The organism is Nostoc sp. NMS2, from assembly GCF_017115105.1.
Lineage (GTDB): Bacteria > Cyanobacteriota > Cyanobacteriia > Cyanobacteriales > Nostocaceae > Nostoc.
On sequence record NZ_JABXKH010000079.1, the window covers coordinates 1 to 48,478 of the forward strand.

The window sequence follows — 48,478 nt, forward strand, 5'->3', positions numbered from 1 at the left end:
TTAAAAATAAGGGTGGATGATTTTTATCCCACGAGAGTCATAAAAGAGCGCTAATGCCACCCTTTGGATCAATTAATCGGCGGGATCTGATTCGTTGTCTGAAAGATGCAGGTTTTGATGGGCCTTACCCAGGTGGTAAGCATCAATATATGGTAAAAGGTGAATTAAAGCTGACAATTCCCAATCCGCATCAGGGAGACAGACATCAGCCCAAGCTTACTAAATAGAATATTACGTCAAGCTAATATCAGCAGAGATGAATGGGAAGCTTTATAAATTATATGTATATACGCGATCGCTCATGAGACAATAAATACTAGATTTTAAAGTCGGCACTCTTCACATCGTAGTAAAATCAAACTCACTACTAATGTCATCCCAGTAATGCTAAAACATGGTAAATGACCTTTTGGAGCTTTTATAGAGAAGATAAGGTTATCAAACCATACAGTAGGAATTTCTTCAAATAAATCTATAAAAAACAATAATTTCTGCCTTCCATTTTAGAACCCAACCATCCTACTTCAGAGCCAAAACGACACCAAGCTTCCCAATCTGGCTCCTTGTTTCCCCCCATATTTTGCCAGATTTTGGCTTCATAAGTTCTGCTAAATCCACCCTTACCCAAAAGTCGTATTACCCGAAAACGGTTTCTGAATAATGATGTGAGTATTTGTCCACACTTAATGTAAAACTTATTATCATCAGGATTAAAGGGATCTGAACAATTGGAATTAGAACTAGTAAAGCATATTTGGGAATAAGCAGATGGTGTCTATTAAGTTTTCCCATTTTCTGCCAACTGGGTTTCACGAATCTTTATATCTTTGAGCAGATTTACTTCTAGTGGTGTCTACAGTCTCAAGTTACTTTTGCTAGCGTAGTGATATAAGGTTTATCGCTCCCCAGTATGCGGCTGGAGGCAAAAGGATTAATATGGCTCATTTAAATCAGCGTCGCTCCCAAAATGTCAACGGCGATTTTTATGTAGATACTACCTGTATTGATTGTGATACCTGTCGCTGGATGACTCCTGAAGTGTTTTCTCGTGTTGATGAACAGTCGGCGGTTTATCATCAACCAACGAATGAAGCGGAAAGATTAGCAGCGCTGGAAGCACTTTTAGCTTGTCCTACTAGTTCTATTGGCACAGTTGAGAAACCAAAAGATATCAAAGTTGCTCAACAACAGTTTCCAATATTAGTAACAGAAAATGTTTACCATTGCGGCTATCATTCTGAAAAATCTTACGGTGCTGCTAGCTATTTAATTCAACTTCCAGAAGGTAACATTTTGGTGGATTCTCCCCGGTTTACGCCGCCTTTAGTCAAGCGTTTAGAAGAACTGGGGCCAATTCGTTATATGTACCTCACTCATAAGGATGATGTGGCAGATCATCAAAAATTTGCCGAGCATTTTCAGTGCGATCGCATCCTTCACACTGATGATATTACTGCGGATACTCGCAATGTGGAAATACAGCTAACTGGTTCCGAACCATTTACTTTAACTCCAGATTTATTAATTATCTCAGTTCCCGGTCACACCAAAGGGCAAACTGTCCTACTTTATAAAAATAAGTTTCTGTTCACTGGCGACCATCTCGCTTGGTCAGAAAGCTTGCACCAACTGGCTGCATTCCACGGTGCCTGCTGGTATTCTTGGTCAGAACAGACTAAATCAATGCGTAACTTGGCTAATTACTCTTTTGAATGGGTGTTACCAGGTCATGGGCGAAGGTTTCATGCTGATAGAGATACCATGCGCCAGCAGATGCACAAGTGTATTGAGTTAATGGAATCTTTGGATTGATATTAAATAACTGACTTTTCACCTAACAGGCTACGGTATACACACATCTTTGTGCTGGGTGCAAAATGTGGTTTGATCCTCCTAAATCCCCCTTAAAAAGGGGGACTTTGAGGGGTTTTTGCCCTCTTTTTTAAGGCTACGCACATAGTCTTCTAAAGCTGCCCCACATCTTGACCTGCAATGCTAGTGCATCAACCTGCAATGCCAGTGCATCAACCTGCAATGCTAGTGCATCAACCTGCAATGCTAGTGCATCAACCTGCAATGCTAGTGCATCAACCTGCAATGCTAGTGCATCAACCTGCAATGCTAGTGCATCAACCTGCAATGCTAGTGCATCAACCTGCAATGCCAGTGCATCAACCCGCAATGCTAATGCATCAACCCGCAATGCTAATGCAATACCGTAGCTTTTTAGAAGATAGATTTAGACAGAGGTCAGACTCTATTGCATAGAAACAAGAAGCACTATAACCTGAGTTTTAGCACCCTTTTAACCAAACACGGATTATGAAAAAGCTGATCAACAAGCCGGAAGACTTTGTACGGGAAAGTCTAGAAGGTATGGCGGCGGCTCATTCCGATTTAATTAAACTGAACTACGATCCGACTTTTGTCTATCGAGCCAACGCACCTATTCCGGGTAAAGTAGCAATTATTTCTGGTGGTGGCAGTGGACATGAACCAATGCACGCTGGCTTCGTGGGCAAAGGAATGCTGGATGCAGCTTGTCCTGGTGAGGTTTTCACTTCACCGACTCCCGACCAAATGCTAGAAGCAGCAAAGCTTGTAGATGGAGGCTCTGGTATCCTTTACATCGTCAAAAATTACAGTGGCGATGTCATGAACTTTGAGATGGCAACGGAGTTAGCCCGTGGCGAGGGTATCCGAGTCCTAAATATTTTGATTGATGATGATGTAGCAGTTCAGGATAGCCTCTATACCCAAGGACGGCGGGGTGTGGGAACAACAATACTGGCGGAAAAAATTTGTGGCGCGGCGGCTGAGGTAGGGTATGATTTGCCACAAATAGCAAATTTATGTCGCCGAGTAAATTTGAATGGGCGGAGTATGGGAATTGCTTTAACATCTTGTACAGTACCCGTTAATGGAATGCCGACATTTGAATTGAACGATCGCGAAATCGAATTAGGTATCGGTATCCACGGTGAGCCAGGAATAGAACGTACAGCCCTCAAATCAGTAGATGAGATTACCGAAATTTTGACGCGATCGCTCCTTGAGGATGCAGCGTACAGCCGCACACTGCGCGAGTGGGATGAAGATAAAGGAGAATGGGTAGATGTAGAACTTACAAATCTCCCATTTGCCAAAGGCGATCGCTTATTAGCTTTTGTCAATAGTATGGGTGGAACCCCGATTTCCGAACTGTATATTGTTTACCGCAAACTCGCCCAAATCTGCGAACAGCAAGGATTGCAAATTGTGCGAAACTTAATCGGCCCTTACATCACATCTCTTGAAATGCAAGGTTGCTCCATTACCCTGCTGAAATTAGATGATGAGATGATCCGATTATGGGATGCACCAGTCAAAACACCAAGTTGGCGCTGGGACTAATTCGTAATTCGTAATTCGTAATTCGTAATTAAAGACAGTTTCAGACTGTATATTTAGATAACTACACCAAACAAAGCCATGTGCCATGTATAGAGGGAGCATCCCGAATGTCTAAAAGCATAGGCTGTCATTGTGAACGTGATGACAATCTATCATCTTGAAAAATTTACTTACATTGGGATGCTCTCTGTATAGATGAGGAAAACTTAAACCCTAAAATTACGAATTACGAATTACGAATTACGAATTATTATGTTGAGTCAGGCGCAGATATTACAATGGTTGCAGGCTTATGCAACTGAGATAGAGCAGAATAAAACCTATTTGACAGAATTAGATGCTGCGATCGGAGATGCTGACCACGGTATAAATATGGATCGCGGCTTCAAAAAGGTAAGTATTCAGTTACCAACTCTTACAGACAAAGACATCAGCAACATTCTCAAAACCGTCAGTATGACTTTGATTGCTTCCATTGGCGGTGCTAGTGGCCCTCTCTATGGAACCTGGTTTTTACGAGCTAGTACAGCAGTAGTAGATAAGCAAGAATTAACAGAACAAGATGTGTTAGGGCTACTCCAGGCAGGCTTAGACGGGGTGCTGCAACGTGGCAAAGCGCAACTAGGAGACAAAACAATGGTGGATGTGTTATCTCCGGCTGTAGTCGCTTTTGGGCAGGCTGTAGGCGAAAGGAAGGGAACGCTGGAAGCGATGCAACAAGCTGTAGCAACAGCCCAAAAGGGGTTGCAAGAAACTATACCTATGCAGGCGAAAAAGGGACGGGCTAGCTACCTGGGGGAACGGAGTATCGGACATCAAGATCCAGGAGGGACTTCTGCTTATTTAATGTTGAAAAGTTTGTTAGAGGTGTTGGAAAGTAGCCAAACAACTGACCATTGAAAATTAACAATCTGCACAATAACTATTGCCAGAAATCAGTGACATTGTATCCCAGTTCACCTAATATTTGCCGCAGCAGGGGTAAACTGAGTCCTATTACATTGCTGTGACAGCCTTCAATTTTTTCAACAAAGAAACTACCAAAACCTTCAATGGCAAAGGCTCCAGCACACTTGAGGGGTTCACCTGTGGCAACATAAGCAAGAATTGCGCGATCGCTCATTTGAGCAAAGTAAACTCTTGTAACTTGAGACTTGACTATGGTACGGTTTTGCTCAAGGTCAATTAAGGCGTGACCTGTATATAAGTCGCCAAAGTTACCTTGCATTATCTGCCAACGCGCGATCGCTTCAGAAGTATCTGGTGGTTTGCCGTAAATTTCACCATTTATGGACAAAACTGAATCACAACCCATAACCAAAGCTGATTCAAACTGCGGGGCTACAGTTTCCGCCTTATATTGGGCAAGAGTTTTGACCAATTGTGCTGGTTCACTTAACTGAATTTGCGACTCGTCAAAGTCACTGGCTCGAACTATCGGTTCAATACCAACAGTTTGCAGCAAGCGGCGACGAGCGGGGGAAGCTGAGGCAAGTACAAAAGGTGGAATTTTCATGAGATTTATAAAAAGCTTGTTAATTGGGTATGGGGCATTGGGTATTGGGCATTGGGCATAGCTCAAGAATCAATAGTTCTTCTTCCCCTGCTCCCCCTGCTCCCGATTCCCCACTCCCCAATTAATAGACAGAAAAAGAATTTACAACCTCATCAATCATTCCTTTAACTCTCTGCCAGCGTTTTTCAGGAATTGAGGCGTTGAGGGTAAAAACTTTACCACGGCTAACAGCGACGCTGGCGATGTTGTGCCGTTGTTGTTGATTGGGGAGTTTAACCTCATACTCTAAAAGGTAGTACGTTTTACCGTCTACTTCTCGTTGTGCGGCATTGACTAATTCAGCCGAACGACCAGAGTCAGGAGGCGCAAGAGCAGCTTTTCCCAGCTTATATCCTACTTCTGTTGGGGTTCCCAATTCTGATAAAGTTTTGCCTTCTGGAACTGGGCTAATCACAACAGAAACATTTTCGGACACCTCAATCAAATCGTGTAAAACCACATCTGGGCCGTTGGCAACTTTAACTTGCAGCCAGCCGTTAGGATATAAAAACTGATAGCCATCACTAGTGTCTACAAAGCTTTTGAGTCCAGCCGCAGCCGCTACATCAGAATTACTCAGGCTGAAACTCAACACCAATAGCAAAATTAATACAATTCTTTTCCACATTTATCCGAGTTCCTTTGGGCTGGGGACAACACCAGTCTTGCATCATTTCTCGTTTTTATTCTCCCACCAACCGGGACGCTTCGGATGACGCATTTCGGGTTGCTTAAGCGATCGCCTGTTTTTGGAAAGACTGTTTCTAGGACTTACGCACTGTACAACATAATCATAATGATTAAGTTGCGCGATCAATTTTTTGCACTTCTTCATCAGATAGTTTCACATTGATCGCTTGTACTGAATCTTCGATGCTGTAAACCTTGCTAGCACCAGGGATTGGCAAAATAGCGGGTGACTTGGAACGCAACCACGCTAGAACGATATTATATACTGACACGCCTTTTTCTTTAGCTAACTTAGCGATCGCAGGAATATCTTGCAAATCCTGATGGCGACGTCTACCACCAAAGGGACTCCAAGGCAAAAATGTCAATTCTTGCTGTTCGCAATACTTCAACACGCCGTCCTTTTCTGGCTGTCGTTGCCAAGGGCTATATTGATTCTGCACCGAGACAATATCTACTACATCTCGCGCCTGCTTAATTTGTTCAACGGAAAAGTTAGAAACTCCCACAAACCTAATCAAACCTGCCTCCACTGCTTCTTTCACTGGCGCAAGGGATTCTTCAATGGTGTAATTAGGATCGGGAGAATGGTATTGCCAAACATCAATGGGTTTAGCACCACCTAACGCCTCAAAACTGACTCGAATTGTTTCGCGCAAATGTTCTGGGTTGCCGTTGCTTGTCCAGTTTCCATCGGGACGCATCAAACCGCCTTTAGTTGCCACAATTACTTGGCTAACATCACCTTTGTAACTACTAAGTGCCTTATGAATTAATCGCTCATTGTGGTGTTTTTCTGACTCATCTTTGCAGTAAGAGTCGGCAGTATCAATAAATGTAATACCCAAATCCAGAGCATGATGAATAACTTCGATTGATTGCGATTCGGGAGGGCGATTAGAGATTGACATGGGCATACCACCCAAACCGATCGCACTCACAAAGACACCAGTTTTTCCTAGCTGTTTGGTTTCCATGCTTCTAGCTATAGCTTTCTGCCCCAATTATCTCCCAGCTAGTCAAAGCTTTTTTAGCGATTTATCATAAATCCTCCCTAGTACTTAGATTTGGTGATAAGTGAATGGGCTACAAGGGGAATACTCTAGTCAGGGGTTAAATATTTTATATACAAGCACTGATGAAAATTGTAGAGGAAACCCGTACCAGATTGCAGCTAAAGCATCGACCACTCGGATATTGGGTTAGCGGGTGGTGTACTTTTATTGTCTGTTTAAGCTTTTTGATTTACTGCTTAGTTTTTGATTTTGCTTCACTTCAAATAACTTGCGATCGCCTCTCGCCAAGCAAAATTAATTGTGAATTGAGACGGTTTAATTTGCTGGGAAGCATGGAGAAACTCAGAATGTTTGATCCCAGTGAAGCATACATTCTCACAAAGACTGGCAGCAAAGGGTCGAAAAGCTATCAGGTTATAATTGTGACTCCATTTCAAGATTTTCCTCTTTTATCCCATCTTAGCTATGAAGAGAATCAGGAATTTACCTTGAAAACCAACGATTTTATCAACTCTGGTCAAACTTCTCTATTGGTACAGCAAAATCAGCGAAATTATCTATTTTTCTTAAGTTTATTTATATTAATTATCATGGCGATCGCTGCTTTTTTTGCAACATCACCTGTAACTACCTGCACCTTCTATAAGAGCATCGATCAGGTCTTTATCGAACGTAAAAGTCTGCGTGGCAATCAAGTTATTGAACATCCATTAGAAAATATTCTGCGTTTTGATATCCAAGAAAAGCAATATAAATACTCTAAGCTTTATCGGGCTGTAATTGTGCTGAAATCTTTCAAAGAAATCCCAATCAATCCACAATACACTGATGAAAAAAGTATTAGATACGTAGTTTCTAGGATACTCTTATTCTTAAGATTTTAACAAAAACTATCCCCACTACTTACCACTAGCTCATAGACTAAAGTCATAGATCGCTGACTTATCTAGGAAGCTGGGGATATTCTCTATCACAAATGATTTAGGATTTGCTATATAGACACGGAAGTTCGAGATTAATTAAGTTCGAGTCACTTTTACTGAAATTTTACAGCATTCTTGCTCAACTACAAATACTCACTTTGTCAGTTTGTCTATTTAAGCTATGTTTGATAAATAAAATAAGAAGCCTATATGAGCGGCTGTTATTCTACACTTGACATAAAGCATTGTGAGTGCTAAAAGACGACTGCCAGAAACCATTGCCCATGTCAGAATCACCCGCCAATCTTGGCAACACGGCTTCCTTGAGGGTGAAGTGAGTGCAGGTGAGTTTGAGTGGCATTTCCAGTGGCATTTTCGCCGGGGAGAACTTGCCGTCAAGCCTTCCCAAGGCCGCGCTTTAATCAAAGAACCTCTTGGTCGATTTTTGGAGCAACAAGATTATCAGTTAGAGCCTGGAGGAGATTATGCTTTTACTATTCGGGCGGAACTTTAAAAATTAGAAGTGATTCAATTTTAGATTTTGAATTTTGGATTTTAGATTTTTCCTTCAATCTAAAATCTAAAATCTAAAATTGATTGAGTCCTGATTCTGTGAGGCGATTTAAGTATCTTTCGATTAAGAGGATGGCAACAATGTCATCTATCGGTCTTGGAGGCTGTCGCAGACCTTGTGGCAATAGCTTTATTAGCCCTTTGGGTGGGAACATTTGCCAATAGCGATCGCGTGCTTCTAAGGTTGTGTACCGCTCATCCACTAAAATAATACTTAGAGGTTCTGTCAATTCCTGATATAATTTCTGTCTCCACTGCTTGGCTGTAGTTTGGTCGCCCATCACCATCAAGGAGATCGGAAACTTTTGACGCAGTGTTTCAATGGTAGCGATCGCCTCTTTTGCTAGCGCGACCTGATGATAATACAATTGCCGATCCAGTCCCATCACCGCTAAACCACACTTATCTCGACCTGGATCAAACCCCAATATGACTGGTTGCGTTGGTGAAAATTCACGGAAATTCATAAGAAATTAAAAAGAAGAATTCAGAATGGGCTACGCCCCGCTACGCTAACAGGAATCAGAATCAATTAGTAGCGAGTCTGTCTTGGAAAGTTATGCTGCCTACAGCAAACTGCCCTCCCGATGTCTACGGCGTAAGCCGCCACTTGTGACTTTCCGCGCTCATCTCCCACTAATTGTATTCTGAATTCTGACTTCTGAATTCTGACTTCTGACTTCTTTTTTAAGTACTAAAAATAATTTTTCCGTTGACTATTGCCACTAATTTTACTCTCAATGGCCCGGCTGTATAAGTGTCCTCTGCCGCGATCGCTTTGATCTCTAAGGGTTGATTATACTGTCTTAATTGGGCGACAAAGCGCAAGAAAGTGCCCTCTACTTGCACATCTTCGACAATTCCGGCATTACGGGCCCGAAATTGGGAAGCAGAAATTAGTATTTCCAGCCGTTGCTGTAACTGATAGGATGTCATGGTTTTGGAATCGGCAGTAGTTGTGGCTAGCACTGCGCCTCCCGAAAAAACCAATTGATTTCGAGCTGTATCGGCGAAAAACTCTATCTGCTTTTCTCCCCTGACGTAATTACCAGCTGAGAAAATTCGCAGCACATATTCTTGACCATCGCTAATCTGCTTGCTCAATTGGTCAACCCTATCCTGAGTCACGCGCAGTAGCTCTACATTGGCAGGATTTGCCCCAGGCTCACTTAATTCAAGATTGGCGTTGCGATTGGCTTCTTGTAAAAGTTGTACCACTGCCCGACGAGCGGCAGCAGGTTGGTTAACACGAATTACAGCAGCAGACAGAACTTGACCGCGAACTAAGGCCAGCTTCCCTAAACGCAGGTCGCGGTAAGACTGATAATATTTTTCCAGCCTTGCAACTTCCAATTCTAGTTGCTCTTGTTGTGCTTCCAATTCTTTGAGGCGCGATTCCCGTTTGGCAATCACTTCTTCTCGTGCTGCAACTTCTACATTCCGCTTTTGAATCAGTTGATCGAGTTGGCCAATTTTTTGATCGCGCGTTTCTATGGCTTCTTGACGGTTAGCGAGTTCGCGATCGCGTTTTTCAATTGCTGTTTTGGCTTCGTCAATGGCTTTTTTCGCTTCAGCATACAGTCGTTGTCGTTCTGTCTTCAGTAGTTCAACTGCCGCCTGTAGCTCTTTTCTCTGATTGGAAACGCTTTGCAACTCAGCTATGGCTTTTTGGTACTGAGTTACAACTTGTCCTAGCTGACCTTGAGTGCGTTGGAGTTGAGTTTGAGTTAGGGCTTGTTGACTAATGGTGCGGTTCAACTGAGCTTGTGTTTGCAGCTGTTTGGCATTCGCCGCTTGTAAAGACTGATTAATTGCCTGTAAGTCTTGTTGTGCCTTTGTTTGGGCAATTTTTGCTTGATTTAGCTCACTTTCTACTTGACTTTTTTGAGTTTCTGCGGTTTTTAGCTGTTCCCGCTTTTGTCTCAGGTCTGTTTGAATATCTTCTAATTCAAAGACTCCCTTTCGCAAACCTTCGTCGGCAGCGAATAAAATTCCTAACGTTGAGGCTGAAATCAAACCGCCCGTAAAAATAGTTACCACTACAGCAGTATTTTTCGGACGAAGGTTAAAAAGTGAGAGGCGAGCTTTGCCAACTCGTGTGCCGATGCGATCGCCCACGGTTGCAATTACGCCTCCCAGAATTAAAATTGCTGCGATGAGGATGTATCCGGTGGTCATCTTTAGCTACCGAAATCCTTCCAGATACAGCCTACTACTTTTAAGCATTGTCTGGAAATAAGTGGAAATTGGCAATAGCTGAAATTACTCAATTTTAGATTTACCTCTAGCTATTTGTGTCATCTTTCAAAATAGAACACGCGCCGATTCCCCTTTCTCCGATTGATTTTATGTGAATTGCCTACTTAAGGTAACAGGTTTATGCACAGTAATCTTCTTTTTGTGGATAGAAATCATCTTTTTTTCACGCAAATCCCCTAGTAGCCTAGTAACGGTAACACGAGTCGAACCAATTGCTTCTGCGATCGCCTGATGAGATAACTTCAGATCAATAGTGATCCCATCAGCACAAGGAACGCCAAAATCCCGACAAAGAATTAACAAAAAACTCACCAACCTGGAACCCATATCTCGGTGAGCGAGAGTTTCAATCATCATCTCTGTCTGTAAAATGCGCGAAGAAAGACCCCGTAGCATTAACATTGATAATTCTGGATTTTCCTTGAGTGCTTGCTCTACTTGTTCAATTGGGGCTGACAGCAATTCCACAGGGGTAAATGCAACCGCATGGTAAAACCTATCTGACTTATTTCCTGTCAGCAATGACAAAACACCAAAAACACTATTTTCCCGCAGCAATGCTACTGTTATTTCCTCTCCTGCCTCGTACACCCTAGAAAGTTTAACAGCACCTTTCAAAAGAAAATAAACTCGTTCGGCAGGATCGCCAGGAAAAAAGATCGTTTTATTGCGTTCAAACGTTTCCACAACTGGCGGAAACGCCCCGGTCGCCATCTGACGAAATACATTTGCTAGGGCTTTATCTTGTGTCACGATCATCTCCCTTCCCCTACCCAATGCCGGAAAAACAAAAACTGATTACCTAAGAATACACCCGAAAAATGAATAAAGCACCGTCAACCTTTCTGTACTTTCCTATACTCAAACAAATCACTTCATAACTCTTTGTTTATAATGATACATAATTGTTGATCCTTTCAGCTACTAATCGTTGATAACTAGTTCCAATAGCTGTATTAAAAAGGGTTTTTTAAAGAACAAATAAAGATATATTGAGAAAATCTTTAGGAAAAATCAAGATTTTTGTCATAGCAAACACCCTTCTCAATATTCATTTTTGCTAATCCTGTATAAAACAAAGACAAAACGTGCCTCAGATTCTAGTATGCTCCTAATGATCGATCGCATTAACAATTTCTATGCTGAATCTGACTGGAAAAAATGCTCTTGTTACAGGTATTGCCAATAACCGCTCGATCGCCTGGGGCATCGCCCAACAGCTGCATAAAGCCGGAGCAAACCTGGGTATTACCTACCTGCCGGATGAACGCGGCAAAATGGAGAAAAAAGTCGCCGAGTTGGTAGAACCCCTCAACCCAAGCTTATTTCTTCCCTGTAATGTCCAAGATGAGGAACAGATTCAATCTACCTTTGAGACAATTCGTGAGCAATGGGGCAAGCTAGACATCCTCATCCACTGTCTGGCCTTTGCCAGCAAAGACGATTTAAGTGGAGATTTTAGCCAAACCTCTCGTTCTGGCTTCAAAACCGCCTTAGAAATCAGTACTTACTCCCTGGTGCAGTTAAGTGGTGCAGCTAAACCTTTGATGAAAGAGGGAGGAAGTATCGTCACGTTGACATATTTAGGTGGTGTCAGAGCAATCCCTAACTATAACGTTATGGGAGTTGCCAAGGCAGGATTAGAAATGAGTGTACGTTACCTAGCTGCTGAACTAGGGCCGCAAAATATCCGCGTCAATGCCATCTCCGCAGGCCCCATCCGCACCTTGGCATCTTCAGCAGTGGGTGGGATTTTGGATATGATTCATCATGTAGAAGAAGTAGCTCCCTTACGACGCACCGTCACTCAGCTAGAAGTAGGCAATGCTGCCGCTTTCTTATGTAGTGATTTGTCCAGTGGTATTACAGGACAAGTTCTATATGTAGATGCAGGATATGAAATTATGGGAATGTAAGATAATTTGGGCATGGGGCACTGGGCATTGGGTATTGAAAAGATGCAGAGGGGCAGGGGGCGGGGGGCAGAGGGGAAAACTCTTCTCCCTAGCTTTTTCTATCTCCCTCATCTCCCTCATCTTCGCCATTCCCCATTCCCCATTCTCCATTCCCCACTCCCCATTCCCCATGCAAATTAGCAAAGTTAATTCAAATTACGACCAGTCAACGAAAACCCCCCGGATTGCGACTGTTCACCGCACCACTGGTGAAACTAATGTGCAAGTTACCATCAACCTAGATGGTAGAGGAACTTGCACGGCAGCAACAGGCGTTCCGTTTTTGGATCACATGTTGCATCAAATTGCTTCCCACGGGCTGATTGATATAGATGTCCAAGCCAAGGGAGACTGGGAAATTGATGACCATCACACCAACGAAGATGTCGGCATTACTTTAGGCCAAGCTTTCAACCAAGCACTAGGCGACAGAAAAGGTATTGTCCGCTTTGGTAATTTTCTTGCACCATTGGATGAAGCCTTAGTTCAGGTAGCGCTAGACTTTTCTGGACGGCCTCACCTCAGCTACGGCTTGCAAATTCCTACCCAGCGCGTAGGAACCTATGACACCCAACTCGTGCGCGAATTCTTTGTGGCACTTGTGAACCATAGCCAAATGACACTGCACATTCGGCAATTGGATGGCATTAATTCCCATCACATCATAGAGGCGACATTTAAAGCCTTTGCAAGAGCAACACGGCTAGCAGTGGAGATTGACCCCCGTCGTGCTGGTGTAATTCCCAGTTCTAAAGGCGTTCTATAAAACGAGTCAAATGGGGCATTGGGCATGGAGAAGAGGCAGAGGGGCAGGGGGAAGGGTGCAGAGGAGAGGAATTTTCCTCCTGCTCCCTGCTCCCTGCCCCCATCTCCCCACTCCCCAATAATTGACACACGGCTTGCTGATGGTTATTATCAGCCTACTAGGTAACTTGTAATTAATACCAAGCTGGTAATTAGTGGTTGAACCGAGATGAAGTCTGTTGCAGATGACCCTGATTCTCAACTTAATACGGCAGACACTTCGCCAGTAGTCCTAACTTCTGAGTTGCGAAAAGTCTACCGCACTGGTTTTTGGTTAAATCAAAAAGTCGTATCTCTCAAAAACTGTTCCTTAACGGTTTACAAAGGCGAAACTTTTGGTTTGCTGGGGCCAAACGGTGCTGGTAAAACCACCCTTTTAAAATTGTTGCTGGGAATTATTCATCCTACCTCTGGACGGGGATTATTATTGGATAAGCCTATAGGCGATCGCAGTGTTAAGCAACATATCGGCTATCTGCCAGAAAATCCCTATTTGTATGACTATCTCACTGGCTGGGAATTTTTGCAGCTAGCTGCTGGACTGTTCCAAATTCCTCAAAGTGTCCAACGCCAACGCATTCCACAACTGCTGGAATTAGTGGGTTTATCTCAAGCTGATGCTCGCAAAAAGCTTTTACGCCGCTACTCAAAAGGAATGTTACAGCGTGTTGGCATGGCACAGGCGCTAATTAACGAGCCAGATTTGGTTTTTCTCGATGAACCAATGTCTGGTCTTGATCCGGTGGGACGTTACCAAATGCGGGAAATTATTTTGGCGCTAAAAGCTGCTGGTAAAACGATTTTTTTTAATAGCCACGTTCTTAGTGAAGTAGAGCAGATTTGCGATCGCATTGCCATCCTTGCTCAAGGTGAACTAATTTGCTCTGGTTCCCTTAATGAACTTTTAGGCACAAGCAACACATATCATGTAAAAGGTCAAGGTGGTGACTGGGAAATTCTCAAAAAATGGATACCCACTCTCAAATTTGAACCTGATGGTTCCTGGCAAGGTACACTACAAAACGATTACTATGATTTTCTCGCTAGTGTTCGCCTGATGGAAGGTAAAATTATTGCTATGAACTTGTCGCGTTACTCCCTAGAAGAGTTTTTTATTCAACAAATTCAAAGAAAAAATAAGTCAGTTAATTAATTTCGTTGCCAAATATTCAATCAATCGATTTGTTTGAGCAACGTATATCCGTGGTATCTTATTGCAGAATAACCTCCAATTTACGCCTTTTTGAGTTTGTCTTTGCTCAACCCAACTCACAAAAAACTAAATTCCGACCTCTTTTCAAGCTTATTTGTAGTTAGTCAATGATGGAGTTCATAATTTTTGCAAAAATTACTATTAAGAGATTATTTAGAATCACAGCTTAAGTGTCATTTCATTAACTTTGGTAAAAATGCCTTGTTCGTAAGTACCTCTTTAGATAACAGACAATTTTTTATATAAACTGCGTTTATTTGCGTAAATAATATATTTTTTGAGAATCCCCAAATTCAAGTTTGCTTAACTTTAAATTAACTTCACTAAAAATTCAAATTCAATAGACAAATTTCCTCCGGAAAATTACACTTTTCGGGGAAAATAAGAGTGTTGGGGAACTTGAATACTTAGGTATAGTCAAAATAAAAATGTTTAGACAGTACTTTATTGATCGTAGTTTCAGAATCTCAAGGTAAATATGCTTAACACAAATTTGTTTAAATTCCTAACTCAGCCAGTTGTGGGTGTGGCTTTGTTAAGTGCTGTCAATGTCGCTGTGCCATTTACGAGTCTAGCTCAGGGACAACCATTACCACCAACTACACAAACACCAAGTACACAAACACCACCAAGTACACAAACACAATTAGATACTAATTATTCATTAGGAGGCGGCGATCGCATCCGGGTAAATGTATTTGAAGTACCCGAATATACAGGAGAATACCAAGTTCCCCCAGGTGGAGCAATCAACCTACCTTTAATTGGCAGTGTGTCAGTCCTAGGGCTAACAAGTGAACAGGCTGCTGACGAAATTGGTAGAAGATATGCTCGCTTCCTGAAACGTCCCTTGATTTCAGTCAATCTGTTATCGCCTCGTCCCATCAATGTTTTCGTTGCCGGAGAGGTGACACGTCCAGGGGCTTACACCCTTAGTTTGAGCGGAGGTGCGGGAGACAATCCAGGTGTACAATACCCCACTGTATTAGCCGCACTGACAACAGCGCAGGGGGTAACGCTGGCTGCGGATGTAACTCAAGTTCAATTACGGCGTAAAATAGGACGTTCTTCAGAGCAAGCCGTTACCGTCAATTTGAAGGAACTCATCCAAACAGGCAGATTATCACAGGATATTACCTTGCGGGATGGAGACACTATAGTTGTGCCAACTGCAACCAACTTTAACGTAGCAGAATCCCGCAATATATTTGCATCTAACTTTGCCGCCAGCCAAACCACGCCTCGCACGGTAACAATTATCGGTGAAGTTAACCGTCCCGGTTCTTATCTTGTCACCCCAGCCAGCACAGATGCCCAGGGGGGCGCAGCAACTAACAGTGGTACTACCACTCCCAATGGTCTACCAAATGTGACACGGGTTATTCAACTAGCTGGGGGAATTACAGCACAGGCTGATGTTCGTAATCTCAGGCTACGTCGACTTACAAGAACTGGCTCAGAACAAGCTATAGATATTAATCTTTGGCAACTATTGCAGAGTGGTGACGCTAGTCAAGACATCATCGTGCAAGACGGAGATACAATTGTTATTCCGACGGCAACTGAAATTAACCCCGCAGAAGCTACTCAATTGGCTACCACTACTTTGTCTCCTACACGCATTCAGGTTGGTGTGGTAGGCGAAGTTAAAAAACCAGGGTTAACAGACGTTCAGCCGAATAGCTCTTTAAATCAAGCTATACTCGCAGCTGGCGGATTTAATGATGCCAGAGCTAGTAGTAAGGCTGTTGATTTGATTCGCCTCAACCCTAACGGTTCTGTTACTAAACGGATAGTAAAAGTGGATTTCTCTGCCGGCATTAATGAGCAAACTAATCCAATACTCCGTAATAATGATGTTGTGGTAGTCAACCGATCTGGTTCGGCTCAGACTGGCGATACCATAAACACTGTAACTGGACCTCTCGGTGTTATCTTTAATATTCTGAGGTTGTTCGGAATCTAGTTTAAGATACAGATGTTAATTGGGGGCGTTGGTCAAACCTCTCCGTCCCCAAAATTACAATATCTATAATAGTCAAAGAGATTGCTCTTGGTGTATTCCCTTGGGAGAGAGCAATATTCATCTCTCTTGACCTATATTCTGCAATAACTACCTCTTTTGTTAAGGGGACTTACGCACTCAAAACCTGAAAGCTCGATATACCTCTTCCCAAGGCTTCCCAGATACTCTCACCTTGACCACAGGATAAGACAATACTAGGGTACAGAACTATCTTGCCTGCCTTTTGTGATCGCTTCTTAATTATTGGGTTTTTATACCAGATTTTATAATAAAATAAGTCTTATTACTGAGACTCACTTTCCGTAAATCGAAACCTCCCACTGAAAATTCTTAATTTGCTATTGATATACCTTTTAAAACTTTGTTTTAGCTACTAGGATTTTTTATGATAATGAGAATACTTTAGAAGGCAGGGGGTATAAATTGTAATCGCTGTATTGTTTTTAGTTTTTTAGCGATTATCATTATCATAAGAATTATTTAAGTAAAATAACTGTTTGATAACAGATATACTATCTTAACTACAGATACCGCGTATACACAGTAGAATGATGTCGAATTGGAAATGATGTCATTTGTACGGTTGGTTAGTGTCAATTAATGGGATGACTCTGCATACTGATAATTTTTTCAGTACTTTTACCAGATTATTACCATTTTTTTTACACTACCTAGAAAAACATTTCAGCGATATTTACGTGGAAATGCTCAGGTGTAAACCTGATAAACCGTTTATAAACTTACAAATGGTAGTTACACGACCGTATCCAATACTGACTTACTGACCAAGGCTAGAGTTACTGACCGTTGACGATTCAGTTTTTGCAATATACCCTATTTTTCCCTATGATGATTCATGGTTTAGGTTTTCTAAGTTTGAGTGCATCTCTTGTACTTCCCTGGGCATTAACAGGTCTGGTCCAAGGACAGAGAATAACAGAGTCTTTAGTTAAAGAAGTTCGTCAGTTATCCACCGATCAAAACATGCCACTACCGAGTCGCAAGCTGATTAGCCAGGCTTCAACTGCTACAACATACTATGTTAGTGGTACTGGAAATGACAAAAATAGCGGACTCACCCAGTCATCCGCTTTTAGGACACTTCAAAGGGCGGCAGACCTAACTAGGCCTGGCACTACAGTATTGATTATGGACGGAGTATATAAGAATTCCACCCCATCTGGAGCGGCACTAGGAATTCAACGCTCTGGATCGGCAAATTCATGGATTACGTATAAGGCATATCCTGGAGATAAGCCGAAAATTCAGCACAATGGATGGAATGGAATTTACATTCAGAATGGAGCCTCATATATTGAGGTAAATGGGCTGGAGGTTGTAGGGAACAATGCCAATATAACCCGTAGTTATGCGCTGAGTCAGAAGTATAACAAATCCAACCCCCTGACGAGTGGAAACTGCGTAAACATAGATGGACGACAAAAGGGTCGCTCCCACCACATACGTATTCTCAACAACAAGATACATGATTGTGGAGGTGGGGGTATTGCAGTTATTGAATCGGACTATGTGACACTGGATAATAACGAGGTGTACAATAATGCCTGGTACTCACCATACGGAGCTAGTGGCATTTCAATGCTCAGCAATTGGAATTATGACAACAACCAGAACTACAAGATGTTTGTTACCAGAAACAAGGTCTACAATAATCAAATGTTCGTTCCCTGGTATGTCAGCGGAAAGTTCCAAGATGGTAATGGCATTATTGTTGATAAGGGACGAGATTATGGCTATAAAGGACGTACTTTGATCGCCAACAATATCTCATATAAAAATGGTGGTTCTGGCATGCATACCTATGCAAGCGACCATGTCGATATTGTCCACAACACGGCTTATGAGAATAACCAGACACAGGGAATTAATTACGGGCAAATCATGAGTAATTATTCTGGTGATGTCAAAGTTATCAATAACATCCTTTATTCTGCGCCTAACAAACCAATAAGCACGAATAATAAAAGTACCAACACTACTTTTAACTATAACCTCTACAACAACAATGGTTCTCGTGCAAATTCTGTGGGACCTAACGATATTATGGCAGATCCACAGTTTGTAAATGCCTCAGGTGGTGACTTTAGAATCAAGGGAACGAGTCGGGCCGTCAATAATGGTTTTAAGTGGAATAATTTGAAAAATGATTATTTTGGTAAACCTCGTCCTGTTGGTGCTGGATATGATATTGGGGCACACGAATCTCAGTAGGCATAATATTATGTCCTGCAATCTACACATAGTTCTGCCAGACTGAAGTCCACTGTTATACAAAATAATAAGCCTACCTTCGCAGGCTTATTATTTTTTGGCTAAATAATTAAACAGCTATGATGTATATTTCCTAATCATAGAAGGTACATCATAGTCCCCTCTCGAATATCTGACTTTTCACGGCATCTGGAAAACCTCTCTCTAAATCTCTCTCCTAAAAGGAGAGAGACTTTGAATTTCCCCCTTCCCGCGTCGGGAAGGGGGTTAGGTTTTAGCGGACTTTTCCACATAACGTGAAAAGTCAGATCGAAGAGCGGGGAGGAGGGTGGTTTCATACAACCAGAGAAAAAATAAAACTGGGTTTCAAAGCCTCTTGACCTTTCGGGGAGAGGAATGGAAGCGGGGTAAAAAGCCATGCCACAAAACAAGAAATCAAGACTTATGTATTTTTATTTTTTCGTATGAAATCACCCTGCCTTTCGAAGAGCAGGGAGGGAGTTAGGGGTGGGGTTCTTGTACCTCACTCAAGCGAGAACCGCTACAAGTATCCCAACAAATTTAATTATTAATTTTTTACTAGGCAAGAAATTCAGGCAAGTTTTTGCGTAATTAATCCTGTGCGAAGTATTTCCCAGTTATAGTCTTCAATTAACTGGTAAGACAAAATCCTAATTTGTTTATTTAATTTATACAGAGGTTTTGTCTGGAATACGTTTACGTTTTTGTAGCTTTGCCTCTTTTGTCAAATCTTGATGAGTAAAGTATTGTTTAACATGGTTGAAATAACTACTAGATTCATTTTTATCAATGATACCATTTACTACTAAACCTAATACGTTGTGACTGGATCTCTCTAGCATTTCTTGAGCGGCAGATGCACTGTTAGAATCAATTACCCCAGGTCGAGCTACTAACAAAATCCCATCAGTCATTTGGCTTATAGTCAAAGCATCGGCTGCCAAAAGCAGGGGAGGAGCATCAATAATTACAAAATCATATTTATATGCAGATGAGAAACTTTCAATCAGTGATGCCATCCGCTTTGAGTCAAGCAAAGCCAGTGGATTGGGAGGTCTAGATCCAGCAGTTAAGACATCAAGATTATCCATTACTTTAGATAAAGCAACATCAAATTCAGTCTGACCTACAAGAACCTCACTCAAGCCTGCTGCATTGCTTACTTCCCAGAGATGATGCTGAGAAGGAACTCGCATATCTGCATCGATTAGTAAAACTTGACGTCCTAGTTGAGCGATCGCTGCTGCCAAGTTAGCTGAAACTGTAGACTTGCCTTCTTTAGGAACGGCGCTAGTTACCACGATAGTTTTCAGCACTTTATCTGAACTCAGGAATTTCAGATTCGCTTGAATCATTCTGTACATTTCGCTAGTTAAAGAGTAAGGCGTATCTCTGACAGCAATTGTTTGAGTTATTGATTCTGTATTTGAATAACGGGAGCGAATCTTTTTAACAGATAAAGGAACAATTCCCAGCAAAGTGTATCTAAATATATCTCTGATTTCCTGAAGTGTTTTCAGAGATTTATCTCTCATGCCTAGAACAAGAACTGTTGTAGTAGCCAAAAATAAACCAAACATCACTCCTAGCACTAAGACAATAATTTTTTTGCTCTCTACTGGCTTCTGGGGCACTATAGCCTGAGCAATAATCCGCGAACTGGCTGTATTTGTATTCTCAACTAACTGTAATTCTTGAACCTTTTTCAATAAGGTTTGATACGTTGATTCTGCGACTTCAACTTTCCGTTCTAACTCCCTCTGATTTTGTGCTAGCTGGGGTATGAGTTTAACGCGCTTTTCGTATGCCGAACGGGAGTTATACAGAGAGGAGAGTCTTTTAGCCAAACCAATGCGCTGTATTTCTGACTGTAAAAAATTTTGGATCAGATTTTGTCTTAGTTGTCCAATCTGTAATAGGTTCTGTGAAACTTCTGTTTTATTTCCAACAGTCTGACCAATTTGCTGTTTTAGGAGAGATTTTAAGCTAGCTTTCTTTGCTTCTAAGTTAATAACTACAGGGTTGTCATCTAGAAAACGGCTACGCTCAACTGCTAACTGTCGCTCAGTTTCTTGAAGTTGTGTAAGAACTCCCTGCACTGCCGGTGATTGACTGAGGGCACTCACAGCGATCGCTTCTTGAGAATTTAGCTCTACTTTCTGCCGCAGTTCATTGGTTTGGGCGTTTACCTCATCCAGTTGAGCCTTAACAGTATTCATCTCATTGTCTAGATTCCCAATAGTTGCAACGGCTGACTTTGTTTCCTCTGACAGATCTGCTATCTGATACTTCTGTTTAAATATACGTAGTGCTACTTCTGTATTATTAACAACTTCTTGAGTTTTAGGAAGCTGCTTGGCAATAAATTGACGAGTTGCTGCCGCCTCAGAGCGATTTGTCAAAATATCATTATCTAGATAAAGACTCATGATTGTGTTGACCACTGCCGCTGATTGCTCGGGATCAGGGCTGACATAGCTAATTCGCAATACATCCGTCGCACTAACAATTTTCAGGGTCAAAGATTTCCGAAGCTTTTCTACTTCTAGAGGTTTACCTTCTTCGTCTTTCAGTTGTAGTTTATCTATTGTCTGCTGCAATAAAGTAGGGGAAGAAATAACTTCTATCTGAGTGTTTATAGGATTTTGAGTTGCTAACAGCGATTTTAAATCTCCTCCATCTCCTCCTTCTGTGTTAGTAGGCAAAAGATTAGATCCTACTACTTTAAAAGAAGGAATTCTAAATAATAGTTTTCCTTCGGCTTCATAGGATGGCCTCATAAACTGTGTAGCTATAGCACTGAGAATAACTGTAGCTGTAAATATTGCAGTAGCAGGTAGCCACCATCGTTTCAATATGAATAGGTAACGACTGAGGTCTAAATCAATAGATTCTCTAGATTCCGTAGATTTTTCTGACATAAATCTTCAAAAGTACAGGTTTTAAGCGATAAACTCAATATTTATCTAGTTAGAGTAGATACAAAGCGTAGCTATTGATGATGACTAGTACTGTTTTAAAAGATGACATATAGATAGTATAGACTGTTTGAGTTACAAAGCGATGAAATCATCTATAAGCTTTGGTTTGATCAATATAAAAGCAAATGCTTATGAGTGTTGCAAAGCCTTATTAGAAGCACATACCATAAAGGTCTATGCTGATTTAAGCTTGCAGCTAACATCACTTAGTACAAAATATTAATATATCTTATAGACTGGATTAGAACTTTGAAAGTTAAGTATAACCTTCACTCAGTCCCAAAACAAGAACAGCTAAAAATGTTTTACTATTGAGCAAAGACTGTGGTAGATTCTAGATTTCAGGCAAGATTGCCAGTAACATAACTATTACACCATAATCAATCCTTTAGCAGCCCGTTCTTTTAAAAGTTTTCACCATCAGTATTAAAGTTGCTATATAATCACCAAAGTTTCTAATTACAGTAAAAAAACTTGCCATCTAGTGGAGTTGAAGTTTTTGAATATTAGAACTTCCTGGTGATTCTTTAGCTTGGTCGAGTTCCGAATGTATTTTTACGACATCTCGATATACCGTGTTTTTACTACCGTTTACAAGCTTTTTTATAAGCCTCTAACAGTTTAGATACTTGATGTCGCCACTCTAGTTTCTCCTCCATTCGTTTTCTACCTAACTTTCCCATCTGTTGTCGCCGTTCAGTATCCTCAAGAAGTTCAAGAATGTTATTGGCAAAATCCACCACATCATTGCCTTTGGCATAAACAGATGCTCCTTCTGCCGACCGCCTTCCTTCCAAAAGGTCAAACTGAACAATAGGTTTTCCCATCGCCATATACTCCATGATCTTGTTCATGGTTGAACGGTCATTGTAGGGCATTTTTTTATCGGGATTAGCACATACATCACAACTAGAAAGTCTTTCCAAAAGTTCATTATCAGGAATACGCCCAGTAAATTCTACAAATTCATTAACTTCTAATTCTTCAGATAGTGCTTGAAGCTTCTCAAACATAGGTCCACTACCAATGAGCATAAAGTGAATGTCATGGCGTTTTTTTTCATAAACAATATAGCGCACTGATTGCAGCAAGTAATCAATTCCCTCTGGTTCTCCCATAACACCAACATATCCCACCAAATACTTCCGGCCTCTACGGTAAATTGGGTTGGGCGATACGGGTTGGAAACGGGAAAGATCGGGCCCGCTACGAACAACGAAGACATCCTCTGGATTTTTACGTCCACGGGTAAGTGCTACCGACAGATAAGATTCATTAGTTGAGATAACTACGTCTGCTGTCGCAAAGGTCAATCGCTCAACCAACGAGAGTCCATAATAGAAGATGTCTCGTCGTCCATACTTAGCTTCGTACATCTCTAGATTGATATCATGGTGGTCAAATATGACTCTTACACCCTTGAGCAACTTGAACCATCCTGCCACCAAAAACATTAAATCTGGAGGATTACAAATGTGTACTATATCAAAACCTCGCTCTTGCCACACCCGATGAGCAAGGCGAAACTCCCAAAACAGGGCTGTACAATACTCCTGTAGATAACCTGAAACCGAACTAATATCAGGTGGCATTGGGTGGCGATAGATGTGAACCTGATCGATTACCTCATATTCTTCTTCAAACCCTTTACCTTTGGGACAAATCACCGAAACTTCATACCCAGCTTTTGTCAAGGTGGTGGCTTCCATCCATACGCGCCGATCAAAGGGAACGGGCAAATTTTCTACAATTATTACTACTTTATTAGACATATTTCATTTGCCTTTCGATTAGCTTTATCATTTTTTAGTTAATTTTCCTAGGTTTAAAAATAAAATTATTAATTTTTCAACTTAGAGTGAGAATTTTCTGGATGTACCAGTATTTGAGCAAAGCAAAGGGTAGGTACATAGCCAGAAAACACTTAAGTTACTTCATCGTCGGTTCTTTGCTTACCAAGCAATACCAGAATAATTTAACTCTTTAATCGGTTCAGTAAATACACTTGCTAAATCCAAAACTTGTATTTCCTTGAGCGCTTCCTGTAATATTTGGCGAAACTCTGGATTAGCATGGGTAACTATTACTAATTCTGTATCTTTCAGAGCTTGTTCCGGTTCTGCAACTAGTAGCTCCTCAAAATGAGGGAGGTTATTTTGGATATAGGTCAGATTGGTTCCCATTAACCGAGCTTCATAAACAGCTTGATCATAAATTTTTATCTGGCAGCCTTCCCCAATCAACCGCTTAACTAGCAGCACTGCTGGACTTTCTCTTAAATCATCTGTACCTGGCTTGAATGCCAATCCTAAAATAGCAATCTTCCTTGCCCCAAGGCGTAACACTTGTTGGGCAGCCAAATCAACTTGAAGGCTATTAGTAGTTGGTAGGGCGTTTAGTAGGGGGACTGGTACATCCATATTCCTTGCATAGTAAAGCAAAGCACTCAAATCCTTGGGCAGGCAAGAACCACCGTAGGCAAATCCAGGACGCATGTAAACAGGGGAAATATTTAACTTCGTATCCTGGACGATGATATTCATTACTTCCCGCCCATCTACGCCAAAAGCTTTTGCAACTCGTCCGATTTCATTAGCAAAGCCTACCTTGGCAGCATGCCAGCAATTAGCCACATATTTAACCATTTCTGCCACAGATGGTTTGACTACGGTGAATGGTGCATCTACTGTGGCATACATTTGCCGTACTGCTGCTTCTGCCACAGGAGATTCAGTACCGATAATGGTATAAGGTGGTTGATCGTAATCTTTGATAGCTGAACCTTCGCGTAAAAATTCTGGGTTAAATGCTAGATGGATAGAGTTATTATCTGTAATACTATCTATAAGATTCTGACACTTTTCTAATGTTCCTGGCGGGACAGTGCTACGCAAAACAACGACATGGCTTTCAGCCTTATGGATGGAGGCTTTCGCAATCTGCTTGCACACATTCCAAACGTAAGTAAGATCAGGTTCTCCTCTATCTATTGGAGGTGTACCAACACTAATTAGAGAAACATCTGATGCTAGCACTGCCGCTTCAGTATCTGTAGTAGCTGTAATTAAGTTAGCTGCCACTCCGTCAACCAGCAGCTGACTCAGACCAGGCTCTACAATGGGTGACTCTCCCTTGGCGATCAAATCCACTTTTTCGGGATTTACATCTACCCCAATCACTTCGTGTCCATCTCGTGCCAAGCAAGCCGCTGTTACAGCACCAACATATCCCAAACCAAAAATGCTAATTTTCATAACTACCAGTTGTTATTTTTTCATAAAGTACAAAAAAATTTAGCCCTTAGAGTGCTGTTCCATAGCATTTAACACTGAGTTATATAAATCTATAAAATCAACCCAATGCTTTTTGATGTCTAGCGGAAAAACACTTGTTCTTGCCTTTGCTCCCAGAGAAAGCCTTAAAGCCTCATTTTCAATCAAAGACTTAATAGCATTTGATAACTGCTCAACATTACCTGGATTAACAATTAATCCATTTTCAGATTGAGTAACTATTTCAGGTATGCCTCCTACTGGTGTGACTATGACTGGTAACTCCCAAGCCATTGCTTCTAGCATTGCTAATGGAAGACCTTCGTTGTAAGAGGGCAACACAAAAACATCTGCTTTACTTAAAAGAATATCACGTTCATCTGACCGTATCCAGCCAGGTAACTGTATATAATTTTGTAGATTTAAAGTCGTAACTAAATCGCGTGCTTGTTCTATGTCTCCATCTCCTGCCATAATCATAATTGATCTGGCTTTATATTCAGTAGGCAAAAGAGAAAAAGCTTTTATCAAATCAAATGCTCCTTTCCGTTGACCAATTCTTCCTAAAAAAAGTAAGTTCACTTTTGTAGAAACTGAACGGTGTGGAACTTCGGCAGGAACTTTTACTGGATTGTAAAAAACTACAACTTGTTCGGGTTTGAGACCAAGAGTATCTATATAGAAGCTTTTCCAGCTTTCGGATAATACAATTAAGCGTTGACACTTGCAAAATATCCAACCTAACAATTTCTGTATCCAATTTGCAAGTCCAGCATAGAAAAGATGAAATTGACTACCATGAGCATGTAATATTATGGGTTTATGAAATACCCAAGCTAAAAGTGTCATAATTGCTTGTCGTAAAACACTGCCACGCTGAGAAATTTCAAGTTGAACAATATCAACTTCTTCTCTTATTAACATCCATATAAATTTCCAGATAGCTTTCAAAAACACCATTGTTTTGAGTGCTATAGATCCTTCCTCGTGAGTAATAATATGACATATTTGGATTTCAGAAGGAGCATATTCTAAAAAAAGCTTCTCATAACCAGAAATACCACCCTGCTGGAGTAAACTAGGACCTAACATGATAATCTTGATAGTATTAGTTCGACACATAAGTTGTACTTTTTAAACATTGGTATATCTTTGATTAATATATCATTGAAATAATCACAATTTATTGTTTGATTTTTTCAGAGTAAAATCGATGCTTATCTTTCTCATAATGCTAATGCGTAACTTACTTTAACCTACTAGTACAGCCGAAGGCAGAGCAATCTATGCCTAAGATATTGTCAATAAAAATACGATTATTTTTTTTGCTTAATTGGAAGTAAAGACATTTTTGTTTACAGTTTTATGAATTTAACTCTATCTGTACATAACTGGTGTAAAACTTCCAAAAATCTGTTGTTTGAGTTAAACATTTATTAATCAACATATCTATACATATGTAAATCACTGCATCTTCTCTACACTTCTACACTGTACAATAAGTATTTATATTGATTTTAGTTTTACAGATTCGCACGCGTAGAAAGTTGACTTGAGAATATGGCTGCTACATAAAGTATCCATTCCATACTATTTTGAATTAGCAATGTACTTTCAGTTAGATTTGAAAGAATCATAAATGTAAGATAAACTAAGAGCCATATACTTTCTGATGTTTGATTCCGCCGGATTAAATATATCGCTCTAAATAAATTAATAACTAACCCAATTATAAAAACCAAGAATCCTAGTAGACCCAATGCTAGCCAGAGATCCAGAAAACCATTATGAGCATTAGGAGCATTCCATTGTACCGTTTGTAAAACAATAGAAGATTCACTACTATTCTCCCAGAATACTCCATAGCCATATCCTAGCCACGGTTTTTTTCCAATCATCTCCAAGACAACAGGCCATAATTCTGCACGTCCTGTGAGTGTTGCGTCTTTACCTATTGATCCTAAAATCGCATCACTTTGTAAGATAAACCAGTAATAAAAAGCTATGCCAAATGTTGACAGTAACGTTAGAATAGGTACAATTACTTTATACTTTAAATGTAAAATTCGATAATACACAAGAAAAGCTACTGTGATGATTATAAAATTCACGAGTGATGTTGCTGATTGGGATAATAATATAAGTACTCCAGAAAAAATATAGCCAAGCCATAAAACCAAGCGATTTTCTTTGGCAGTAATGGCAAGGAAGAAAAATACTGCTGCACTAAGTACAAATCTTTTGCCCAGAACATTCTTGGTTGGGAATATTCCTCTCCAACTATTAAATACAGGATCGATCCCAAATTGTGGTATAAATATAACAAATATTAAACACATTACTATTGAGATGGCAAGCATATATGCACATAACTTTAGCTGCTGTTTTAAGGTGTAGCGTGAAGCTAAATAAAGTCCAAAGATAGTTGTTCCTGCCAGACCAATGACGCGACGCATGGTAATGTCTGGATCTAAAGACCAAAAACTAGAAAGTGCAGAAACTCCAATTAGTATCCAAATAAACTTATCTTTGCTAAAAGCGTAAGTGACTTTCTTCCAGCGTAAAGTAATCAAGGAAAGGCTGACTATATATGTAAGAGTATAAAGTAATCGAAATATAGTTCTATCTCCCTCTTTCACAGTAAAGCCATCAGTCAGAAAAGCATCTAGCGGGGTTCCTGAATAGAGCATCAAGCAAGTGAATGTAAATATTTGTTCGGCAAAAATTAAAAGTTTCCTCATTTTTTCTAATATGTATTATTGTGTATAGATATAGAAAATATATTAAGCAAGTCAGATAATCTCAGTTTCTTTTGGCAGATACTTTGTTTCTTGGATGGGTAATTATTATGTTTGTTAAATACCAATGTAGATATAAGACTAATATTTGATTTCTCAAAAAGCTCGGTACAACTCGAAAAGCCTAATTCCTTACTCCCTAATCCCTAATCCCCACTCCCCGCCTACGTAGATAATTTCAAAAATCAAATACAATTCCTATAGTATATTTTTACTAGTGTATATTTTTCATGGTTTTTTGATAAACTTCCACAGTTTGAGCAGCAATATTTGACCAATTTAAATCTTGCTGGGAACGAGCTAATGCCGCAGCTTGCATTTTTTGTTGCAAGTCGCGATCGCTTAACAAACAAACTATGGCATCAGCTAGGGCTTGAACATCACGTGGTGGAACTAATAAACCATCCTTTTTATGCTGAACTATCTCACTCAATCCTCCTATATCAGAAGCTACAACCAGCGTTCCCATTCCATAAGATAAAGCTGCTACACCACTTTGAGACGCTTCAATGTATGGCAGAACTGTTACTGTGCTGCGTTGAAATAGATTACCTACTTCTTCAAGAGGGATTAGTCTATTGATAATCTCGTAGCGGTTCTTATCATAACCATTAGGGAAATACTGCTTGATATTTTCTCCCCTTCCAGCAATAATCAGCTTGACTTCAGGTACACGTTCAGCAATTAAGGGCATAGCCTCAAGCAAATATTTCAATCCTTTATAAGGCCAGATGCGTCCAAAAAATAGCAATGTATTTGGATCGCGAGGCTGATTATTGCGATCGCTCCGGCGCTGATACAAACTGCCAAGTTCTCCATGTGGTATGACATTGACTCGCTTTTCGGGTAAATTAAATTGTTCGATTAGAATCTTTTTTAGTTGATGAGTATGGATAATCAATTGTTGGGAACGGTAGAAGGCAATACGCCGAGTATACTCTGAACCAAATACAGCCACCTTATCCCCTGGATGGCGGAATACATCGTGGATGGTTGTCACTAGTGGTGGCATCTTGTTGAGTAACAGCGTCCAATCATACCAAGGATCATTAGTTTCTTGAACATGTAACACATCTGGCTGTATATCTTTAATAATACGCATCATAGCGTTCATAGAGAACAGGTTGCGTGGATCGCGAATCCGTGGTTTTTTAAAGCTAATGACACGGATACTGGGATCAAAAGCATTACCGCATATATCTGATAGATTTTGCGGGTGAATTAGCGTTAAATTAACATATTTAGTCAGACTATTTGCTAATTCAATGGTGTAGTCTTCAAAGCCAAAATGTAATAAGGCAACTTTAATCATATTAAAACTATATTTATCAAATTTGGATTGCTTGTCTGTCAGATTTTATATTGAAAAATTATTCTTACTTATCCTAAAAGTTTTACCCACAAAAAACGAAACCCGCCAAAGGCACGAATACCTATATAAATCACAAATAAACTATAGGCACAAGTCGCAATAAGCAAAGTAAATATAAAATCTAAGCTAATTTTTTGCAATAATATAAATACAGGTATCAACAAAAGGCTGATTAGTAAGGGTCGGCGCATAATTCGCCATAAATTTAATGAAAATAGACGAGTGTAGGTGAAATAAACATACTGGCTAAAACCCAGAATCGTCATTAATAATACCATTAAAGCTGCACCTAACAACTGATATCGTGAAACTAATACTACACCTCCCAAGCTTCCAAATATAGTGGTAATGACCACTTCACGCAGGTTAACTATCTCAAAACCATTGGCTACAAGTAGATAGGAAAGTGAGCGGATGAAGGGCACAAAAACAAGTGATATAGCACTTAAGCGAAGGGCTAAATTGGCTTGAGCAAAGCTAGAATCATAGACAAAAACTAGTAAATCTTTGCCAAAAAATAACAATCCAATAAATAAGGGCAACGCCATAATTAGTAAAATTTCAATAATATTCTCTGCTATCCGTCTCTGCTTATCCCGTCCTTGATCTACTGCCTTTGAAAATCTTGGAAACATTGCTAAAATTATACTATTAGCAATAATCGAAAAGGGTTGTAGTAATTGTGATATTCCACCAAAAAGACCCACTAAGAACTCGTTTCCTAACAATGAAAGAATCAAAATTTGAATCCGACCAGTGACTACAGCTATTCCTTCAATAGCAAAAAATGTACGTGCATTTTTGATTGTATTAAGTACAAAACTTCCATCAATTTGCCATTGGATTTTGACTAATCGTGTAATAAAGATCCATTCAATTATTAGAATTAGCGTTTCTGAAAAACAGAGTATTGCCCCCAAATATCCAATTTCGTATTTCAGTTGCATCGCCCAAATCATTATTATTAGGCGTAGGATATACACTGGCACTGTAGAGATAGCAATAAGATGCATCTTTTCTTGAGCTTGAAAAATTGCCTCCGTGATGTTAGAAAGCGCAAAGGGAATGATCGTCAAACCCATGATGTAGCAAAGAGTCGAGGTTGTGGAACTATAGGGAAGTAAAAAGACTACAATCACTAATGCCCCATAACTTAACAAACTAAATATTAACTGTAGCCAGGTACCACTAATTAAATAAACTGGTGTTTTTTGTGGCTCACGGGCTAGTTCTCTGGTAAATAATGTTTTTAGCCCCTGTGAAGCAATACCCACAAATATAAAGTAGTAGCTATACGCTAGTAGATACTGCCCTAAAGCCTCAGCTCCTAGAGTCCGAGCAATAGCCGCGGTTAATACAAAGGTTGTAATACTTTGTGCTAACCTATTGACTATCATTGAGAGGGAATTACTTATAAATTTGTATTTTTCTACCATTCTTAAAATTATTAATTCAGCTTAATTCGTTTTAAATCACTAAATAACTATGTATTTCGTAAATTTAATTTTTCGGATATATCGTTAAAAGTTTGTCTACTTGCTCAATGCATAAATTTTTGTAACAGAATTATGTCCTTTCAGAATGCTAGCGAACATTATTAAACAGTTAATCAGTTAATCAGTCAATTGCGAAAGCAGAAAATACTAATTCAAAAAGCAGAACAATATTAATTAAATTTGCAAGTGATTACACTGCAAATTGCAATATTTATATGAACACGTAACCATTATAGTTCTTAATCTACTATAATTTTATTTTTCTGTTTGACCTTATCGAAAGTGAGCAACTAGGTTTTATTCATTCGGCAAAAAACCTAGTTTTTCTTTCAGCAATTCTTTTCCATGTTACTTCTTAGCATTGAATTTCATTAAGGTAACATTAGCGGATAACAAAGCTTTTACCTTAAACATTGATGGTTCAAAAAAATATATAAAGCTGGGCTTAGTAGGCACCTTCTTTTTTCAAAACTACCATAACTGTTTTGAGCAAAATTTCAAAATCTAACCCAAGAGACCAATTTTCAATGTAGTTAAGATCAAGATTTATCACTTGTTCAAAATCCACAATGTCTGAGCGACCTGAGACTTGCCAAAGACCTGTAATACCAGGCAAAACTTCATGTCGAATAAAATGATGTTCAGAAAACTTGTCTACATCTCTAGTAGGTAACGGGCGAGGGCCTACTATACTCATTTCTCCAAAGATAACGTTAAAAAGCTGAGGTAATTCGTCTAGGCTATAACGTCGAAGAAATTTTCCGACACGAGTAATACGAGGGTCATCTTTAATTTTAAAGATAATTCCATCTTTCGTTTCATTTAAAGCTTCTAATTCTTTCTGTAATTTTTCTGCATCAGACCTCATAGTTCTGAATTTCCACACTTTGAACTGTTGACCATGTAGACCTATACGGGTTTGCCTGTAAAATACTGTGCCAGCAGAGTCCAGTTTGATAGCTATAGCTATAGCTACATAAATCGGAAATGATAACATTACAAATAAGGTAGCAAAACAGAAATCACAACTACGTTTTATCCAAAAATCCTTACCTGTAATTATCGGACAATCCAAACTTAGGCAAGGCATTCCCCCTATTTTATTAAATTCTACGTTTTTATAAATTGGTTTTAATTCCATCGGTAAAATATGGACTTGAATACCAGATGCTTGAAATAACCAGCATAAAAACATTCTATTTTTTAGAGCATCCCAAGAGATAAAAACCTCTGTTACACCTAATTCATTAAGTTGATTCAATGTTTTTTGACGCTGATATCTGTCTAATGAATTAGCATGAGCAGTTCCAGATACAATATAGTGCTTTTCTTTTTTGATAAAGCTAGAAATCTGCTCATGGTCTTGAGGATCACAAATAATGAATACAGAAGAACGAACTATTTTTTTCTGCTTACGCAGATATTCCAGAGTAATATTTACAGCATATCTACCAGTGCAAATAAATAAGATACTTAAAAACCAAGATAATAATATTAATCTTGGGCGTGTAATATCAACAACTGGTTTATACAAAAAACAAACAAGGAGTATTAATCCATGAGCAAAAGTTAATGATTTAATAATGTTCAAATAGTCATAGCGTTTTTGACCTTCTCGATAAATACCTTCTATAGCTAGCGATCCTATTTGAATACCAATAGTTATTAAAATCGGTAAATAATGACTCGGTAGATACCAAGAAAAATGTCCATAAAAAGATTTGTATGCAGATAAAATCCAAGCTAAGGATAAAAGTGTATAGTCTACTAGAAACAATGTTATTAATCTCAACCACCATGAACCTTTACGTACCCTAACAGATGCAGATGCACGTAAATCCAAAGGTACTTCACTGAATTTATTTGTTGTAATGCTTTGATTACTCATAGTTTAGTAACACTTGGTATATTTAAAATTTGATGGAATTTGATGGAAACTTCATATAGGACAAGTGAGATATCCCACATTTTTATTTCAAAGAAACCCGTTCTTTGTAGTCTAATATTCTTAACTATTTTGTTGGGAGTAACTTTAATTTCTTAATCAAAAGCATATTCCAGGATCGGTTTGAGGAAATTTACTACCCAGATATTTAGCTTTTGTTGCAGGTTAAGATTCAGTTTAGTCTGGATATTTTGAGCCTTGAGCGCAAAAAAATGATTTTTTGGTGAGTTAACTTAATTATAGTTTAATAAAATTCCTGACATTGACATTAATAATTAGATAGGTCAGGCAAAGATATTAGGCTTTTGAAAGAGCGTAAGAGCTGAACTGAATTTTTACAGTTCTATTGCAGAGTTTTACTTCTATGAAACAATAATGTTCCTTCGGGAATTACTGTAGCATATCTAGCTAGATAAATTTAGCTTTGCTTAGAAGTTCTCTGTCTTTTACGCATAATTACTTAATTAACAAAACTTACACACATAACATATAACGAAACGCATCAAAAGTTTGAATATTGTTACAAAAGTTTACATAAATAAATATTGTGGTTGAACTTGTGTCAGTCTCAGGAATATATTTAGAGAATTTGGTAACAAAACTAATGAACATAAATTCTAATAAGTGAACAAAATCTCAACAAGGTCTGACATCTGTGAGTATTGTTATATCTGCATTATAGATATTTTAACCTCACGAATCTTTTTTCCTAGATATCTTTATGCCAATGATAAGTTTTTATGAAGACCTGACTTGAAAATGGTAAATATTAAGTAAAAAATGGTACAAGGCTTTGGATAAGATAAAATGGCTAAAATATTTTTAAACACGTACTTTTAATCTCCGTATATTCTCACATTTCAATTCGGATTGCTAGAGTTCTGAGTCGCCAGTCCCTTTCTCATGTGTTTTTAGTATATACAGTTCATGATTGCTACTTAATTATTTAAACAAATCATAATCATGTCTTCACACTATTTTTACATATTAAGAAACACAATGAAGATTCGGTAAGAATTATTTTTTACCTTAACCAATTCTTATAAAAAAAGATAGAGTTTTCTCAGTATTGAATTTGGTATATCTATTTGTGTAAAGCAAAAAAGCTCGATTTGTTAACTAAAAATAAAGCTGTAAATAAAGTGCCTATCCATTGATGTGACTAAAGAATACAATAATGAGATTTTCATTTTAAGAGGATTAAAAAGTTCCCGCTTGAAGTTAATATAATTGGCAACAATGGTGAGTGTTATGTTAAATAAAAATCGATTATTTACAGATTTAAATATAAATTATCTTTAAGAATGTATATGATTTGCCTGTGTATGAAAATCCAGAAACTGTTCGTCCAGAGTTCCGCCTCTGAAGCCAAGCTAGGCTTTGTTTATACAATTTCGGGCTTCTATGCTTAGATCCTTAATGTACAGCCTCGCATAGAATTTGATATAAACGCATATACAATAAAGAGTAAATAAATTAAAACAATGGCATCTCCTTATGGAGTTGGTACATAGAAAATGCAGATAAATAGGGAAATTTCAGAGTATAAGCAAAATATTCCGTTAAATATCTTAACTCACATCGTCAGTACTCAAGTTATACAGGAATGGAATGATACTCAACTAGATGATTGTCATCAGGATTTGTGCATCCACCAAATGTTTGAGATGCAAGTTGAGCGATCGCCCCAGTCCATTGCTGTAATATTTGAAAATGCACAACTTACTTATCGGCAGCTAAATCAGCAGGCTAATCAACTAGCGCACCACCTACGTGCTTTAGGTGTTGGTCCTGAAGTACTTGTAGGCATTTGCCTAGAGCGCTCCTTAGAGATGATCGTAGGACTACTGGGAATTCTCAAAGCTGGAGGTGCTTACGTGCCTTTAGATCCGGCATATCCCTCAGAGCGTTTAGCCTTCATCTTGGAAGACACCCAGACACCAGTATTGTTAACCCAAGAAAAATTGCTCAAAAACTTGCCACCGCATCAAGCACAGGTGGTTTGTCTGGATTCAAATTGGCAAGGGAATATTCAAAACAGTCAAGAAAATCCTGTAAATGAAACGACAGATCATAATCTCATCTACGTGATTTACACATCTGGTTCTACAGGACAGCCCAAGGGTGTTATGATCTCTCACCGTGGTATCCGCAACCAACTGTACTGGCGGCAAACAACCTTTAGACTAACTCAAGCAGATAAGGTTTTACTGACTATTTCTTTTAGCTTCGATCCCTCAGTATGGCAGATATTCTGGCCATTGTGCTTCGGGGGGCAATTGATCGTGGCTCGTCCTGGTGGACATCAAGATACTGCCTACCTTGTGAAGGTGATTACTGAGCAGCAAATCACTGTCCTGGCCTTAGTACCTTCTATACTGCGTGTCTTACTAGAAGAAAAGGGAATTGAGAATTGCCGATTTCTGAGGCATATTACCTGCGGTGGTGAAGCTTTACCTGGCGAACTCATAGAACGCTTCTTTGCCAAACTGAATTTGGACAATGTTCTCCATAATTGCTATGGCCCAACAGAAGCCTCTATTGATAGCACTTTCTGGACTTGTCAGCGCGACACTAATTATACCATTGCTCCCATTGGTCGCCCCATTACTAATGCAGAGATTCACATCCTCAATGAAAATTTGCAGCCAGTGCCTGCTGGTGAATCAGGTGAACTGCACATTGGTGGTATTGGTTTAGCGCGAGGCTATTTTAACCGTCCAGAATTGACCATAGATAAGTTTATTTTCAACCCTTTTAGCTCTGAACCAGGGGCATATCTTTACAAAACTGGCGACTTGGCACGTTACTTAAGTGATGGGAATATCGAGTTTCTTGGTCGGATTGACTACCAAGTTAAGATTCGTGGCTTCCGCATTGAATTGGGAGAAATTGAAGCCATATTAGGCCGACATCCTGCACTGACACAGACTCTAGTCGTCGCTAGAGAGGATGTTAATGGTGACAAACAACTCGTGGCTTATGTTGTTGCTAGTGCAGAGCAAATTCCTAGTCGAGTTGAATTACGTCGCTTTTTGCAAAGTCAGCTACCTGAATATATGGTGCCTGCTTACTTTGTATTTTTGGACAACCTACCATTAAACCCTAATGGGAAAATAGACCGCCGTGCTTTACCTGCACCCGATTTATCAAGGCAAGAATCGGAAGTTACTTTTGTTGCTCCCCGCAATGAAGTGGAACGCGAGATAACACAGATTTGGGAACAGATTTTAGGTGTTCAACCCATTGGCGTAAAGGATAACTTCTTTGAGGTAGGAGGAAACTCCATCTTGGCAGTAAAACTATTTTGGCAAATTGAGAAAATATTTAGTAAAAATCTGCCTCTTGCTATTCTCTTTCAGTCAGGGACTGTAGAGGCTCTAGCCAAAATAATCTGTCAACAGCAAGATTTAGCAAGAAACTTGGCTTCAGTAAATACCTTAGACAAATCAAAATCTAGCTGGTCATCTCTGGTAGAAATTCAACCCAATGGTTCCAAGCCACCTTTTTTCTGTATTCACGGACTCGGTGGAGAAGTCTTGTGTTTCCGTGAATTGGTATTGCATCTGGGGTCAGACCAACCATTCTATGGACTACAGCCACAAGGACTAGATGGAAAACAGCCCTTGCATAGGCGGGTAGAAGATATGGCAACTCATTACATTCAAGAAATCCAGACTATTCAGCCCAATGGACCTTATTTTCTGGGAGGTTATTCTTTTGGGGGTGTAGTTGCTTTCGAGATGGCTCGGCAACTCCAGGAGCAAGGTCAACAAGTTGGTATTCTAGTTATGCTTGATAGTTGCCGTCCAGGTTATAGTTGGCGGGCATCATTTATGAAGCGAGTTTTTTTGCATTTAAATAATATTGTTCAACAAGGGCCTGCATACCTTTGGCAAAGGACTGTGAAATGGACTAGTTGGCGTAAGCAGCATCTCCTAAATAAATATAAGCGTTACTTGGAAGGGGTAATTGATTTACCTGTAAATGACAAACACTTAAAGATTATGGATGCTAATACTCAAGCTATGAGTGAATATATCTTTTCACCTTACCTTGGTCGAGCTATTCTCTTGCGAGCAGATGATCAGAATCGGGACGATGCGATAGGCACACAATACGATCTTCAATTTGGCTGGGGCGACCTAGTTGCGGGAGGATTAGATATCCATTACATTCCTGGATCTCACCATAATCTATTTAATGAACCGCATGTACAGGTGTTAGCCGAAACATTGAGAAATTGCTTAATTCAAGCGCAGTCTCCAAAGAATTAATTTGACAACCTGCTATCTTCGCAAGAGAAGTCACGTCGCTTCGCTCCGAATTCAAAATTCAAAATTCAAAATTAATAATGCTTATAATTTAGGGGCTTGTATCCTTTTTGTTTTTGGGTCAAGTAATTTTGGATTTTGAATTGGAGTAAAATAATTATTCTGTGGAACGGGAATACTGGTCGCAGTCTGATAACCAAAAGACCTGACCGATTTAATATGCGATGAATCTTGCTAGTGTCACTGATTGAACAGAGGTAGTTATTGTGGCACTGTAGGCTTGAATGACAGTCGTTTTTTATCAAGGAAGGCAGGAGGCAGATGGGTCTTGGATTTAAGACAAGAACACTGAACTTTCGTTCAGTGGCTTCAATTCATCCGGGGTCGAATCCCATAAGTGAATTGCTCCTTCTGCCTCCTGCCTCCTTAAATTATGTTGGTAAGCAATCCACAATCTACTGATGCTATATAGACGATTTGGACGCACAGAATTACAGATGCCAGTGTTTTCCTGCGGTGGCATGAGATATCAGTTCAAATGGGAAGATGTTCCCAATAATGAAATTCCTGCTGATAGTCAGGCGAATCTGGAAGCGACGATTAGAAGGGCAGTCGAGGTTGGGATTAATCATATTGAAACTGCTCGTGGTTATGGCACTTCCGAAATGCAATTGGGAAGAGTTCTACCCCAGTTTCCCCGTGAAAAATTGATTGTTCAGACCAAAATCAGCCCAAAGGAAGATGCGAAGGAATTCCGCGAGACATTTGAACAATCATTGAAATATCTCCAGCTAGATTATGTCGATCTACTGGGATTGCACGGTATCAACCATGCTGAGTCATTAGACTATAGCATCCGTCCCGGTGGTTGTTTGGAAGTAGCGCAGCAGTTGCAAGCAGAGGGAAAAGTTAGATTTATTGGCTTTTCTACACACGGATCAACAGATACAATTGTGCAGACAATTAATACCAATCTATTTGATTACGTGAACCTGCACTGGTACTACATTAATCAATGGAATTGGGCGGCAATTGAAGCAGCTAAACGCCAGGATATGGGGGTGTTTATCATTAGTCCATCTAATAAAGGAGGTTTGTTGTATGAACCTCCACAAAAATTAGTGAATCTTTGCGCTCCTTTGAGTCCAATGGTGTTTAATGATTTGTTTTGTTTGAGTCATCAAGAGGTGCATACTCTGAGTGTGGGAGCAGCAAAACCACAAGATTTTGATGAACACCTGAAGGCTTTAGAATTAGTAGAGCGGGCATCAGAGATTTTGCCGCCCATCTTAGCAAGATTGGAAGAAGAAGCGATCGCTTCTTTGGGAGAAGATTGGGTCAAATCCTGGGAAACAAATCTACCAACTTTCGAGGAAACTCCTGGTGAGGTAAACATTCGGGTGATTTTGTGGCTGCGGAATCTAGCGATCGCCTACGATCTGTTAGACTACGCCAAAATGCGCTACAACCTGCTTGGTAATGGCGATCATTGGTTTCCTGGTAATAAAGCCGATCGTTTAGAGGAATTAAACTTGCGGCAATGTCTTGCCCGCAATCCCCACGCCGATAAAATCCCCCAATTTCTGGAGCAAGCGCATCAGATGTTGGCAGGTGAAGCGGTTAAACGTCTATCTAAGACTTTATGAATTGGGAATTGGGAATTGGGCAAAGGTAGAAATAACTCCTGTACAGACGCGATTAATCGCGTCTGTACTCCTAACTCCTCAATGCCTCAACGATCCCTAGTACAGCGCGGCGTAAATAAACCACCCATTCCAAATCAATGAAACCCTTACGGTACAGCAATTACGAATTACGAATTACGAATTACGAATTACGCCCTGCGGTACTAGTCAGATTTTTTCATATCTGCTGATTTAATTGCCTTCGGTACGACTAGCACTTTGTCAACGCGGTTCCCATCCATATCCATCACTTCAATTCGCATACTTTGCCATTCAAAATGATCTGCTGCGGCAGGAATACGACCTAAATGGGTGATGACAAAACCACCCAAGGTTTGATAACTGCCGCGTTCCTCGGATTCCCACTGTTCCATACCGAAAAGTTCCAAAAACTCTTCTACAGGCAACATCCCATCCAAAAGCCAGGAACCATCTTCACGTTGCACAGCTTGGGGTTGATCCTGTCCATCTGTTGAGGGAACATCACCTACGATTTCGCTCATGATGTCGTTGAGAGTAACTAATCCCTGAATTACGCCGTATTCATCCACTACTAGTGCCATGTGAGTAATGGTTTGCTTGAACAATTCCAAAACTTTTAATCCACGGGTGCTTTCTGGCACAAATACGGGCTGTCGCAATCCCACTGTCAAATCTAGCGGTTCTCCTCGGAAACTCCTGGCTAACAAGTCGGTGACAGGAATTACACCCAATACGTTGTCAAGTCCTGCCTGACAAACGGGATACCGAGAATAGGCACTATCAACCATTTTTTGGCGATTTTCTTCGGCAGTGTCTTCTAAGTCTAACCAGACGATATCGGGACGGGGTGTCATTAAGTAGCTGACGGGGCGATCGCCTAAACGAAAAACTCGCTCTACCATATCCTGTTCGGCTTCCTCAAAGGTTCCCGCCTCAGTGCCTTGCTCAATTAAGATTTTAATTTCTTCTTCGGTGACTTGCGGCTCAGTAGAAGCTGTAATTCCTAGTAATCGCAGGATTAAATCTGTAGAAGCGCTTAAGAGAAAGACTACAGGAGAAGCGATCGCTGCCAAGGCTTGCATAGGAATAGCTACAATCGATGCAATCCTTTCTGGATTATTTAATGCCAGACGTTTTGGTACTAATTCGCCAACAATCAGTGACAAATAGGTAATGATCAAAACCACTATTCCAAAAGATATCGGTTCGCTATAAGGTGCTAACGAAGGCACAAGTTTTACATAGACTGCCATTCGGTTGGCAATTGTTGCTCCTCCAAAAGCGCCAGTCAGGATACCGATTAGGGAAATACCTACTTGAACGGTTGACAGAAAATGATTTGGAGACTCAGCGAGTTTCAATGCTGCCCTTGCTTTAGGATCTCCTTGATTGGCAAGCTGTTGTAGCCTGACTTTCCGGGCTGAGACAATCGCCATCTCAGACATAGAAAACACGCCATTGGCAATAATTAGCACCAAAATGATTAAAATTTCAAAAGTGATGGAGGACATGTTTAAAATTGCCGCTTATCAGAGCGAATGTAGCTCAATACCTAGTATCTAGTATTAAAGGTGCTTCTATAAATGCTTTTACTGTACACAAAGTAATAGTTATAGTTCTTAAGTCTATTAGTTGCTGTGCATTATTCTTCCACCGAAAGAATAAGAAGGCTGTCAACACTTTTAAAATAGTTGACATAAACTGCCTCAAGATTTTCTGACTCACAAAGACTCCCACCGCTAGTAGTACTTATGTCATTTTCTTCTATTGTGCGTGCCTTAGCGCGATCGCCGCTCACCACTGAATTTATTTCTAAGTTAAACCGACAACAAGAATTGCGGTTAAATGGCATTTCTCGATTGCCCAAGGGTTTGGTCGCTTCGGCATTGGCGCAGGCTCAGGGTAAGGATTTATTTGTGGTTTGCGCCACTCTGGAAGAAGCTGGACGAGTTTATGCACAACTGGAGGCAATGGGATGGCAAACAGTACATTTTTACCCCACCTCCGAGGCTTCTCCCTACGAACCTTTTGACCCGGAAACTGAGATGAGTTGGGGACAAATGCAGGTATTGGCAGATTTGCTCAAAAATAAAGAGTCATTAGTCACTTGTACTGAGCGACTTGTGCCGAGCGAAGTCGAGGTAAGTCGAAGTATTAGTCAGTTGTCATTAGAAACAAACCAAGGACAAAGGACAAATGACAAAGGACAAATGACAAATTTAGCGATTGTGGCTACTCAAGGGGCGCTGCAACCACATTTACCACCACCAGAAGCTTTTGGGCAATTCTGTCTTACCCTGAAGCGGGGAATGGAATTAGACTTGAATGCCTTCAGTGAGAAAATAACTATTCTGGGGTATGAACGAGTCCCTCTGGTGGAAACGGAAGGACAATGGAGTCGGCGGGGTGATATTGTTGATGTGTTCCCGGTTTCATCTGAGTTTCCAGTCAGGCTGGAATGGTTTGGCGATGAAATTGAGCAAATGCGGGAATTTGACCCTACAACTCAACGTTCCGCCCTCGATAAAGTTGAACAGTTAATTCTTACCCCCACTAGCTTTGCTCCCATTGTGATGGCAGCACTCAAGGATAGTTCTGAGTTCCGAGTGCTGAGTGCTGAGTTAAATTCTGACTCAGAACTAAGGACTCAGAACTCATCATTAATTGAGGGTAGTCGTCGCTTTTTAGGGTTGGCTTTCGAGCAACCAGCATCTCTGTTAAACTACTTGTCAGAAAATACCCTAATTGCGATTGATGAGCCAGAACAGTGTCATGCTCATAGCGATCGCTGGGTAGAAAATGCCCAAGAACAATGGAGAATGGGGCATGGGGAAGAATCTACTCCTCTAATATTGCCGAAGATTCACCGTTCGTTTGATGACTGCCTGGCTGATATTGCAAAATTTAAAACGTTATATTTATCAGAACTGTCAGAGGAAAATAGCGGGATCAATCTTGCTAGCCGATCGCTTCCAGTCACGCCGCACCAGTTTGCTAAACTAGCTGAAACCATCCGTCAAGAACGCGATCGCAATTTCTCGATCTGGTTGCTTTCTGCTCAACCTTCGCGTTCTGTCTCGCTGTTGCAAGAACATGATTGTCCGGCTCAGTTTATCCCCAATCCCCGCGACTACCAAGCGATAGATAAGCTGCAAATTAACCATATTCCCATAGCCCTAAAATATTCTGGTCTTGCGGAACTCGAAGGTTTTATTCTGCCGACATACCGAATAGTAATTGTTACAGATCGGGAGTTTTTTGGACAGCATTCTTTGGCGACTCCCGGCTATATCCGCAAGCGCCATAAAGCTACTTCTAAACAAGTTGATCCCAATAAATTACGTCCAGGTGATTATGTAGTTCACAGAAATCATGGTGTTGGCAAATTTGTCAAGCTGGAAAGTTTGACGATTAATAACGAAACCCGTGATTATTTAGTGGTGCAGTATGCTGATGGGTTACTAAGAGTTGCAGCCGATCAAGTAGGTGCTTTATCTCGGTTCCGCGCTGGAGGTGATAAAGCACCGGAACTCAATCGGATGACCGGTAAAGCTTGGGAAAATACCAAGAATAAAGTCCGCAAAGCCATCAGAAAATTGGCAGTGGACTTGTTGAAACTGTATGCAGCGCGATCGCAACAACAAGGTTTTAGCTTCCCAGGTGATATGCCTTGGCAGGAGGAATTGGAAGATTCTTTCCCGTACCAACCTACGACAGATCAACTTAAAGCTGTACAAGATGTAAAACGCGACATGGAAAGCGATCGCCCAATGGATCGCTTAGTTTGTGGCGATGTCGGTTTCGGAAAGACGGAAGTGGCGATTCGTGCTGTTTTCAAAGCAGTCACCGCCGGAAAACAAGTGGCACTCCTTGCGCCAACAACAATTTTAACACAGCAGCATTACCATACACTCAAAGAACGTTTTGCACCCTACCCGGTGAATGTCGGTTTGCTCAACCGTTTTCGTTCGGCTGAAGAACGCCGCGATATTCAAAAGCGATTAGCAACGGGTGAACTAGATGTAGTTGTTGGTACACAGCAACTTTTGGGTAAAGGCGTGATGTTCCGAGATTTAGGACTGTTGGTAGTAGATGAAGAACAGAGGTTTGGGGTAAACCAGAAAGAGAAAATTAAAAGCCTGAAAACTCAAGTGGACGTGCTTACCCTCTCCGCCACTCCCATTCCCCGGACTTTGTATATGTCCTTGTCGGGAATTCGGGAAATGAGTTTGATTACTACACCACCCCCAACTAGACGAGCGATTAAAACCCATCTATCACCGATAAATTCTGAAAGTATCCGCAGTGCAATTCGTCAAGAATTAGATAGAGGTGGACAGGTTTTTTATGTAGTTCCACGAGTGGATGGCATTGAAGAAACCACAGCCAATTTACGAGAAGTGATACCGGGAGCTAGATTTGCGATCGCTCACGGTCAAATGGATGAAAGCGAGTTAGAATCAACCATGCTCACTTTCAGTAATGGCGACGCAGACATCCTCGTTTGTACAACAATTATTGAATCTGGCTTAGATATTCCGCGAGTCAACACAATTTTGATTGAAGATGCTCACCGCTTTGGATTAGCACAACTGTACCAGTTACGCGGTCGTGTGGGACGTGCAGGTATCCAAGCTCATGCTTGGTTATTTTATCCCAAGCAACGGACGTTATCTGACGCAGCACGGCAACGATTACGAGCGATTCAGGAATTTACTCAGTTAGGTTCTGGATATCAGCTAGCGATGCGCGACATGGAAATCAGAGGCGTGGGTAACTTGTTAGGTGCAGAACAATCGGGTCAAATGGATGCCATCGGTTTTGATTTATACATGGAAATGCTAGAAGAAGCAATTCGGGAAATCCGAGGACAAGAAATTCCGAAAGTGGAGGATACGCAGATTGACCTCAACTTGACGGCATTTATCCCAGCAGATTATATTACCGATTTGGATCAAAAGATGAGTGCTTACCGGGCGGTGGCGACAGCTAAATCTAAATCAGAATTAAATCAGATTGCAGCCGAGTGGAGCGATCGCTATGGTACTTTACCAGTGTCGGCAAATCAACTATTGCGAGTCATGGAACTCAAACAGCTAGCGAAAAAACTCGGATTTAGCCGCATTAAACCAGAGAACAAGCAGCACGTCGTTTTAGAAACGCCGATGGAAGAACCCGCTTGGAACTTGTTGGCAGCGAATTTACCAGACAATCTCAAGACGCGCTTTGTGTATTCTCCTGGTAAAGTGACGGTGCGCGGCTTAGGAGTTTTTAAAGCAGATCAACAATTGCAGAATTTGATTGATGCTTTTGGGAGAATGCAGGGTGCGATTCCAGAGGCAGCTAGTGTTTGATAAATTTTGCTCAAATTTCTATCAATTTAGAACCAAACCTACAGAGGATAACCAGAGTGAGTATTAATCTTGATTTACCACCAGAGCTAGAAAACGAGCTTTTTACTGAAGCTTCTCGACTAAACCTTCCTATTTCTGAATACATTCTTCGGATTCTTTCTGTGAGGCAGGTTTTAGCAAATCCACCGAGGACAGGAGCCGAACTCGTTGCTTATTGGCAGAGCGAAGGTGTGATTAACTCACGACCTGATATTACAGATAGTCAAGCATACGCTCGTAAGTTACGCCAAGAGGCCCAAACCCGTGAGCGAGAATAGGTAAAGTTGATGTATTTGCTAGATACCGACGTTTTGATTGATATTCAACGAGGTCATGCTCCTGCAATAAGTTGGTTTGCCAGTCTATCAGAGTTACCCAGTGTGCCCGGCTTTGTAGTCATGGAAATGATTCAGGATTCTCAAAACAAGCAACAGTTGAGTAATGCTCTAAAACTGGTTGCGCCGCTACCTGTAGTCTGGGCTACTGAGGCTGACTTGAATCGCGCCTTGTCTGACTTTACGACCTACCATTTATCTCACAGTTTAGGGTTGTTAGATGCGCTGATAGCTGCTTGTGCTGTTGGGCAAGGTGCAACACTTTGTACATTCAATGTTAAACATTACCGTGTTGTTCCCGGTCTTGTTATGGCACAGCCCTACACACGTTAATACCTATCCAATCACTCCGACGTTTTGAGTAAAATGCAAAGTGCGTAGGTATAGCCAGTCGTAGACATCGCTGTTATCTGTGTAATTTCGGTGGTGAGTTAGTTTTGTCTGTGAGAAATTAGGCATCTAAGTTTCCATACCACGGACAACCAACAATGGAAAAAGAAAAATTTCACATTGGCCCAACATACCTTGGTATTGAGGGTATTTTTGATAGCACGGATATGTACGGAAATCAAATTAAGCGTCCTGATTCTTGGGAGGATTAGGGAGAAGTTATTGTTTGGGGATATCGAATATCTGGTTCAACAGTTTATTTTCGTTCGCAGATTGACTACTTTCCAAAAAATAGACTTGAGTATGTAGATATATGTCAGTTTGTTTGCGATCGTATGGCAGACTTACTTGATGAATGCATTCAGAGGATCAAACAACATAATAATTTAGAAGATTCATCTGTAGACCTAGCAAATTATGGATTTAGAATTTATCATTATTGTGAATATTTTTTGGGGGAAGAAGAAGAGACTCTATCTCTGAAGTTAAACCGTCTTTCTAAAAGCGGGAAATTAAAGCAGGTAAACCGTAAAGGTGGGCTGTCTGAAAAAGTTGCTCAAATTGGGGAGATTGATTTCTGCCTCAGTTCTGGCTCGAGAACTTTGATGAGAAAAATTAACAGTGAGAAAAAAGAATTTGTTAGAGATGTTGAGCAACACGATCTCAAAACATATCAAGAATATTTAGATTTTAGAAAAGGGAGAATAAATGACTATAATCTGCTGGATACGCTTAAACTTTAAAAAGAAGTGTAGGCAGTCAGTTAGAGTAGCCTAACACTCAGTTGGAGTGGAAAATATTAATTTGAGTAGCTATAGTTAAGAGCAAACAGGTATGGTTGTTAGAATATTCTCACAAATTAGCTCAACAGGTTTATGAAAATCAGAGCAATCATTCATCCAGCAGAAGAAGGCGGCTATTGGGCAGAGGTTCCCGCACTTCCCGGTTGTATTACCGAAGGAGACACCATAGAAGAAGTGATGGCTAATTTAAAAGATGCTATTGAAGGTTGGCTTGAAGTTGCTAACAGTCGTAATGCAATTGAGTCAACAGATCAAGTTGTCGAAATTGCTGTATGAAATCTATTTCCGGCAAGCAACTTTGTAAGATTGTGGAACAAAAAGGTTGGGTTTTGCAAAGAATTACTGGCAGTCATCATATTTATGAAAACCCCGAAGTAGAAAAAATCCTGTCAATTCCTGTCCACCGCAATCAAGATTTGAAAGTTGGAACCTTGAAAGCCTTGATGAAAATAGCCCAGCTATCTGAAGAAGATTTACTTTAATTTCAATTACTACTCTGATTCATCCACTAACTTGCTTGGTTCACCGGAGTAAAAATCATAGTCCACAATCTCTGGCAAACTGTAAGGACACTCTACCGGAAAAGTCCGCTTGGGCAAATCTGTTTCTCCAACAGCCAATTCGACACCTTTAAAGTAGGCTTTGCGAAGTGCTTCTTCAAGGTAGGGCTTTAGGCTAGGATTATCTTCGAGCAATTCAGCAATATCTAAGCGTTGAATCCGAAGTGTTGCTAACCAGCTACGGCTACGACGCCCTGACTGGTACTGCCATTTTAGTAAATGACAAATCAACACACTCAGACGGTTTCGCAGTTCTTGACGTTGCTGTTTACCCAAAGATTGAATCTCCTCAATCAGATTTTGCAGATCAATCTGACTCCACTGCTGATTGCGAAGTAAAGTTACTTGTTCCTGTGTCCAAGCATAAAAATCAGTTTCGTAGAGGCTTGGTGAAAGCATTGGTATCTTTGGGTTAGTTTCAGGTACACCCATTAGGTTAGTTTAACCTCAACGTCTTTGATTTTATTGTAGAAAACCCCAACAGAGTGCAAGCAGAGATAATTTATAGTATGACTTTCGTAACCGATTGACATCTATGACAGAGCTACTTGAACAAGCGATCGCCAAACTAAAAAACTTGCCTGCCAATGAGCAAGATGCGTAGGCGTAGCCCCCCGCAGGCATCGCAGCGATGATTTTGGCGGAACTAGAAGATGAACGCTCTTGGGATCAAGCTTTTACCCGTTCTCCAGATATGCTTGCCAAACTTGCAACCGAAGCAATGGCTGAATACCATGCAGAGCGATCGCCCTTTTTTTAATACAACAAGCGATCGCTTTTTTATGTCTCAAATTTTTGATACTATATATAGTATCATCTCTCAATGAGCAAATTAAGAAAATTAGTAGATCAGTTCTTAAAGCGACCTCCAGAAGTGCGATTTCAGGAAGTTTACTATCTATTAGAAGCTTTTGGCTTTGAAGAGAAAAGGTCTAAGGGTAGCCATCATAGCTTCCGAGACTCCCAAGGTAAAACCATCACTGTACCCAAAACAGGAGGACAAAAAGTTAAGGGAATCTACGTGCAGCAAATAGTTGAACTATTAAATTTAGAAGAGTGGATTGATGAAGACACTGAACCAGAAGAACCAGCAGATTGAGAAACCGTCCTTAGAATATTATTTAAATCTTCATTACCCTGTAACACTTTACCCCGACCCAGAGGGAGGATATGTAGCTCAAATTAAAGATTTACCTGGATGTCTTACCCAAGGTGAAACTCTTGAAGAGACAATAGCAAATCTCAATGAGGCGCGGGAATTATGGATTGAGACAGCTTATGAAGCCGGCGATGATATTCCCTTACCAAGTAGTAATGATAGCTATAGCGGTAAACTACTACTACGGTTACCGAAATCTTTACATCGACGTTTAGCTGAGACTTCTGAACGGGAAGGCGTTAGTCTGAACCAGTATATTGTGTCTTTGTTGAGTGCGATTTCCAGATGATTTATAAATATTCAAAAAATACTTCAGGCACTAATCGTAATTCCCCAGATTTAAAGCGAGAAATATCTATCCATAACGCTTTATGTTTATGATGTGGTGATTCTGAAAAAACTAAACTTTCCAGTTGATAAAATTTTGAATCAGCAAAGTCACATTGATAAAGCTGAATGATTTCATGACCTTGCCTACCATTAAATGTAAACAGGTTCTCTATACAACCTAGATATTTAATATTCGTTAAGTCTGCCTGAATTTCCTCTTGAAATTCCCGTTCTAAGGCGGCGCGGCTGGTTTCGCCAAAATCAACACCACCGCCTAAAGCCCGATAAAAAGTTTCTTGTTTTACGGGATCGTAGCCTTCAGAAAGAAATATGCGTTCGCCCTTGGCGTTGGCGGAGCCATCGCCATCCCGAATTAGCCCCAATGCTATTACCCGAATTTCGCCTGCTTTATTCATTTTGGTAACTAATTATCGTAAATAGACTGAGGACGACTTTCGCTATCCTCAATAGGCCAATCTGAATTTTCGCCACCGATGTACAATTCTTCAATCGTGACGTATTCCTGACTTAGCTGGGTAAGGGCGTTGAGTAAAATATCTAATGCGATCGCATCACTGGTTCCTAAGTCAAACCAACAACGCCCCCATTGACCCTCGTATTCAAACTCACCAATGTTGTGCATCAGTGCTAGCAGGCTTTTGTCATATCCTTGCTCATCATAATTCATGTAGCTGATATCGAGTCCAGTATCCTGTACCTGAAGATTTTCTGCATTAAATGCACCCAATTTACCCAGATAAAACCAGGAATTGAAAACTTCTTCTACATACTGTTTTTCACGTGCAGAAGGATTTGTACTGAATTTCAGCCAAATCCACATATCAAAAGGATTAATTTCGCGGAACTGAATCTCCATTTTGGTCTAATATCTCTAGTACTCTTCTGGAAATAAGCATATCAAAATGGGGCATGGGGAATAGGGCATAGGGCATAGGAAAAAAAACTTAATGCCCAATGCCCTGTTTGGCCAATACTTCGACTTACCTCGACTTCGCCCTTCGGCTACGCTCAGGACAGGCTCG

Annotated in this window: 41 protein-coding genes and 1 pseudogene; 22 read left to right on the plus strand and 20 right to left on the minus strand. The window is 40.4% G+C overall.

What is annotated here, in order from left to right:
- The first annotated feature begins 53 nt into the window (after window positions 1–53).
- Window positions 54–227, plus strand: a complete 174-nt coding sequence (locus HWQ36_RS15270; protein ID WP_366829077.1) for a hypothetical protein — start codon at window positions 54–56, stop codon at window positions 225–227.
- A gap of 709 nt (window positions 228–936) precedes the next feature.
- Window positions 937–1,812, plus strand: coding sequence for an MBL fold metallo-hydrolase (locus HWQ36_RS15275; RefSeq protein ID WP_292704209.1), 876 nt, complete (start codon window positions 937–939; stop codon window positions 1,810–1,812).
- A gap of 136 nt (window positions 1,813–1,948) precedes the next feature.
- Here HWQ36_RS15275 and HWQ36_RS15280 read toward each other — a convergent pair whose 3' ends face one another.
- On the minus strand, window positions 1,949–2,203 hold the full coding sequence (locus HWQ36_RS15280; protein WP_292704210.1) for a hypothetical protein: 255 nt from the start codon (window positions 2,201–2,203) through the stop codon (window positions 1,949–1,951).
- Between the two features lie 119 nt (window positions 2,204–2,322).
- Here HWQ36_RS15280 and dhaK point away from each other — a divergent pair, with 119 nt between their 5' ends.
- Both dhaK and dhaL read left to right on the plus strand, forming a co-directional pair.
- Window positions 2,323–3,393 (plus strand): dihydroxyacetone kinase subunit DhaK, encoded by a 1,071-nt coding sequence (dhaK, locus tag HWQ36_RS15285; RefSeq protein ID WP_292704212.1) that lies wholly within the window; start codon window positions 2,323–2,325, stop codon window positions 3,391–3,393.
- A 252-nt stretch (window positions 3,394–3,645) separates the two neighbouring features.
- Window positions 3,646–4,293: a dihydroxyacetone kinase subunit DhaL gene (gene dhaL / locus HWQ36_RS15290; protein ID WP_292704214.1), complete on the plus strand. Its 648-nt coding sequence runs from the start codon at window positions 3,646–3,648 to the stop codon at window positions 4,291–4,293.
- 22 nt (window positions 4,294–4,315) lie between these two features.
- Here the strand turns inward: dhaL and HWQ36_RS15295 are convergent, their stop codons facing one another.
- The 3 genes from HWQ36_RS15295 to HWQ36_RS15305 all read right to left on the minus strand — a co-directional run bounded on the left by HWQ36_RS15295 (window position 4,316) and on the right by HWQ36_RS15305 (window position 6,615).
- Complete coding sequence (locus HWQ36_RS15295) at window positions 4,316–4,909, minus strand: nucleoside triphosphate pyrophosphatase (RefSeq protein WP_292704215.1); 594 nt, start codon at window positions 4,907–4,909, stop codon at window positions 4,316–4,318.
- A 121-nt stretch (window positions 4,910–5,030) separates the two neighbouring features.
- Window positions 5,031–5,576 carry a photosystem II reaction center PsbP gene (gene psbP / locus HWQ36_RS15300; RefSeq protein ID WP_292704217.1) on the minus strand — a complete coding sequence of 182 codons (546 nt, stop codon included), beginning with the start codon at window positions 5,574–5,576 and terminating at the stop codon, window positions 5,031–5,033.
- Window positions 5,577–5,748: 172 nt separating this feature from the next.
- A complete protein-coding gene (locus HWQ36_RS15305) occupies window positions 5,749–6,615 on the minus strand; it encodes an aldo/keto reductase (RefSeq protein ID WP_292704219.1) in 867 nt (288 codons plus the stop codon).
- A gap of 161 nt (window positions 6,616–6,776) precedes the next feature.
- On the opposite strand from HWQ36_RS15305, the gene HWQ36_RS15310 reads away from it, so the two are divergent.
- Both HWQ36_RS15310 and HWQ36_RS15315 read left to right on the plus strand, forming a co-directional pair.
- On the plus strand, window positions 6,777–7,538 hold the full coding sequence (locus HWQ36_RS15310; protein ID WP_292704220.1) for a hypothetical protein: 762 nt from the start codon (window positions 6,777–6,779) through the stop codon (window positions 7,536–7,538).
- A gap of 286 nt (window positions 7,539–7,824) precedes the next feature.
- Window positions 7,825–8,091, plus strand: coding sequence for a DUF3146 family protein (locus tag HWQ36_RS15315; RefSeq protein ID WP_012411764.1), 267 nt, complete (start codon window positions 7,825–7,827; stop codon window positions 8,089–8,091).
- Window positions 8,092–8,164: 73 nt separating this feature from the next.
- Here HWQ36_RS15315 and HWQ36_RS15320 read toward each other — a convergent pair whose 3' ends face one another.
- From HWQ36_RS15320 to ntcA, 3 genes are all read right to left on the minus strand, one after another.
- Window positions 8,165–8,617, minus strand: a complete 453-nt coding sequence (locus HWQ36_RS15320) for a Holliday junction resolvase RuvX (RefSeq protein WP_292704222.1) — start codon at window positions 8,615–8,617, stop codon at window positions 8,165–8,167.
- A 220-nt stretch (window positions 8,618–8,837) separates the two neighbouring features.
- Entirely contained in the window at window positions 8,838–10,328 is a 1,491-nt protein-coding gene (locus tag HWQ36_RS15325) for a DUF3084 domain-containing protein (protein ID WP_292704224.1), read from the minus strand.
- A 168-nt stretch (window positions 10,329–10,496) separates the two neighbouring features.
- Window positions 10,497–11,168 carry a global nitrogen regulator NtcA gene (gene ntcA / locus HWQ36_RS15330; RefSeq protein ID WP_010998529.1) on the minus strand — a complete coding sequence of 224 codons (672 nt, stop codon included), beginning with the start codon at window positions 11,166–11,168 and terminating at the stop codon, window positions 10,497–10,499.
- A 380-nt stretch (window positions 11,169–11,548) separates the two neighbouring features.
- Here ntcA and fabI point away from each other — a divergent pair, with 380 nt between their 5' ends.
- The 5 genes from fabI (at window position 11,549) to HWQ36_RS15355 (ending at window position 18,639) form a co-directional block, all read left to right on the plus strand.
- Entirely contained in the window at window positions 11,549–12,325 is a 777-nt protein-coding gene (gene fabI, locus HWQ36_RS15335; RefSeq protein WP_292704284.1) for an enoyl-ACP reductase FabI, read from the plus strand.
- Window positions 12,326–12,494: 169 nt separating this feature from the next.
- Complete coding sequence (hisB, locus tag HWQ36_RS15340; RefSeq protein WP_292704286.1) at window positions 12,495–13,130, plus strand: imidazoleglycerol-phosphate dehydratase HisB; 636 nt, start codon at window positions 12,495–12,497, stop codon at window positions 13,128–13,130.
- A 207-nt stretch (window positions 13,131–13,337) separates the two neighbouring features.
- Window positions 13,338–14,321, plus strand: a complete 984-nt coding sequence (locus tag HWQ36_RS15345) for an ABC transporter ATP-binding protein (protein ID WP_292704289.1) — start codon at window positions 13,338–13,340, stop codon at window positions 14,319–14,321.
- A 538-nt stretch (window positions 14,322–14,859) separates the two neighbouring features.
- On the plus strand, window positions 14,860–16,347 hold the full coding sequence (locus tag HWQ36_RS15350) for an SLBB domain-containing protein (RefSeq protein ID WP_292704292.1): 1,488 nt from the start codon (window positions 14,860–14,862) through the stop codon (window positions 16,345–16,347).
- Window positions 16,348–17,214: 867 nt separating this feature from the next.
- Entirely contained in the window at window positions 17,215–18,639 is a 1,425-nt protein-coding gene (locus HWQ36_RS15355) for a right-handed parallel beta-helix repeat-containing protein (protein ID WP_292704294.1), read from the plus strand.
- Window positions 18,640–19,328: 689 nt separating this feature from the next.
- Here the strand turns inward: HWQ36_RS15355 and HWQ36_RS15360 are convergent.
- The 8 genes from HWQ36_RS15360 to HWQ36_RS15395 all read right to left on the minus strand — a co-directional run bounded on the left by HWQ36_RS15360 (window position 19,329) and on the right by HWQ36_RS15395 (window position 32,467).
- Window positions 19,329–21,581 (minus strand): polysaccharide biosynthesis tyrosine autokinase, encoded by a 2,253-nt coding sequence (locus HWQ36_RS15360; protein ID WP_292704297.1) that lies wholly within the window; start codon window positions 21,579–21,581, stop codon window positions 19,329–19,331.
- 644 nt (window positions 21,582–22,225) lie between these two features.
- Window positions 22,226–23,413 (minus strand): glycosyltransferase family 4 protein, encoded by a 1,188-nt coding sequence (locus tag HWQ36_RS15365; protein ID WP_292704301.1) that lies wholly within the window; start codon window positions 23,411–23,413, stop codon window positions 22,226–22,228.
- Window positions 23,414–23,593: 180 nt separating this feature from the next.
- Window positions 23,594–24,895 (minus strand): UDP-glucose/GDP-mannose dehydrogenase family protein, encoded by a 1,302-nt coding sequence (locus HWQ36_RS15370; RefSeq protein WP_292704304.1) that lies wholly within the window; start codon window positions 24,893–24,895, stop codon window positions 23,594–23,596.
- A gap of 39 nt (window positions 24,896–24,934) precedes the next feature.
- On the minus strand, window positions 24,935–26,005 hold the full coding sequence (locus tag HWQ36_RS15375) for a glycosyltransferase family 4 protein (RefSeq protein ID WP_292704307.1): 1,071 nt from the start codon (window positions 26,003–26,005) through the stop codon (window positions 24,935–24,937).
- A gap of 431 nt (window positions 26,006–26,436) precedes the next feature.
- A complete protein-coding gene (locus HWQ36_RS15380) occupies window positions 26,437–27,654 on the minus strand; it encodes an O-antigen ligase family protein (RefSeq protein ID WP_292704310.1) in 1,218 nt (405 codons plus the stop codon).
- Between the two features lie 271 nt (window positions 27,655–27,925).
- The gene (locus tag HWQ36_RS15385) at window positions 27,926–29,023 is read right to left on the minus strand and encodes a glycosyltransferase family 4 protein (RefSeq protein WP_292704313.1); all 1,098 of its coding nucleotides are present in this window, start codon (window positions 29,021–29,023) and stop codon (window positions 27,926–27,928) included.
- A 68-nt stretch (window positions 29,024–29,091) separates the two neighbouring features.
- On the minus strand, window positions 29,092–30,519 hold the full coding sequence (locus HWQ36_RS15390) for an oligosaccharide flippase family protein (RefSeq protein WP_292704316.1): 1,428 nt from the start codon (window positions 30,517–30,519) through the stop codon (window positions 29,092–29,094).
- Window positions 30,520–31,024: 505 nt separating this feature from the next.
- A complete protein-coding gene (locus tag HWQ36_RS15395; protein ID WP_292704319.1) occupies window positions 31,025–32,467 on the minus strand; it encodes a sugar transferase in 1,443 nt (480 codons plus the stop codon).
- A gap of 1,715 nt (window positions 32,468–34,182) precedes the next feature.
- Between HWQ36_RS15395 and HWQ36_RS15400 the strand changes: the two genes are divergently transcribed.
- Entirely contained in the window at window positions 34,183–36,801 is a 2,619-nt protein-coding gene (locus HWQ36_RS15400) for a non-ribosomal peptide synthetase (RefSeq protein ID WP_292704363.1), read from the plus strand.
- Window positions 36,802–37,259: 458 nt separating this feature from the next.
- Window positions 37,260–38,444: an aldo/keto reductase gene (locus HWQ36_RS15405; protein ID WP_292704322.1), complete on the plus strand. Its 1,185-nt coding sequence runs from the start codon at window positions 37,260–37,262 to the stop codon at window positions 38,442–38,444.
- 203 nt (window positions 38,445–38,647) lie between these two features.
- Here HWQ36_RS15405 and HWQ36_RS15410 read toward each other — a convergent pair whose 3' ends face one another.
- Entirely contained in the window at window positions 38,648–39,976 is a 1,329-nt protein-coding gene (locus HWQ36_RS15410) for a hemolysin family protein (RefSeq protein WP_292704325.1), read from the minus strand.
- Window positions 39,977–40,216: 240 nt separating this feature from the next.
- Here HWQ36_RS15410 and mfd point away from each other — a divergent pair, with 240 nt between their 5' ends.
- Genes mfd through HWQ36_RS15425 form a run of 3 tightly spaced genes read left to right on the plus strand, consistent with a single transcriptional unit; the run spans window position 40,217 to window position 44,526 of the window.
- A complete protein-coding gene (gene mfd, locus HWQ36_RS15415) occupies window positions 40,217–43,819 on the plus strand; it encodes a transcription-repair coupling factor (protein WP_292704328.1) in 3,603 nt (1,200 codons plus the stop codon).
- Between the two features lie 56 nt (window positions 43,820–43,875).
- A complete protein-coding gene (locus tag HWQ36_RS15420) occupies window positions 43,876–44,136 on the plus strand; it encodes a hypothetical protein (RefSeq protein ID WP_292704331.1) in 261 nt (86 codons plus the stop codon).
- Between the two features lie 9 nt (window positions 44,137–44,145).
- Window positions 44,146–44,526 carry a PIN domain-containing protein gene (locus tag HWQ36_RS15425; RefSeq protein ID WP_292704334.1) on the plus strand — a complete coding sequence of 127 codons (381 nt, stop codon included), beginning with the start codon at window positions 44,146–44,148 and terminating at the stop codon, window positions 44,524–44,526.
- A gap of 3 nt (window positions 44,527–44,529) precedes the next feature.
- On the opposite strand, the gene HWQ36_RS15430 is transcribed toward HWQ36_RS15425, so the two are convergent.
- Entirely contained in the window at window positions 44,530–44,652 is a 123-nt protein-coding gene (locus tag HWQ36_RS15430) for a hypothetical protein (RefSeq protein ID WP_292704337.1), read from the minus strand.
- Between the two features lie 266 nt (window positions 44,653–44,918).
- Here HWQ36_RS15430 and HWQ36_RS15435 point away from each other — a divergent pair, with 266 nt between their 5' ends.
- The 3 genes from HWQ36_RS15435 to HWQ36_RS15445 all read left to right on the plus strand — a co-directional run bounded on the left by HWQ36_RS15435 (window position 44,919) and on the right by HWQ36_RS15445 (window position 45,868).
- On the plus strand, window positions 44,919–45,326 hold the full coding sequence (locus HWQ36_RS15435; protein WP_292704340.1) for a hypothetical protein: 408 nt from the start codon (window positions 44,919–44,921) through the stop codon (window positions 45,324–45,326).
- 132 nt (window positions 45,327–45,458) lie between these two features.
- Window positions 45,459–45,662 carry a type II toxin-antitoxin system HicB family antitoxin gene (locus HWQ36_RS15440; RefSeq protein ID WP_104908349.1) on the plus strand — a complete coding sequence of 68 codons (204 nt, stop codon included), beginning with the start codon at window positions 45,459–45,461 and terminating at the stop codon, window positions 45,660–45,662.
- Window positions 45,659–45,868: a type II toxin-antitoxin system HicA family toxin gene (locus HWQ36_RS15445; protein WP_104908348.1), complete on the plus strand. Its 210-nt coding sequence runs from the start codon at window positions 45,659–45,661 to the stop codon at window positions 45,866–45,868. The genes HWQ36_RS15440 and HWQ36_RS15445 overlap by 4 nt, the downstream gene beginning before the upstream one ends.
- A gap of 9 nt (window positions 45,869–45,877) precedes the next feature.
- On the opposite strand, the gene HWQ36_RS15450 is transcribed toward HWQ36_RS15445, so the two are convergent.
- Entirely contained in the window at window positions 45,878–46,378 is a 501-nt protein-coding gene (locus HWQ36_RS15450; RefSeq protein ID WP_292704347.1) for a DUF29 domain-containing protein, read from the minus strand.
- Window positions 46,379–46,481: 103 nt separating this feature from the next.
- Between HWQ36_RS15450 and HWQ36_RS15455 the strand changes: the two are divergent.
- The 3 genes and pseudogenes from HWQ36_RS15455 to HWQ36_RS15465 all read left to right on the plus strand — a co-directional run bounded on the left by HWQ36_RS15455 (window position 46,482) and on the right by HWQ36_RS15465 (window position 47,394).
- Window positions 46,482–46,706: pseudogene (locus HWQ36_RS15455) on the plus strand (hypothetical protein).
- A gap of 63 nt (window positions 46,707–46,769) precedes the next feature.
- The gene (locus HWQ36_RS15460; protein WP_292704350.1) at window positions 46,770–47,045 is read left to right on the plus strand and encodes a type II toxin-antitoxin system HicA family toxin; all 276 of its coding nucleotides are present in this window, start codon (window positions 46,770–46,772) and stop codon (window positions 47,043–47,045) included.
- On the plus strand, window positions 47,011–47,394 hold the full coding sequence (locus tag HWQ36_RS15465; protein WP_292704353.1) for a toxin-antitoxin system HicB family antitoxin: 384 nt from the start codon (window positions 47,011–47,013) through the stop codon (window positions 47,392–47,394). Before HWQ36_RS15460 ends, HWQ36_RS15465 begins: the two co-directional genes overlap by 35 nt.
- A gap of 1 nt (window position 47,395) precedes the next feature.
- Here the strand turns inward: HWQ36_RS15465 and HWQ36_RS15470 are convergent, their stop codons facing one another.
- A complete protein-coding gene (locus HWQ36_RS15470; protein WP_292704358.1) occupies window positions 47,396–47,851 on the minus strand; it encodes an NUDIX domain-containing protein in 456 nt (151 codons plus the stop codon).
- Window positions 47,852–47,859: 8 nt separating this feature from the next.
- Window positions 47,860–48,312, minus strand: a complete 453-nt coding sequence (locus tag HWQ36_RS15475) for a DUF3531 family protein (RefSeq protein WP_292704361.1) — start codon at window positions 48,310–48,312, stop codon at window positions 47,860–47,862.
- Between the last annotated feature and the right edge of the window lie 166 nt (window positions 48,313–48,478).

Coding starts and splice junctions, on each gene's coding strand:
- HWQ36_RS15470 (WP_292704358.1), bottom strand. CDS start 47,851: ATGAATAAAGCAGGCGAAATTCGGGTAATAGCATTGGGGCTAATTCGG.
- HWQ36_RS15320 (WP_292704222.1), bottom strand. CDS start 8,617: ATGAATTTCCGTGAATTTTCACCAACGCAACCAGTCATATTGGGGTTT.
- HWQ36_RS15460 (WP_292704350.1), top strand. CDS start 46,770: ATGAGCAAATTAAGAAAATTAGTAGATCAGTTCTTAAAGCGACCTCCA.
- HWQ36_RS15345 (WP_292704289.1), top strand. CDS start 13,338: ATGAAGTCTGTTGCAGATGACCCTGATTCTCAACTTAATACGGCAGAC.
- HWQ36_RS15395 (WP_292704319.1), bottom strand. CDS start 32,467: ATGAGTAATCAAAGCATTACAACAAATAAATTCAGTGAAGTACCTTTG.
- HWQ36_RS15475 (WP_292704361.1), bottom strand. CDS start 48,312: ATGGAGATTCAGTTCCGCGAAATTAATCCTTTTGATATGTGGATTTGG.
- HWQ36_RS15305 (WP_292704219.1), bottom strand. CDS start 6,615: ATGGAAACCAAACAGCTAGGAAAAACTGGTGTCTTTGTGAGTGCGATC.
- fabI (WP_292704284.1), top strand. CDS start 11,549: ATGCTGAATCTGACTGGAAAAAATGCTCTTGTTACAGGTATTGCCAAT.
- dhaL (WP_292704214.1), top strand. CDS start 3,646: ATGTTGAGTCAGGCGCAGATATTACAATGGTTGCAGGCTTATGCAACT.
- hisB (WP_292704286.1), top strand. CDS start 12,495: ATGCAAATTAGCAAAGTTAATTCAAATTACGACCAGTCAACGAAAACC.
- HWQ36_RS15385 (WP_292704313.1), bottom strand. CDS start 29,023: ATGATTAAAGTTGCCTTATTACATTTTGGCTTTGAAGACTACACCATT.
- HWQ36_RS15425 (WP_292704334.1), top strand. CDS start 44,146: ATGTATTTGCTAGATACCGACGTTTTGATTGATATTCAACGAGGTCAT.
- HWQ36_RS15380 (WP_292704310.1), bottom strand. CDS start 27,654: ATGAGGAAACTTTTAATTTTTGCCGAACAAATATTTACATTCACTTGC.
- HWQ36_RS15440 (WP_104908349.1), top strand. CDS start 45,459: ATGAAAATCAGAGCAATCATTCATCCAGCAGAAGAAGGCGGCTATTGG.
- HWQ36_RS15310 (WP_292704220.1), top strand. CDS start 6,777: ATGAAAATTGTAGAGGAAACCCGTACCAGATTGCAGCTAAAGCATCGA.
- HWQ36_RS15430 (WP_292704337.1), bottom strand. CDS start 44,652: ATGCCTAATTTCTCACAGACAAAACTAACTCACCACCGAAATTACACA.
- dhaK (WP_292704212.1), top strand. CDS start 2,323: ATGAAAAAGCTGATCAACAAGCCGGAAGACTTTGTACGGGAAAGTCTA.
- psbP (WP_292704217.1), bottom strand. CDS start 5,576: ATGTGGAAAAGAATTGTATTAATTTTGCTATTGGTGTTGAGTTTCAGC.
- HWQ36_RS15445 (WP_104908348.1), top strand. CDS start 45,659: ATGAAATCTATTTCCGGCAAGCAACTTTGTAAGATTGTGGAACAAAAA.
- HWQ36_RS15375 (WP_292704307.1), bottom strand. CDS start 26,005: ATGTTAGGTCCTAGTTTACTCCAGCAGGGTGGTATTTCTGGTTATGAG.
- HWQ36_RS15435 (WP_292704340.1), top strand. CDS start 44,919: ATGGCAGACTTACTTGATGAATGCATTCAGAGGATCAAACAACATAAT.
- HWQ36_RS15270 (WP_366829077.1), top strand. CDS start 54: ATGCCACCCTTTGGATCAATTAATCGGCGGGATCTGATTCGTTGTCTG.
- HWQ36_RS15365 (WP_292704301.1), bottom strand. CDS start 23,413: ATGTCTAATAAAGTAGTAATAATTGTAGAAAATTTGCCCGTTCCCTTT.
- HWQ36_RS15465 (WP_292704353.1), top strand. CDS start 47,011: ATGAAGACACTGAACCAGAAGAACCAGCAGATTGAGAAACCGTCCTTA.
- HWQ36_RS15275 (WP_292704209.1), top strand. CDS start 937: ATGGCTCATTTAAATCAGCGTCGCTCCCAAAATGTCAACGGCGATTTT.
- HWQ36_RS15405 (WP_292704322.1), top strand. CDS start 37,260: ATGCTATATAGACGATTTGGACGCACAGAATTACAGATGCCAGTGTTT.
- HWQ36_RS15370 (WP_292704304.1), bottom strand. CDS start 24,895: ATGAAAATTAGCATTTTTGGTTTGGGATATGTTGGTGCTGTAACAGCG.
- HWQ36_RS15410 (WP_292704325.1), bottom strand. CDS start 39,976: ATGTCCTCCATCACTTTTGAAATTTTAATCATTTTGGTGCTAATTATT.
- HWQ36_RS15295 (WP_292704215.1), bottom strand. CDS start 4,909: ATGAAAATTCCACCTTTTGTACTTGCCTCAGCTTCCCCCGCTCGTCGC.
- mfd (WP_292704328.1), top strand. CDS start 40,217: ATGTCATTTTCTTCTATTGTGCGTGCCTTAGCGCGATCGCCGCTCACC.
- HWQ36_RS15350 (WP_292704292.1), top strand. CDS start 14,860: ATGCTTAACACAAATTTGTTTAAATTCCTAACTCAGCCAGTTGTGGGT.
- HWQ36_RS15390 (WP_292704316.1), bottom strand. CDS start 30,519: ATGGTAGAAAAATACAAATTTATAAGTAATTCCCTCTCAATGATAGTC.
- HWQ36_RS15400 (WP_292704363.1), top strand. CDS start 34,183: ATGTTTGAGATGCAAGTTGAGCGATCGCCCCAGTCCATTGCTGTAATA.
- ntcA (WP_010998529.1), bottom strand. CDS start 11,168: ATGATCGTGACACAAGATAAAGCCCTAGCAAATGTATTTCGTCAGATG.
- HWQ36_RS15325 (WP_292704224.1), bottom strand. CDS start 10,328: ATGACCACCGGATACATCCTCATCGCAGCAATTTTAATTCTGGGAGGC.
- HWQ36_RS15450 (WP_292704347.1), bottom strand. CDS start 46,378: ATGGGTGTACCTGAAACTAACCCAAAGATACCAATGCTTTCACCAAGC.
- HWQ36_RS15360 (WP_292704297.1), bottom strand. CDS start 21,581: ATGTCAGAAAAATCTACGGAATCTAGAGAATCTATTGATTTAGACCTC.